Origin of the sequence: Streptomyces sp. NPDC001549 (assembly GCF_042894025.1) — a bacterium.
In the GTDB taxonomy this organism is placed as follows: domain Bacteria; phylum Actinomycetota; class Actinomycetes; order Streptomycetales; family Streptomycetaceae; genus Streptomyces; species Streptomyces kutzneri.
This window is the reverse complement of record NZ_JBIAVJ010000032.1, coordinates 57,672-112,613: the sequence shown is the minus strand read 5'-3', so window position 1 is coordinate 112,613 and position 54,942 is coordinate 57,672. Positions and strand designations below refer to the sequence as shown.

The window sequence follows — 54,942 nt, the reverse complement described above, 5'->3', positions numbered from 1 at the left end:
GGGCCCGAAGGGCATGGTCACCAACGCGGCTGCCGCCCGGGAAGGCCGCCGTCGTCCGCGTGACGTGGTCGCCGCAGTCGCCGTCGGTGCTCCCACAGGGACAGACGGTCGAGAGTCGCCCCTGTTGCGAGCGCGGAGGCAGGTGAGTGTCTTCTGGCTCGGCGCAGGGGCGGGGAAGTGCAGGAGCAGGGTGTCGCGCGGAGACCGGTCCGCGAAGAGGTGCGGCGCGGCGAGAAGAGCTCGTTCACCGTGGAGGCGAGCAACCAGAATACCTGGGGGCAGTCCCGGTCGCGGGCCGGGAGGGGGGCGTGGCGGTAGTCGGTGGGTTTGCGGTGCTTGAGGCGGCCGTAGGTCTTGGTGGTCTGGTTGACCTGTTCGGTGATGCGGTAGACGTCGCTCGCGACGAGGTTGTTGAGGTTGACGGCGAAGGCTTCGCCGTTGCGTTCCATGGTGCGGATGAAGTTGTCGACGACCTTGTGGTCGAAGGTGCTCATCCGGCGGCTGCCGAGCGTCGGGAGGATGTGGTGCTCGAGGAGGGACTCCAGGGTGCGGAGGGAGGACTCGGCGAGGTCGCGCTGGCCGGCCTTCCATTCCGCGGTGTACTCGCGGAACTGCATCGCGCCGTACTTCTGGATGCGCTCGGCCTTGCTCTGGTTCCTGGGAGCCGCCTTCTTCTCCTGGTAGACCCTCGTGAGGCGGGCGATCGCCTTCTCCTGGGTGGAGAAGCCGGCCTCCTCGGTCTGCTTACCGGCCGCACTGCGGTAGCGGATCTTGTACTCGTGCGGGCACTTCGACCAGCGGGACTGGGCGTGCTCGCAGTCCTTGTAGAAGGTGCCCATGCCGTGGGCGAGTGACTTCGTTGCCATGCGGTGCGGGACCCCTCCGGCGCCAATGCTGACCTTTTGCTGACGCTGGAGGGCCTAATACGTTCCTGACCTGCATGAAGACGGATATCTCATGTTACGTTCTGGAACTGGATCGGACGGTCCCAAGAGGATATCGCGCAGGCCCGCGAGGACTGGATGCATGGGACGAGATTCGGCGAAGTGAAGGGGTATGACGGCCCTCCGCTTTCAGCTCCTGCCCTGCCCCCGACTCACCTCAAACCACGCGGCCGAGCGCGCTGACCTGCGATAATTTGAGATAGGCAGTCCTGCGGGGCGCGGGTCGCATGCCTTCCGGTTACTGAAGCCTCGGCGCTTCCGATCACGCCCCGCGCTTGCCCATTGATGGCGCGGGGCCTTCCCCTTCTGTGGGCGTCCGTGGGTGGGCGTGTGTCTCCCAATGCTGACTTTTCTGACGCTGCGTCAGGTGAGGCTTCGGGTAGGTGCAGACGTCGAATCGACTTCGTCGGCGATCGGCGCTTGCCTGGAAGTTGTTCCCGGCTACGCGCCGGTCGGGTCGCCCACTGCGCATCCCAAGGGCCTCGACCTCGCGCGGGAAGCCGCCGGATCGGGTGAACATCACCTGCGCGTCGTACAGCTCCCGGTGAGCCTGATTATGGTCCGGCCCATCAGCCTCGCCCCTGGACGGCCGCGGCCCCCTGGTGCAAGCTCGTGCGGCGGGGCTGACCACGTTCGGCTCCTCGCCCCTGCACGGCGGAGAACTCCTGCGCCTGGCCGCACCCGAACTCGCCGACTAGGGCGCGTATCGAGTCGTGATCAACGGGTGGTCCTGGTGAGGTCTTTGATCCAGATCATCGAGGCGTGCAGGTGGAGACTGGCGAGGTGGCTGTCTGGGGTTTTGATGCCCCTATGGATGTCAACCAACGTTCTCGGGGCGTCCGGGCTGGTTGGTCGGAGTGTTCGCTGGGGCGAGATGTCGGTAGATCTCTCTTGCGACGTAGCGTTTGAGGCAGCGGATGATCTCGCGGCGTGTCTTGCCTTCGGTCAGACGTCGTTGCAGGTAGTCGCGGGTTCGGTCGTCCCAGCGCAGGCGGCTGAGAACGATCCGGTAGAGGGCGGCGTTCGCTTGGCGGTCGCCGCCGCGGTTCAGCCTGCGGCGCTGTGTCTTGCCGGAGGACGCCTCAACCGGGCTGGTGCCGCATAAGGCTGCGAAGGACGCCTCGCTGGCGAGTCGCTCGGGGCTGTCGCCAGCCGAGATGAGCAGGGCGGCGGCGCTGTCCGGGCCGACGCCACGGACTTCCAGCAGGCCCGGCGTGCTGACTTCGACGGCCTCGGCTATCCGCTTGTTGAGATCGTCGATCTCCTCGGTCAGGTACCGGATGCGGCGGGCCAGCAGCCTCAAGGTGTGACGGGCGGCCCCGGCCGGCCCCCTCGCGTGCTGGGGATCGAGGTCGGCGCACCGCTTGAACAGGTGCGGGTTGCTCAGCCCGGCCAGCGACTCTCGGAGGGCGGAGTCGGCTGAGACCAGGACGCTCTTGAGCTGGTTGATCGCCTGGGTCCGGGACTTGATCGCGGATCCCTTCGCCAGCTTGAACAGCCGGAGCATCTCGACTGGACCGTCGCCGGTCTTCGCCGCGGCGGTGGCTCGTCCGGTCAGCACGGCGCGGGCTGCTGCCTCGGCGTCGATGGCGTCGGTCTTGCCGTGACGGCGTCGGGCGGCCTTGTCGGGCTGGTTGACCTCGGTCACCTCGATGCCTTCGGCGCGCAGGTGACGGGTCAGGGCGGCTCCGTATGAGCCGGTGCACTCGACGCCGGCCCGCCGCAGGACGCCGAATGACCGTGCCCAATCAAGGAGTTGCCGATAGCCGTCGGCGGTCGCGGGGAAGCTGCGGCCGTCCAGGGCGGCGCCGAGCACGGTGATGACGGCTGCGGCGTGGACGTCCTTGTGAGTGTCCACGCCGAGCAGGACGTTCTCGGCATCCGCCGGGACGTGGCATGGGGCGGTGGACTGCGTGATGCTGGTCAAGGTCGCCTGTCTCCTGATCGCCTCGGGAACCGGTGGCCGTCGCCGGGCCGGGGGCGGTCAAGACTGTGACGGTGCCTGTCGCGAAGGCCCCTATCGGGACACGTCCCCTGCCCGGCGGCAGCGAGTACCGCCCCGAGCAGTGGCCGACAGATCAAACTCAAGGCACCAGGGGCCAGTCGTATCGCGAGTCAGGCCACCGCCCAGAGCGGCACCCCAACATCCTCACAGTCGTATCGGGTGTCTCACCGTCCCAGTTCCGGCCTCCTGGTACGTCACGCTCTGGGCGGGTGAGGCACGTGGAGCCGACGTGAGCCGACCGGTGCACTGATGTCCGGGCGGGGACTCATGGGACATGGCCCGGCACCCGGCTCAGGTTCCGGGGAGGATGCGGCGCGTTTCGTAGGCCCACATCGCGATCTCGACCCGGTTGCGGGCGCCGAGTTTGGCCATCAGGCTGGCCAGATGCGTCTTCACCGTGCTGAGGCTGATGTGCAGTGCATCGGCGATCTCGGTGTTGGTCAGCCCGCGAGCGACGGCGAGGAGCACCTGCTCCTCGCGGGCGGTGATGGGGGAGACCGGCTGGGCCACGGGCCGGCCGGCGGGCAGGTCCGCGAATGCCTGGAGCAGACGGACGGTGACGCTGGGCGCGATGAGCGCCTCACCGTCGGACGCCGCCCGTACGGCCTGCGCCAGAAGGTCCGGTCCCGTGTCCTTGAGGAGGAATCCGCGGGCGCCGGCACGCAGTGAGCCGTAGACGTACTCGTCGAGGTCGAACGTGGTGATGACGACCACGGCCAGCGGGTCGGCGACGCCCGGGCCGGCGACCAGCCGGGTCGCCTCGAGCCCGTCGAGTACGGGCATGCGGATGTCGAACAGGCAGACGTCGGGGCGTAGTTCGCGGGCCAGACGTACCGCTTCCCGCCCGTCGGCGGCCTCGCCGACCACCTCGATGCCGGGCTGGGCGTTCAGCATGATCCGCAACCCGGTGCGGATGATCGTCTGGTCGTCAGCGACGAGGACGCGAATGGACACCGCTCTCGCTCCTCGCTCTCGGCAGTTCGGCTTCGACATGCCAGCCCCGGTCGGTACCCGGGCCGGCTCGTAGTGTGCCGCCGAGCAGGGTCGCGCGCTCGCGCAGTCCGGTAAGTCCGTATCCGTCGCGACCCCGGCCGGTGCGCCGGCCGTTGTCGCGCACGCTCACCCGTACCGTGTGCCGTTCCGCGGCGACCCGAACGACGAGCTCGGTCGCGTCGACCGCATGGCGCAGCGCGTTGGTCACCGACTCCTGCACGATCCGGTAGACGGCCGCGTCCACGGCCGGGGGCAGCGCGTCCAGTTCGCCGTCGAGCCCCAGGTCGACCCTGAGGCGACCACCCGGGGTGCGCACCAGGCGCTCCAGATCCGCGACTCCGGCAGGGGGCGCCAGCGCGGCGCCGACCCCGCGGTCGCGCAGCGCGGCGACCATGGCGCGCATTTCCTCCAGCGTGCGCGCCCCTTCCTCCTCGACCCCCTCCAGCGCCTCGACGGCGGCGGACGGGTCGGTGCCCGCGAGCACCCGGCCCGCCTGGGCGATGATCACCATGGCCGACACGTGGTGGGCCACCGTGTCGTGCAGTTCCCGGGCGAGCTGCTCGCGCTCGCGGGAGCGCACCTGGTCCAACTGCCGTTCGCGAGCGGTCACCCGGAACCGCACGGCAGCCCCGACCACGCCGGGCAGCAGCAGGAAGACGAAGCCCCCGACCTCTTCGACGACCGGGGTCTCGTACGTGACGGTCGCCAGGGTGCAGGCCGCGAGGATCACCGCGCCACCGAGCACAATCTCCCGTCCCGATCCCCACCGGGGCAGCGCGTACACCAGCACGAGCACGACCGCGCCGGTGTCCAGGCCGACGGGCTCGCGCGGTGCGGCGACGAGCGAGGCCACTTGAAGCAGGATCACCGAGCCGAACGCCAGCTTGACCATCGCCAGCGGGCGGGTCCGGCGCCACAGGGGCAGCAGGCACAGCCATACGGCGAACACCACCGCCACCGGCCGCCACACGACGTTCTCGCGCAGGGTGGCCTCCAGCGCCACACCGGCAAGGCCCGCGGCGAGCAGCGCCCAGTCCCGCCGCACCCGGGCGGGCGCGTCGGGCGGCCGGGGTTCGGTCCACAGGGTTCGCAGGTCGTCTCGGAGCACGGTTCTCAGCCTAGGGACCGCAGCGTGCCGCGCATCGGCCGAAAGGACGGGTCGTCACTCCGCCCTGGGGCCGAGGGATCCGCGGCCCGCGGGCCGATGCCGCGGAGCGCCGTGGCGACGAGCCTCGGCATCGGTGGCCGTACAAGGACGGCCAACGAGGTGGTTGGAGGACCCGATGCTCTCGAAAGCCCTGTTGCGTCTGGGCGCAAGCGCCGCCCGCCATCCCTGGCGGGTGATCGCGGCATGGCTGATCGCCGCCACGCTTGCCGTCCTCGCCGCGATCGCCTTCGGCGGGCGGACCGCGGACTCGATGACCGCTCCGGGGCTGGACTCCCAACGGGCCGCGGAACTGATCGAGCGGGCCGGCACCGGCCAGGAGGGAATGACCGCCCAAGTGGTCGTCACCCCCCTCGACGGCGGTGCGACGTTCTTCGACCACGGCAGCGCGCGCACCGCTCTCACGCGGCTGCAGACCGAGGTGAAGCGGCTGCCGCACGTGCTCGGCACGAGCGACCCGGCGGGGGCACTCGACGCACGCGGGGACACCGCCGTGCGCGGCGGCCTTGTCTCGGCCGACGGGCGGATCGCAGTCGTCCGGGTGCAGTATCCCGACCAGAGCCGGCTGTCGGCCGAAGACCTCGACGCCCTCGTCGATCTCGGCGACCGGCTGCGCGCCGAGCTGCCCCTGCGCATCGAGATGGGCGGGAACCTCTTCTACGTCTTCTCCGACCCCGACGGCGGCGCAAGCGAGCTGATCGGCATCCTCGCCGCGGCCGCGATCCTGTTCTTGGCGTTCGGTTCGCTCGTCGCCGCCGCGCTGCCGATCGGCATGGCGGTCTTCGGGCTGACCATCGGAGTTGCCACGATGACGGTACTGGCGGGGGTGACGGACGTCCCGACCTTCGCCCCCGTCCTGGGTAGCATGGTCGGGCTCGGAGTGGGCATCGACTACGCGCTGTTCGTGCTCGCCAGGCACCGGGAGTACCTCGCGCGCGGGCTCGATCCCCAGGAGGCGGCGGGGCGAGCGGTGGCCACGGCGGGGAGGCCCGTGGTCCTCGCCGGCGTCGTCGTCGTCGTATCGATCCTCGGCCTGGCGGTCGCGAACGTGCCGTTCATGACGGTGGGCGGGCTCGCCGTCTCGATCGTCGTTCTGACCATGGTGGTCGCGTCGGTGACGCTGCTGCCGGCCTTCCTCGGCGCGGCGGGCCCGCGCCTGGCCCGGGCCGGCCGGATCGGCCGGGCTCTGCAGACCAGGAAGCTGGGCCGACTCGCACGGCAGCGGGACCCGGCGGCAGGCGCCGCCCACGCCGCCGGGTGGCGTCGCTGGATCGGGCACGTCAGCCGGCACCCGGTGCCGTACGCGGTCGGCGCGGCGGGGCTGCTGCTGACCGCGACGCTGCCCGTGCTCGGCCTGCGCGTCGGCCTGCCCGACGACGGCTCACTGCCCCACAGCCGTACCGAGCGCCGGGCCTACGACCTCGTCGCCGAGGGGTTCGGCCCGGGCACCAACGGTCCCCTCGTCATCGCCGCGGACCCCACCGGTGATCCGGGAGTGCTGGACCGACTCGTCGCAACGGTCGCGGCGGATCCGGGCATCGCATCCGTCGCGCCGACGCACATCGATCGGGCCACCGGCATCGCGACCCTCGTGGTGTTCCCGACCACCAGCCCTCAGGACAAGGCCACGGCCGACACCATCGCCCGGCTGCGCACCGACGTGCTGCCCACGGCGATCGGGCACGGCCCGGCCAGGGCCCACGTCGGCGGCGCCACCGCGAGCCTGTCCGATGTGGGCCAACGCACCAGCCAACGCCTGCCGGTGCTCGTCGCCGCCGTGCTGGCGATGTCGTTCCTGCTGCTGATGCTGGTCTTCCGCTCGATACTCGTACCGCTCAAGGCGGTACTGCTGAACCTGCTGAGCATCGGCGCGGCCTACGGCATCATGGTCACCGTCTTCCAGTGGGGCTGGGGAGGCGCACTCATCGGGCTGGAAGCGACGGTTCCGATCGTGTCGTTCATCCCGATGTTCCTCTTCGCCATCCTGTTCGGCCTGTCGATGGACTACGAGGTGTTCCTCCTCTCCCGCGTACGCGAGGAGTACCTGCGCACCGGCGACAACGGCACGGCGATCGTTGAGGGCGTCTCGCGCACCGCCCGGATCATCACCTCGGCCGCCCTCATCATGGTGGCGGTCTTCCTGTCCTTCGCCGTCGCCGAGGACCCCTCCACCAAAATGTTCGGGCTCGGCCTGGCCACCGCGATCTTCATCGACGCCACGGTCGTACGCATGGTGCTGGTACCGGCGACCATGACACTCCTCGGCCGGACCAACTGGTGGCTGCCGAAGTGGCTAGACTGGATGCTTCCCCGCGGCCCGGTCGGCACCGACGACACCGACGCGGAATCCACGGGTGAGGCCCCCGCGTCCACGGCTGGTTGACCGTTGACTCAACTCCTGCCCGTCCTTGGCGTCCGGCACCTCAGCGCGTCACCTAGGGGCATATCGAGTCGTGATCATCGGGCGGTCCTGGTGAGGTCCTTGATCCAGATCATCGAGGCGCGCAGGTGGAGACCGGCGAGGTGGCTGTCGGGAGTCTTGTCGTATCGGGTGGCGATGCCTCGCCATGCTTTGAGCTTGTTGATCAGGCGTTCGACGGTATTCCGCTCCTTGTAGAGATCGGCGTCGTGGCTGACGGGTCGGCCACGGCCAGCCCGCCGACGACGAGCAAGATCGGCCGAGCCGCGCTCTCAGGGCGTACCTGCGGCACACCTGGCACACTCGCCCCTGGGCTCTGTCTGCCGCGGAGCAGCAATTGCGCGCTCACGCCAACAATCCGCCCGGTCGGCTGCGTCAGCGGCTCGGCGAGTTCTACCCGGTTCCGGACGTCGGCCTGCCCGAGGCCGAGATCCAGGGGTGGCTCCTGCTGACCGCCGACCACATCAAGCAGAGCATCGAGAGCGGCGAGGTCCCTCGCCCGTCGGGTCTGCCCGAGACCCGTTGGGAATGGCATGCACGTTTCCCCGAGCTCGGACAGTTCCTCGGCGGCTGGTTCTCGCAGGACATGCCAGACGAGTTCACCGACCACGAGGCGGCCGTCCGCGACTACGCCGACTCGACGGACCGCACTCTTGTGGCCCGCGTCGTCGGCGAGATCCGCGAGCTGCTCGCACTCGGACTGGACGAGGCCGACCACGCAGTCGCCGTGGCAGAACTGGGAATGGAGGTCGAACCGCCGGGAGACCACTCTCCGGGCAGCTGGCTCAGTGCCGTTGCCGATGAGCTGAGCGGCTTCCGGCCCAAGCACGAGTAGCCGGCTACTGCCGGTGGCGACGGCGGTCCCGTCAGGCCCGAGAACGGCGTACTGGGGTATGGACTCCAGCTCGACGACCGAGCCAAGGCGAGGTACTTCGACCCCACCCTCGATCAGCTGGTGGCGGAGGTCTAATAACGGGAGCTTCCTTCAGCCCATGGATCAACTCGCTGCGGACTCGGAGTCACTGATGCAGTTACTGAGCTTTGATGCGTGATGTCGCTGGGTCGACGTCTTGAACTGCGAAGACGAGGGTTCGCCGCGCGGCATCATGCGAAGATCACCAGCAACGGGCACTCCCGCATTGGTCGTGAGGCGTGTTGGCCTGGCTCCTGAGGGAAGGGCCCGCTTCGCGGAGCTGCGCTAGTAGTAGCCCTTCGTGCCGTCGAGTAGCTCCCGGACGATGTCCGCGTGCCCCGCGTGTCGCCCCGTCTCCTCGACGAGGTGGATCAGTATCCAGCGGAGGTTGGCGCTGCCGTCGCGGAAGTCGGGGTGGCGGCCGACGTCGTCCAGGTCGGCCGCGGCAATGATCTCGTTGCTGCGGGCGCACTGGGCCTCGTACTCCGCGAGGAGCTCTGCGAGGGGGCTGCCGTCGGTGCGCCAGTCGGCGTTCTTGCTTGACTCGTCGAATGCGGGGTTCTGCTTCTTGTCGCCGCCGAGGAACAGCACTTCCAGCCATATGTGCTCGGTCCAGCGCATGTGGGAGATGAGACCGGCCATCGTCATGGCCGGTGAGGTCGGGATGACCGGGCGGCGCCCGTCCTCGTCGCTCAGCCCTTTGCATTTCCAGCGCAGGATCTGCCGCTGCAGGTCCAGCCAGCCGATGAGTGCGGTGCGTTCGTCCGCTTGGAGCGGGGGGCGTTCCAGTTCCGATGACATGCCGGCGCACGCTACCAGGGCGGTCGGGAGGGGGCACCTGGATGACGGGCTCTTCCGCGACTTACGATCTTGGTCACGATTGGGGACATCGGAGTGTTACTGGTGATCTTCGCATGATGCCGCGGGGCGGGCCCTCCTCTTCGCAGTTCAAGGCATCGACCCAGCGACATCACGCATCAAACCTCAGTGACAGGCCAGAGCATGCACGGTCCGATTTCCCACGGCGGACAGCTGAGCTCGGTTGCAATGAGGACGAGTTCATCCAGAAGGCACGCCACGGCTATACCCGGTCGCGGCCAGCAGCCGCCCCTGGCAATGAGGTCCGGCCGGTGAGGCCGGACAACCAGGTGCCGCTGCGCAGTCTTTTGCCGCTGCGCCGCACCCACGGCTACGGCCTCTTCCTCCGGGAGCCTGTTGGACCAGATCGTCGACGCCGCCGTGGACGGCTGAGGTCGGTCCCCGGAAGCCGCAGGTGAGGCTGTCAGCAGCACGCCGTGCGTCAGAAGCTGTCGTCGGGCAGACGCCGCGTGGCGTACGAGACGACGTCCGTCGCTGCTACGCCGCCGCCCTGAAGGCCAATTGTGATCAGATCCTCAGCCGTGTACCGGGCAGAGGTGGGAAGCCCAGCCAGAACCACTTCTTCTGTGGTTGCCAGGTGCAGCTGGCGCAGCTCGCACCGTAGCCCCTCGGCCGCCAGTTCCATGTCGAACAGCAGGGCAGTGGTGGGGGCTCGCAGGAACAGGGCAGCCGCTTCGGTCCGGCAGGCCGGGCATCTCGTCAGCGCCTGGAACAGGGGGCCGCCCGCCCGGTCGACCTCCACGACCACGAGCCCGCGCTGCACGACGAGCGAGGCCAAGTGGTCCGGAGTCCCCTCCGGCATGTCCGCGAATCTGGCCCGGGCCCGCAATGACGCCTGCTGTAGACGAAGCCGGACGTCCTTTTGTAGCCGGTCGGCACGGTCATCGAGCGCCACTCGCACCAGGTCGGACCACGGGCCCCAGAACTCTGCGCGGTCCAGATCCATGTGGTCGAGCAGCAGACAGACCGCCCTGACGAACGGCTCCAGGAAGCCCTCCGGCACGCTGGTGCCCAGGTGCGCGACACCGTTACGGAACTGGATGAGGGTATCCAGTTCCTCGTCTTTCAACGGGAGCACGTCCATCTTCCGCAGTCGGTCGATGGCTCCCCGGGCGCCGACTGTGCGGAACTTCTTGGGCAAGGTCGTAGCGCCGGCCAGGTGTAGCAGAGCATCGTCTTGTCGGCGGGACAGTTCCACGAGCAGCACCGGGTTCACCCGGGCAAGCGCGGCCTTGGCCAAGCGCTCGATGCTGACTCCCGCCCGCCTCCAGCAAGAAGACCTCGGTCTCCCCGCGGGCATGCGCGTCCAGGGCCAGGCGTGCGAAGTTCCGTGCGCCAGAGGCCGGATACTCGAACGAGATGGGTGACTCCATGCCCGGACGATAGGTCAGCGCGCCCGGCAGGCGGGCTGCGGGGCGCGGACTGGTCGCCGGTGGGTCAGGGGCAGGTCTCTTCGGTCTTGGCGACGGTGAAGGAGACCGGCTGGCCGCTGAGCGCGGTCCCGGGCTTCGGATCCTGGCTGCACACCTTCCAGTTCGACTCCTGGAGCACCATGCGGCTCTGCACCGCGTCCTTCACGGTGATGCTCGCGTTGGACGGCAGGGCGCCTCGTACAGCCTTCATGCCCTGGCCGACGAAGTTCGGCATGGTGTCGCCGGCGGGCTTGGGGGCGGGGGCGTCGGTGGCCGGACAGGTCTCCTCCAGCTTGACTGCGCCGAAGTCGACGCTTGTGCCGGTGTCGATGCTCGCGCCGGCGGCGGGGGTCTGGGAGCAGACTTTCCAGTTCCGGTCGAGGGCCTGGAGCCTGTCGCGGCCGAGGGCGTCGTGGGACTTGAGGGCGTAGAACCCGGCGGCCTGCGCCTCGTCCTGGGCGGTCTGGAGGCCCTTGCCGACGAAGTTCGGGAGCGTGGCGGTCTTTGTGGCCGGCGCGGCGATGGAGGGCGCGGACGAGGCACCAGGGGCCGCTGCGCTCGGCGCTGCGGGCTTCCCGTTGCTGGAGGTCTGGGGGGTGCAGGCGGTGAGGGCGAGGGCGGTGGCAGCGGCGGTGGTGAGCAGGGTGATCGTGTGGTGTGTGCGCATCGCGCCATGTTCGCCGGGGCTGGGTGCCTGTGGGGTGTCTCGACGGTTTCGACGGTCATTGATTTCGGCCTTTCGTTGCTGGCTTGGCGATGTTCTGGCTCATGGAGGTCGAACCCGCACCCGGATCGGGAAACGAGGGGTCCGGCTCGGCCTCCCCGATCCAGCCCGCGTCCGCCCGGGGTGCGATGGTGCACCCCGGGCACTGCAGGCTGTACGGGATGCTCATGACGAGGAGTACGGCGCCGTCACGCGCTGGTGGCACGACGGCAGCGCGTCGAGCCTCCGGCCGTGCCCGGTCATGTCCCGCCGCGCCCCGGTGACGATCCGCTGACCGACCGGCCGCGGGCGCTCGAACCGACAGCCCTGCTCCTGCGTGATCCGCGTGCTGAGGCCGGTCAGGCCCTGTGTGTGGCGGCCGTGCTCCGGGCTGGTCTTCAGCGTGCAGTTGAGGAACTGTGCACGCGGTTCGTCATGGCTCATACCCCTCAGTGCCGTAGCCGCGCCGAACGTTACAACTGACCTTCGGATGGTTCATGTTCGGTGGCTGCACCTCGGGCGGCGGGCGCCAGAGGGTATTGCGGAGGGGTACGTTCGCAGCCTCCTGGATCGCCGAACAGATCGACGCCCCCGCCCGCGGCACCACGAACTCGCACCGCTGACGACAGGGATGAACGCCATGGGCATCAACCTGGATACGGCCGTTCACGGCTCCCGGCAGCTGTTCGACGATGCCCGTGCTCGCGAGGCAGAGGTGATGATCGCATGACAACCAAGAGCACCCGACAGGAGAGATCACGACCAGCGCAGCGCTGAGCGGGAGTGACCTGCGGATGTGAATCGTCGACGGCCTGGCGATCCGCCACGTGGATACCGGCGAACAGCCGGGGCCGGCGCTCCTCATGACGAGCCCGTGGCCGGAGAGCCTCCTCGCGTTCCGCCGTATCTGGCCGCCCCTGGCGCCACTGGGTCGGCTGGTGGCCGTCGACCTGCCCGGGTTCGCCACTCGGAGGGGCGTACCGAGCTCTTCGCCCCCTCGGCGATGGGCGACTTCTTGCACGCCCTGATCGGCGAATGGGGCCTGGGCACCCCGCATGTGCCGGGCCTGGACGTCGGCACCGGCGCGGCGCTGTTCCTGGCCGCCCGCCACCCGGAGTCGGTGGCATCGGTCATTGTCGGCAGCGGCGGGGCGGCGTATCCGCTCGACGTGTCCTGCGCACTCGCGGACATCATCGCGGCACCGGACCTCGGCTCCTCCAAGGCTTCGACGCCCGCGCGTCGGTCGGCACGGCGCCGGAAGCGGGGGCGCCAAAGCGCGAGGAGCCCGAAGTGTGGGAGGACTACGTGTCCGCCTACGAGGGCGGTCGCTTCGCCGAGTCGGCGCGTTACGTCCGCGCGTAGCCCGCGGAACTCCCACGCCTCGGGGACCTGTTGCCGTCGATCACGACACCGGTGCTGGTGATGAACGCCGAGCACGACGATCCGGTACCGCCGTCCAACGGCGTCTACCTGCACGACCGGCTCCCGAACAGCCGCCTCGTCTCCTTCGACTCCGGTCACTTCCCCTGGGAGCAGGCCGCCGCCGCATACGGCGCGACCGTCGCCCGGTGGCTCAACGGAGAGCACGCCAAGGTGGCGGACGAATGAAGGCCCGGCAGGCGAGGGGAATTCGCCTGCACGGCAAGCGGGGTTTCCAGGCAGGTGCGAAGCCGACCCTCTACTTCGTGGACTGGACCCCCGACAAGATGCCCCTGCTGATGGAGGGGATCGACCGGGCGGCCGCGAAGCTGGGCGCCGCACCGGTCCCGCCGGCCTCGCTGCTGGGCGTCGCGGCACTGGACGTACCCGAGCACCTGGTCGAAATCGAAGCCACCGCCGTCATCGACCGAACACAAGTGCCGCGCTCCGGGTTGGTTCTCGGTCTCGGCCCTCCTGGTCGGCCCCTCTCGCCGAAGTGCTCCAGGCTCTTGGAGGGGCTTCGCCCCGGCTCGGCAGGGTGCGAGCCGGGGCGGCGGGGGCGAGGTCAGCCGGTGGCGCGGGCGGCCTGCTCGATGAGGCGGGCCGTGGCGCGCGGGTGGCTGATCATGGCGACGTGGGACGCTCCCCGTGCCTCGACGACGTGGCGGGCACGTGCCCGGTCGTAGAAGAAGCGCTGGAGGGCGGGTGGAATGGCCTTGTCGGTGTCGGCGACCAGTCCCCAGGAGGGGATGGTGCGCCAGGCGACGGCGGCTGTGGTGTCGGTGAAGCAGGTGGCGCTGAAGGGCCGTTGGGTGGCCTGCATGAGCCGGGTGTCGGGGGTGGGGTGCGGAGGCGCGCGCGTGTCGTCAGGAGGGTGTGCTGGGGCCGTGTGCGGCCTGGGCGATGACGGCGGCCACGACGGCCGGGCGGGAGACGTAGACCGCGTGGCTGCCGGGGGTCTCGGTGACGGTCGCACCGGCCCGCTCGGACATGGCGCGCTGAGCGGCCGGAGGGATCATGCGGTCGTCGGTGGCGACCAGGTACCACGACGGCTTGGTCTGCCAGGCCGGTTCGGAGACCGCCCCTTCGAGGGCGTCGACGCCCCAGGGGACCTGGGAGTCGGCCATGAACGCGGCCGTCGATTCGGGGACGTCGGCGGCGAAGGAGGCCGCGAACCTGTCCCGGTCCAGGAACAGGTAGCCGTCCGTGGGCGGCAGGATCGGCGGGACCGGTGCACCGGGCGCCGGGTCGGCGATCAGGGAGCTGACCGATTCGCCCTTGTCCGGTGCGAACGCGGCGATGTAGGCGAGCGCGGCGACGTGCGGGTGGTTGCCGGCCTCGGTGATGACGACTCCGCCGTAGGAGTGGCCGACCAGTACGGCCGGGCCGTCGAGGCCGTCGAGGACCTGCTGGGTGGCGGCTACGTCGCCGGCCAGCGAGAGGGTCGGGTTCTGGACGACGGCGACGTGGTAGCCGTCGGCGGTCAGGTGGTCGTAGACCCCCTGCCAGCCCGATCCGTCCACGAAGCCGCCGTGCACGAGCACGATGTTCTTGATGGTTGCCATGATCGTCTCCGGTCGGGAGGGACAGGCCCGGTGCCTGTCCGGCGTCCTCCATCCAAGTCGCCCAAGGAGTCGGAGAACATGCAGAGCAGCATGCAGAGTTGGCGTTCGGCGCGCCGCCCGGGCTCCGTGCTCCGTCCGTACACGTCAGGCAGCGGCGGTCACCATGGCCTGGCAGCGGTTGCTCGACGCGGTGTCACCGATCGACTCGAAGACCTCTGCCGCCCGAACGTAGGCACGGCGACTCTCGTCGGTCAGGCCTTCTTCGGCCAGTAGCGAAGCCAGCGTTTCCAGGGCGTCCGCCTGACGGTAGTCCGACGCCCGGAGCTCGTCCACGAGGCCGATTCCCTCGTGGAGCGCGGTGATCGCCTCCGCACGACGGCCCAGGCGCCCTAGGCAGGAGCCGATGCGTAGCAGCGCCAAAGGCCGACTGTGCACGACGACGCTGGGTGTCATCCCTGACTCGGGGTCGTTCAGCACGGCGATAAGGCCGAGGTAGCGCTCCAAAGCCTCGGCGTAGCGCCCGTCGTCGAAGAGGCACTTGGCGATGGCGGCGTTGCTCTGGATGTAGGAGTTGATGTCGCCGATGGTCTGGAACATCTCGGCTGCCCGGGAGGAGGACTTGATGGCCTCGTCGTGTCGGCCGAGCAGGAGGAGTGCCTCAGCGGTGTACTCGTGTGCCCAGGCGATCTGCGCGGTGGCGTCGGCCCGGGTGGCCAGTTCCAGCGCCTCGGCCGCGTACCGCAGGATGGCCTCCGGGTCACCCGGAGGCACCGAGTGGACCCAGGCCAGATAGTTCAGCTGGGTCGCTTGGTGTGCCGGGTCGCCGAGGGCACCGGCGGCCTGAGCTCCCAGCGTGAAGACCTCTTGCCAGTGCGGGCTGTGCGCCCACCGGTCGGAGAACCAGTGCATCGACTCCGCGCAGTCGAGGACGAGAGAGCGCCGGCGGCTGTCTCCCGGGGCCCGCATCGCACCCAGCCAGTTGTCCACGTTCACCCGCAGCCACTCGTCGGCCTCTTCCGCGGAGGAAAGGACGGCGAGATCGGGGTCGGGCCGGTCGGGACGGCCGTAACCGGGCTCGAACCACCGCCCGGACATCGTCGCCATCCGCAACAGCCACGAGACCACCCGTTGCATCAGCGCCTGTCGCCCGGCCGCGGACTCCTCCTGCGGGAGACGGTCGCGGGCGAACAGGCGGACGAGGTCGTGGAAGCGATAGCGGCCCGCGGCGCCGTCCTGCAGCAGACCAAGGTCGACGAGCTCGTCGAGGGCGTCCCAGGCTTCTGCGATCGGCATCCCGCCGGCGACGGCCGTGAGAGCGGCGTCGAAGTCCCGGCCGGGTATCATGGCGAGGTTCCGGAACACCCGGCGCGTGGAGTCCGCGAGCTGGTCGTACGACATGCCGAAGGCATTGGCGATCTTGAGGTCGCCTGCCTTGAACTGGTGAAGTCGGCGCTCCTCGTCGGCCAGCCGGGCTGCGAGTTGAGCTGCGTCCCAGTCGGGGCGGCTGAGCAACCGGTTGCCGATGATCCGCAGCGCCAGGGGCAGACCCCCGCACAACTCGGCGAGCCGGGTGAGCGTCGATTCCTCGTCGTGCGCGGATCGTTCGCCCAGGATTCCGGTCAGCATTTCCGTGGACTCCGGCAACGGCAGGGGGCCCAGGGCGAGTCTGCGGACCCCCTCCAGACCCGCCAGCAACCGCCGCGTGGTGATCAGCGCCCTGCTCGCGCCGCCTCCCGGCAGCAGCGCACGCACCTGCTCCTCCGAGGCGGCGTTGTCGAGGATGACCAGGACACGCTTGCCGCTCAGCAGCGACCGGTACAAGGAGGCGCGTTCGTGGGGATCGCCCGGGACGTGCTGGTCGGCGACACCGAGTGCGCGTAGCAGCAGCCGTAACGCGTCATCGGCGGTCAGGGGCTGCTGGGACATGCCGAACAGGTCGAGGAACAACACCCCGTCGGGAAAACTCGGCCGCACGGAATGCGCGGCGCGGACGGCGAACGTGGTCTTCCCCAGACCGGCGGAGCCGGTGACGAGCCCCACCACACCCACACCCGGCGCACTCTCCGCGTACACCAGCTCGCTCAACCAGATCAGTTCCTCAGTGCGACCCGTGAAGTCCTCGACGGAACGGGGAAGTTCGCACAGGCCGCCGCTCCGCCGCGTCCAGTGGTCCCGCAGCCGCCCGTCGCGCGCCAACTCGATCAGCCGCTCGCGACCACCCTCGTCCAGCTTCAGCGCGTCCGCCAGGGCGGTCACGGTCCGGGCCTGAGGTCCCTTGCTCCGTCCGCGCTCCATGTCCGACAGGGTCCGGGCGCTGACGCCCGAGACCTCGGCCAACTGCTCCAACGTCAGCCGCGCCGCGCGGCGATGACCACGCAGCACCTCCCCGAAACCAGGTCCGTCCGTCTCACCCATGGAGTCGCTCCCGATCGGCGGCGGTGCCAGGGAACGTCCAGGACGAGTCGGCGTTGACCTGGGACACGGTGGCCCGGCCCAGCTCCTTGTAGCGGATGGCGATCCTCTCGGCTTGTTCCTCGGGCAGGGCCCCGCCGTGTTCCTCGGCCCGTGCGATGATCTCTTCCGGCCCCAGGTTCCGGTTGGCCAGCACGATCGCGTTGACGGCCGGCCGGCGCATCCGGTCGTAGCGGCGGAGCGCGGCCACGGGGTCGTCGTCCCGGGCCAGGCACCAGGCCAGGACCCGGGTGTCGACGATGGACTGCGATCCTCCGTTCATGCCCATGGGGAACATCGGGTGCGCGGCGTCGCCGAGCAGGGTGACCCGTCCGAAGCTCCAGCTCGGCAGGGGATTACGGTCGAGCATCGGGTACTCGAAGATCGCCGAGGAGCGCTCGGCGAGCGCTGCGAGGTCGATCCACGGCAGGTTCCAGGACGAGACCCCGGCGCGGGCCTCCGTCGCCGTGACGCGACGGCCGGCGCCGTCCGGAGCCGGGGCGGACGGCGCAGACGGCCGCGGTGCACGGAGTACTGCGGCCAGCGGTATCCGGCCGCGCGTCCCAGCAGCTCCTCCCAGACCACCTCGGCCGTCCGGTCGTGGTAGCTCAGCCCGTGTGGGGGCAGCGCGACGGATTCCAGCTCGCCGTCCAGGCCGAGTTCGGAGAGTTCCCGGACGGCGTGCGGCAGCAGGTTGATTCCGACGCCGACCGCCTCGACCTTCCGCGCCGCTTCGTGCAGCCGCAGCTCGAAGCCGGCGGCGTGCAGGCTCAGGGCACAGGTCAACCCGCCGATACCGCCGCCGACGACGGTCACTTTCATCGGTCTGTGCTCGCCCTTCGCCGGGGCCACGGGCATGGCCGACAGTCTCGTATCACCCTCGGGACATGGGCCGCGCACGTCCAATGCACAGTGGTGATGGCAACGGTCACGATCAATGATGACACCGGGGCCAGTCGCGCAGGGCACCCACGGACTCGGTGGGCAGTCGTCACAACCCGGGTGTCTGACGGTGTAGTTGCCAGTTTGGCGGTCATGGAGCTCCGTACGCTTGAGTACTTCGTCGCGGTGGCGGAGGAGCGGTCGTTCACCAAAGCGGCAGCCCGCTGCCATGTCGTGCAGCCCGCGATCAGGCGATGGGCGAGGTGCTCACGGGTTCAGGACGGCCGTTCATCACCGCCTCCGGGACGCCTGCGGAGCCCGGCCGCGCAGCGACCGAAGCCGATGGGCGAAACCCCGGCCGCGGCCCGGCCGTCGGCCCGCAGGTGCGGGCCGCTACCTCCGAGTGGATGCTCTCCCTTGCCTCGCGCGGCGTCCGCTCCTCGGTCGTGCGCCTGCCCCGGACTGTTCACGGCGCCGGGGACAAAGGCTTTGTTGCGGCCCTGCTTCGCATGGCGCGCGACAAGGGCGTCTCCGGTTACTTCGGCGACGGAACCAACCGCTGGCCCGCGGTGCACCGCCTTGATGCCGCCGACTTGTTCCACCGCGCGCTGGAGGCGGCCCCGGCGGGATCGACGCTGCACGCCGTCGCGGACGAGGGCGTGCCTCTCCGCGGCATCGCCGAGGCCATCGGCCGCTACCTGAACTTGCCCGTGGTCTCCGTCTCCCCCGCGGACGCGGGCGAACACTTCACCTGGCTGGCCCCGGTCCTCGCGGGCGACCAGCCGGCCTCCAGTGCGCTGACCCGCGAGCTGATGGGGTGACAGCCGACGCAGCCCGGGCTCATTGAGGACCTGGGCAAGGGGCACTACTTCGGCTGAGCATCCCCGCCCGGCTCCATCCGCTGCCCGCCCCGGGATTCCATGGGCGCGAACCGGCGGCAGCCCCCCATGGCCACGCGATGCGCCGGTCCGGATCCGAGCCGGCCGGCACCGGAAGGGGGTGGGGTGTCGCAGCACCGCCCGATCCAACGCCAAACGGATAGGTCATCCGGATCTGCTATGTTGGCGTCAACCGGATAACTCATCCACATAGACGGAACGGGTCATGCGATGAAGCAGACAGCGGTGGTCACGGCAGGAACAGCAGGGATAGGCTTGGAGACCGCCTTGGGGCTGGCCGCGGCGGGCTTCGCGGTGACCGTGGTCGGGCGTGATGCCGAGCGCGGCGCCCGTGCGGTCGAACGGATCAATGCCGCGGCGCCGGTGAACCCCGCCCAGTTCCTGGCCGCCGACCTCGCCTCTCTCGATGCGGTCCGCGCTCTCGCCGACCGGATCGCCGCCGACGGCCCGCTGGCGGTGCTGGTCAACAACGTCGGGGCGATGTTCGCGGACCGGCAGGACTCGGTCGACGGGATCGAGGCGTCGTTCGCCGTCAACCACCTCTCGCCGTACCTGCTGACCGAACTGCTGCTGTCCGCCCTGCAATCGGGCGCGCCGAGCCGGATCGTGAACGTCACCTCGGGCGCGGTGGGCGTCGCCAAGCGCGCCTTCGACGCCGTCGAGCCGCCCGGCGGCTACTACGGCTTCCACTGGTACGGCCGCGCCAAGCTCGCCAACCTCGCATACACCCTGGAACTGGCCGGCCGGCTCGACGGCACGGGCGTCTCGGTCTTCGCCGCGGACCCCGGCGGCGCCGCGACCGACATGACCAACGGCACCATGAACGACCCGAAGATCGTCTCACCAGGGCTGCGACTGCTCTGGCCGCTGGTCCGCCGGAAATTCGAACGCGCCACCTCCGGCCCGGCATCCGTGGCCGCCAAACCCTCGATCTTCGCCGCGACCGACGGCTCGCTGACAGGCCGGACCGGCATCGTCATCGGACCCCAGGCGCATCCGGTCGCCCGCTTCCGCCCGGCAACCGATCCCCGCATCGCCGAAGCCGTCCGCCACCTCAGCCAGCGCCTCGCGCCCCTCACGGCCGGGTGACGAGCTCCGTGGCCCACACGCCATGGAGATTCGGATGGGCTATCCAGTTAGGCTTCCCCCATGACGACCGCCCCCCTACGCAAGGACGCCGCCCGCAACTGGGAACGGATCGTCGCCGTGGCCCGCACCCTCGTGGACGAAGGCACACCGCTGCAGCTCAACGACGTCGCCCGCCGCGCCCAACTGGGCGTCGGCACCGTCTACCGCCACTTCCCCACCGCCGAGGCGCTCCTGGAGACCGTCGCCACCCCCTGCCTGGAGGCACTCGCCGCCCACGGCGAGCAGGCACTGGCCGACGACAACCCCCGGAGCGCCCTCGCCGGCTTCCTGGCCCTCACCATCGAAGCGCAGGTCACCGACGCCTCCCTGGCCACGGTCGCCGCCGCGACCACGGACACCCTGCCCCGCACCACCGAACTGAAGCAGACCCTGTGGTCAGCCGGCGCACAGCTGCTCGAACGCGCCCGCGACGCCGGGGTCGTGCGCCCCGACCTGACCTCCGGCGACCTGGTCCCGCTCATGTGCGGAATCGCCTACGCCGCGAACGTCCACAGCAACCCCTCCACCCGCGTCGAAACCGCCCGCCGCTACCTGACCACCCTCCTGGAAGGCCTGTGCACCCCGTACTCGCATGGCGACTCCGCAGCTACAGCGGACAGCGCCAGCGGCAAGACGGCACGCCTCACGGGGTAGTCGGGCCGGCCCGGCTCTGCCCCGCTGCTTGAATTCGCGGGCCATTTCGCGTTTGCGCGCTCGGCCGAATCGGTCGGAGGGGTGTGGGGCAGAGTGGTGCGCATGCCATCGCTCTCGCTGCGGATTATCGGCCGCGATCTCCCGGGTCGCCGAAGCGGAGCTCGGGCTGACGGACCCCTGCGGCATGCCCGTGTGCGCTACGGTGCGCCCGCCCGGCACCACCTGGAGCTGAGCGGACGCGGGCTCCCGTGGCGTGGCCGGTGCCGCTGGAGGAGATCCGCACCTCGCGGGTATGCGCTTGCGGTACCGACTGCGGGGTGGAGGGCTCTCGTTCGCCGTCGCGGGCAGCGCCGCCTCGGGCGGCAGGCGAGCGTGCCGCCTGTCAGCCGTCGAAGCGGTGGCGGGAGGCGTCGATGTGTCCGAGGTACCGGTGGGTCCTTCGCACAGGCCGTCGATCGTGACTCGCAGGGCCTGGCCCGGCTCGGTGAGGGTGTACTCGACCCGTGATCGACGTCTACCGGCAGGTGTCGGTCTCGACTGGGTCGAGGCTGGTCTTCATCGCCGGGCAGGTCGCCTGGGGCGCCGGCGGCGTCACGGTCGGCGAAGGCGACCTCGCCGCTCAGGTCGAGCAGTGTTACGTCAACATCGCCACCGCGTTGGACAGGGTCGGTGCCTCCTTCGATGACGTGGCGAAGCCGACCGTCTACGTCGTCGACTGGACCTCCGACAAGATGCCCCTGCTGCTGGAGGGGATTGCCCGGGCGGGCAAGAGGCTGGGCACCACACCGGTTCCGCCGGCCAGCCTGCTGGGCGTCGCGGCACTGGACGTCCCCGAGCATTTGGTCGAGATCGAAGCCACCGCTGTCCTCGACTGAACAGGCTTGATTCGCCGGGGGGCCCGGGCTCGTCCGCGCGCAGCGTTAGCGGACATCTGTTGATTCGCGGTTGCGGGCCCGCCGGGCCCGCAACCCTTTGGGGCATCCGGTGCCCGGCCGCCGCGCGGCGCGTGCACGGGTGCGGCACGTTCGGGATATCTCTGGTCGCAGGCGGCGGTCGGCCCGGCCGCCACGGTCCGGAAAGACAGGTGGCAGGTGGCTGTCCAGCCCGTTCCCGAGGGATATCCGCGCGTCACGCCGTACCTCTGTATCGACGGAGCCTCGGCCGCGATCGACTTTTACGTCTCCGTGCTCGGCGCACGGGAGCGGATGAGGATGGCCGCACCCGGAGGCAAGGTCGGCCACGCCGAGCTGGAGCTCGGAAGCTCGGTCATCATGCTCGCGGACGAGTACCCCGACATCGGATTCCGCTCACCGAAGTCGGTGGGCGGCACGCCCGTCACCCTGCACGTGTACGTGGCAGACGTCGACGCCGTCTTCGCCAAGGCCCTCGCCCGGGGCGCCACCGAGCTGCGGCCGATCAAGGACGAGTTCTACGGCGACCGCACCGGCCAGTTCGAGGACCCGTTCGGACACCGCTGGAACATCGCCACGCACATCGAGGACGTCCCGCCGGACGAGATGGAGAAGCGGTCCGAGGAAGCCATGCGCTCTACGGAGACCACGCCGGGCGGCGAGTGAAGGATCCGCCCGCTTCCCCGCCGGAAACGGCTGGTGGAGTCGACCGACGCGGACGGACCGCTTGAGGGCTGTCTCTCCAGTGGACTTTCCGCGATTGGCGGAAGATCGGCTTCCGTGGTGGGGCGGACCGACTCACAGTGGAGGGACGAACCAATCCTGTGAAGGAGGGCTGTCCCTCATGCCGGCGGAATCCGAGGATGCCGTCGCCCTCGGTCATGTGACCGAACGGCTGTTGAAGGCATTCACCGGCCTTGATCCCCGGATCGTGCGGGGTGCGGTCGACACTGCCTACGCCGAGCTCCGGTACGCCCGGGTGCGCACCTACCTTCCGGTCCTGATGGAACGCCGCGCCCGCGACCTCCTTGCCGCGACGGACGCGGAGTAGGAGCATGGTCTACGCGTTATGGCCGCCTGCATCCGCTGGCACAACGCACACGCCGAGCCGAAAACCCGCTTCGTACCCGAGTCACCCATCCGGCAGTGGCCGCGTATCCGGCCAAGGCTGCCCACGCGGCGATCGCCGATCAGGTCGCGGGCGCTGCATTCGGCCTTCCAAGTCGGCAGAATCCTGGCCGACCTGGACCTCAAGTCGCACAAGGTCCGCGGCTGGCTCACCCGCCGCGACGCCCCCCGACCCTTTACCGCCTTCCTGGACCATCTCGGCCGGCTCCTGCCCCGGACCAAGAACATCCATGTGGTCCTCGACAATGGTTCGCCCCACACTGCCAGGCACACCAAGGCGGGGCTCACCGCCCACCCGCGCTGGCACCTCCAGTGGACCCGGCCGCACGCTTCCTGGCTCAACCAGGTTGAACCCGTTTCAGCCGCCAGCAGATCGTCCCGCGTGCGCTGACCGGCCTCGCGGCGAAGGTCCGTTTTCTCTGGCCTCACGATAGAACTCAAGCGACTCCCGGCTCTCGGCGCGACGCCGGGCTCCTAGGGCGAGCGCAGAGGTGGTTCGTGCCCGCGTGATGGCGGCGTGGAGGGCCTTCGGGTCGTCCGCGTGCAGTCCTGTCGTCAGCGAGGACGTCCCGTACCTGTTCGAGGCGGAGCCCGAGCATGAGCCCAGTGCAGACCCTGACGCTGCGGCAAGGTCAAGGTCGGTTCGAGCAGCGGGCGGCGCCCGGCGTCCCGGCTGTGGCGGAGGGGGCCGGGAGGGCCTCTGTGGTCCCTTGACCTTGCCGCGACGTCAGGGTCTGTACTGAGTGGCATCCCGGCCCGGAGCAATCACCGAGCTCGCGGGACGGTCCCCCAGAGAGGACATCGAGATGACCACCGCGCCCGAGAAGAACATGACCCTGCTGCGCACCGCGTACCAGGCGGTGGAGAGCGGCGACCTCGACGCGGCCGAGATGATGCTGACGGAGGACTTCATCGCCAACGTTCCGGGCAACCCCGCGCCGCTGGTCGGCCGCGACGTCTGGCGCCTGGGCACGCAGGCGATGAAGGACGCCTTCCCCGACCTGAAGATCAAAGTCCAGGACATCTTCGGCGCCGGCGACAAGGTCACGGTGCTGCTCCACTTCGAGGGAACACATCGGGGCGCGTTCCAGCAGATCGAGGCGACGGGCCGGCAGGTCAGCTTCGGAAGTATCGAGGTCTACCGCATCGAGGGCGACAAGATCGCCGAGGAGTGGGTCGCCCCGGACATGATCAGCCTGATGCAGCAGATCTCGCCCGCCGCCGTTCACTGACCCAGGCCGGGCCGTGATGAGGAGCCGGAGTACGCCGGAAACGTGCCGTACGCAGTGCGGGGAGTGCCCCGGCCTTGTCGGACGCGGGGTGAGCGGCCTCGATGGCCTGCGGGGATGTGTGAGCAGACGGGGCGGGGCAAGGCTCCGGCCCCGGTGGAGCAGGTTGCTGCGGCGAGGGCCGCGCTGGGGCTGTATGGCGGGGAGAACACCTCGGAGGAGCACGCGGAGGAGGCGGCCCGGCTCGGCGGTGGCAGTTGGAGACGGCCCGCGAGCCGTTGCAGAACGCGATGGACAACGCCGGGCTGCTGCTGAACATTCTCAGGTTGGTGGGCCTGTAGGGGGTGGAACACAGCTGGCCCTGGCACCGCTCCAACCGCAGGGCGTCAGGGCCGAGCCGTTGATGCAGGCGCTCAGCAGTGCCCCGGTGGCAGCAGCAGGGCAGGGCGCTCGGACATGGACCGCCCGGAAACCATCGACGAGACCGCTCAGAAGATCACCACCGTCGGCGGGCACGGCGTCCCCGTCCGTGCCGACCACAGCGGTCCGGAGGACGTCCGTGCCCTGGTCGACCGGATCGCCGCCGAGCAGGACGGCCAGCTGGACATCCTGGTCAAGTCAACTCCGTCCGGGGCGGCGGTCCGCTGACCGACTGGGAGCACCCTCTGTGTGTGGGGGCAAAACGCCAGCAGCAATGGGAGCAGGGGCGGCCTGAAGCGAGCCGGGCGCCGAGTTCTGTCCGCACGGCTCCGCCAGGCCCCCGCATCGAGTAGCGATCTAGCATGAAAGGCAAGGCTTCATCTCCAGGCCCGCGCCGCAGAGGCAGGGAGGCCGTCATGGCGTTCGACACGACCGGTTTCGAGCAGGCCGACAGCAGCCGTTACATACCGATCCCCGAACACGGCCTGATCGGCGATCTTCGAACGACCGCCCTGGTCGGCACGAACGGCACCATCGACTGGTACTGCTGCCCGCGCTTCGACGCGCCCAGCGTGTTCGGGTCCATCCTCGACGCCGACCGGGGCGGCTCGTTCGAGCTGGCCGCCGAGGTCCCGACCCGCACCAGGCAGTTCTACTTCCCCGACACGAACGTGCTGATCACGCGGTTCTTCGCCGCGGACGGCGTGGCCGAGATCCAGGACTTCATGCCCGTGGTCGACGAGTCGCGCGAGGCGGCCCGGCACCGGCTGATCCGGCGGGTGATCTGCGTCCGCGGAACCCTCCCCTTCAGGGCACGGATCGCCCCGCGCTTCGGCTACGGCACCGAAGCGCACACCACGCACCTCGAAGGCCACACGGCGGTGTTCCGATCCCCGTCACTGACGCTCGCGCTGACCGCCACCGCACCCCTGGAGAGCGACGGCCTGGACGTGTGGTCGCACTTCAAGCTCCTCGAAGGCGAGTCCAACGTGTTCGCCCTCGACCAGATCGGCGACGACATGGCCCCTCGGTCATGTCCACGCGCCGAGGCGCAGGAGCAGGCCGAGGCGACCGTCCGATTCTGGCGTCACTGGCTGGCGGGGTCGCGCTACCACGGGCGGTGGCGGGAAACGGTGAACCGCTCCGCGCTGGTGCTCAAGCTGCTCACCTACGCCCCGACCGGTGCGATCGTCGCCGCACCGACCACCAGCCTGCCCGAGCAGATCGGCGGCGAGCGCAACTGGGACTACCGCTACGTCTGGGTCCGCGACGCCGCCTTCTGCGTCTACGCGATGCTGCGCCTCGGGTTCACCTCGGAGGCCGAGGCGTTCATGGGGTTCCTCGGCGAGCGCGGCATCATGTCCGGCACCGGTGCGACCGGCCCGCTGCAGATCATGTATGGCATCGACGGGCGCAGTGAGCTGCCCGAACACGAGCTTCCGCACCTGGAGGGATACCTCGGCTCCGCACCGGTCCGGGTTGGCAACGCCGCCACCGGCCAACTCCAGCTGGACATCTACGGAGCCCTGATCGACTCGATCTACCTGTACGACAAGTGGGGACAGCCGATCAGCAGCGCCCGCTGGGACGAGGTCGCCGCGATGGCGGACTGGCTCTGCGAGCACTGGGACCAGCCCGACGAGGGAATCTGGGAGACCCGCGCGGGCCGGCGCAACTTCGTGTACTCGCGGCTGATGTGCTGGGTGGGACTGGAGCGGGCGATGCGGATGGCGAACCGCCGCGGCCTGCCGGCCGACCTGCCCCGCTGGCGGGAGTCCCGGGACGCGATCTACCGGCAGATCATGCAGCGCGGCTGGTCGGCCCAGCGGGGCGCGTTCGTCCAGGCCCTGGACGACCATGTGCTGGACGCCTCGCTGCTGATGATGCCGATGGCCAAGTTCATCTCGCCCACCGACCCCAAGTGGCTCTCCACCCTGGACGCCCTCACCACGGACCTGGTCTCCGACTCGCTGGTGTACCGCTACGACCCGACCGCCAGCCCGGACGGCCTGCACGGCCCGGAGGGCACCTTCTCGATCTGCTCCTTCTGGTACGTCGAGGCACTGGCCCGCGCAGGCCGGCTGGAGGAGGCCCGGCTCGCTTTCGAGAAGATGCTCACCTACGCCAACCACCTCGGTCTGTTCGCCGAGGAGATCGGCCCGACCGGCGAACAACTCGGCAACTTCCCCCAGGCCTTCACTCACCTCTCGCTGATCAGCGCCGCCTTCAACCTCGACCGCGCGCTGGGCTGACGCAGCATCACCGCCGGGAGGTGGCCGCCCGGGAGCGGCCCGGAGGCTTGTCCAAGGCGCAACCGAGGTGATTCTCCGGCCCGCTGGGCCGCCGGGTCTCGGTCGAACGCCCACGGCTGCCTGAAGGAGCTGGCAGCCGAGACGCAAGTGGGTTGCCCGGCCAGGGTGGTCGTATCACCAACCAAGCACACCGGGTTCGTGCCTGGGCTACGGCCGTTGGGTCGTTTCGGCCGTGGTTGCGAGTGTGTCGATGCAGTCCACCGCGGTCATCCTTGCTACTGTCCGCTTCGCCCAAATCGCCCGCAAGTGAATAATTCGCGCCCGCTGGTGGCCGAGAGGAAACGGACCATGAACGACTTTTCCCGTCGTAAAGTGCTCAAGGCGACGGCGGCAGCCGGTGCCGGTGCGGTCGTCGCGCAGGGCCTCGCGGCCACCGAGGCCCACGGTGCGAGCGCCGTGAAGGAGGCGTCCGCGAACGCGGAGTGCCCGCCGGCGAAGCTGACCGGCCGCATCGTCCGCCCCGACGACGCCGGGTACACGGACGCCCGCCTCGGCTGGGACCAGCTCATCTCTCGCTATCCGCTGGTCATCGTCTTCGCCCAGAACACCCAGGACGTGGTCAACGCCCTTACATGGGCACGGCAGAACGACGTCGCGCTACGGGTCCGCAGCGGCCGCCACAACACTGAGGGCTGGTCGAACATCGACAACGGCCTCGTGATCGACATCAGCGAGCTGAAGTCGGTCCGCATCGACAGCGCCGCCCGTGTCGCGACGGTCGGCGCCGGACTCAACCAGCTGGAAGCGGTGACCACGCTCGCGGAGCAGAACTTCGCGGTGACGACCGGGACCGAAGGCAGCGTGGGCCTGTCCGGGGCGACACTCGGCGGCGGTCTCGGCTTCCTCACCCGCTGGATCGGCATGGCCTGCGACAGCCTGATCGGTGCCGAGGTCGTCGTTGCGGAAGGCGCTGAGTGCGCCAAGGTGGTCAAGGCCGATCTGCACAACAACCCGGACCTGCTCTGGGCGCTGCGCGGAGCCGGGAACGGCAACTTCGGGATCGTCACCTCACTCACCTACAAAGTGGCCCCACTGAGGAGCGTCACGTATTTGCAGGCCACTTGGGACGGAATCGGCGACCTGTCCAGGATCTTCGAGGCCTATCAGCGTACTGCGCCGTACACGGACGACCGCCTCGGCACCCAGCTCGAAATTCACCGGAACCAGATCCTGCTGTTTGGGGTCCTCGCGGAAGGAACACCCGCGGAGGCGAAGAAGCTGCTGGCCCCGATCCTGTCGGTCGACAGCCCCCAGGTGTCGGTGCAGGTAGGGAACTGGGGCGACGTGTACGCGGGCTTCCAGATCCCGATCGCGGACGAACCCGCGAACTGGAAGTTCTTCTCGCAGTTCGCCAGAAAGCCGTTCCCGAGGAAGGCGATCGATGTGATCTCCTCGTTCATGCGGGACGCGCCCACGGACGACAGCAACTTCTTTGTGCAGGCGTTCGGCGGGGCGGTCAGGAAGAGCCCCCGCGGCGGCACGGCGTTCCCGCACCGCGACGCGCTCTTCTACTCCGAGCCCGGCGCCGGCTGGGGGACCCGCTCCGACCAGCCGGGCGTCTGCGACCCGCTCACCCCGCAGGCCCAGGCTTGGATCGCCGAATTCAGCCAGGCACTGCGCCCCTACGTAGACGGTGCCTACGTCAACGTGGCGAACATCGGCATGCAGGACTGGGAGACCGCCTACTGGGGATCGAACTTCGACCGACTGCGCACGATCAAGGCGGAGTACGACCCCCACAACGTCTTCAAGTACGAGCAGAGCATCCCGCCCGCGTCCTGCTGAACGAACAGCCCTGAGCCCCCTCCCGACCGGCGAGGGGGCTCAGCCACGACCTACCCGTCCTGATGGAGTGGCCACGCTGTTGCAGGACGCCTGTAAACCTCATTGAAATGGTTGATTCAGTCAGGCAGGCGCCATTGCCGCAAGACTTTCCTGCCAGTGCGGAGCGCAGGCGATCGATGGCCCGGGGGCGGTAGCGGACGAGGTCGGTGCGGCGGATGGTTGAGGATCTCCAGCCCAAAGGGCCTCATCGGCCGACCGCATGAGCCTGCGGTCCCTGCGCATGCCGACCTCGTCGGCGATCACGAAGGCGTCACGGGCGTCGGTCTTGCCCTCGCGGCAGTATCCGTTGCCGGCCCGGTTCACGACGCGGCAGGCAATCCAGAGTCTCGTGTCCAGCCAGCAGTCAGGAGGAGTGCAAGTTCGCCGTCCTCGCGGTCGCCCGCTCGTTCTGGTGCGCTTGTGGTGCGCTCCGGCGTCTTTGGCTGCTGCGGTCATACCCGCAGAGACTCCCAGCAGCTTGGCGATCGAGGTGATCAAGCGGCATGGACGCCCGATCCGCACGAGGCGCTGGTGGCCATGGGTGAAGACGACTTCGTCATCGTTGAGGGGACCCTGATCCCCGCCGACCGGGTCGCCGCGGACGAGCCCTACTGCTCGATGAAGCACAGGAAGCGCGGGATGAACGTGCAGGTCATTGCACGCCGGGCGGCACACCCCTGTGGTTCTCCCGTGCGCTGTCCGGACGCACCCACGACCTGACCGCGGCCCGCGCCCGCGGCATCGTCCAGGTCTGCCTCACCCGGCAGATCCTCATCCTGGCAGACCGGACCGACCAAGGCGCCGGCGCCACCGTCCGCACTCCCTGCTACCGCCACAGCATCCAGCCCCCGCACCACCAGCAGTACAACCGAGACCACGCCCGACCCCGAGCACCGGGCGAACGCGCCTTCGCACTGCTGAAAACCTGGCGCGTCCTCCGTCGGACCCGCTGCCCAGCCAGCCGCACCAGCCGCATCGTTGCTGCGGTCCATACCCTCCTCACCTGCGAAAACACAGGATGAAAAAGGTTCAGTGAGACCTCTTCACGCCTGAACCATCACAGCTCGGCTTTGACGATCGCGATCAAGTGATCATTTACATGCAAATCGCGACAAATGCAAGAACGTCGGCAGATCGGCGTGGTTGACCTTGATCTCGACATATCCGACATTACGCTGCCGCTGTTGATCAGCGACGTCGAAAGGGATGCCCGTGCCTCTCAAGCCCAACCATGGCCGCACGTCCGCCACGCAGTCTGTGCTCCCACGCCTGAAGTACCGCGCCGGCCGACACCTGGGACGGCTACGGGCCGTCGCCGTGGCCGGAGCCCTGCTCGCCGGGCTGAGTCCGGTGGCGGCCGCTGCGCCGCAGACCGCCGCCGTGACAGGGCACAAGGGCGATCCGACGCAGTACTGGAACAAGGTCCTGCTTCAGACCTTCCGCAATGCGCGGGGCTGGGACGCCTCGCCCGGCAAACTCTCCAGGTCCGGGGCGATGGTCTTCGCGGCGATCTACAACGCCGAGAGCGCCTATCAGAACACGTACGGAACCTTGAAGTACCAGCCGTACCTCAACCGGCCGCTGAAGTACGCCAGCGAATCGTCGGAGCCGGGTCGGGACGAAGAGGAGCGGCTGATCGACCGTACGGCGTACCGGATGATCTCCGAGCTGTACCCGGGCGACAAGGACTACATCGACGCCCGGTACGAGGCCCGGACCGGCCGCTCCCCCCACGCCTACGAGCCCCTCGACCGCCTCGTGGTCGACCGCGTGGTGAGGCAGATCAACAAAGCCCGGGCGGATGACGGTTCGGACAACCCGGAGCTCTACGACGGCGACACCACCACCCCTGGAGCCTGGCGGCCGACGGGTGAAGAGGCGACGGATGACGAAGGGGCCTGCAAGGAGCCGAGCGACGCGGTGACCCCGAACTGGGGCAAGGTGAAACCGTTCGTGCTCCGCTCCGGCTCGCAGTTCCGGCCTCCCACCCTGCGAGGCTTCACTTCCTACGACGAAATGTTGGCCAGCCCGGAGTACGCGCGCCAGGTCGACGAGGTGCGACGGGTCGGTGCCGTCGACTCCACCGAGCGCACCGACGATCAGACCGTCGTCGGCTGGTTCTGGAACCACGACCTGAACGGCACCTACCACCCCCCGGGGCAACTGCTCCAGCTGACCGGGACCGTCGCCAAGAAGTTCAAGCTCGACACGTACGACACCACCCGCTTGTTCGCGCTGTCGGCGCTGTCGTTGGCGGATGCCGGGATCGCAGCCTGGGACAGCAAGTTGGACAGCCCGATCAACGAGTGGCGCCCGGTGTCCGCGATCCGGGCGACGGGCGGCGCGAACGCAACCTGGGAGCCCCTCAGTGCGGACCGCTCGGGGGCACCGTGGACCCCGTGCTTCCCCGCCTGGACCTCTGGGCACGCCAACTTCACGGCTGCGTGGGCAGGCGCGATGCAGCACTACTTCGACCGTGACGACGTCTCGTTCACCGCACACTCCGAGGACCCGCACACACTCGTTCTGTCCCGCCAGATGAACAGCTTCAGCCAGGTCGCCCAGGAGGGCGAGTTCAGCCGACTCTGGCTGGGCGTGCACTTCCGCTGGGACGCCGAGGACGGGAGGGAGATCGGCACCAACGTTGCCGACTACGTGTTCGACAACGCGCTCCAGCCGACACGACCGGGCCGTCCTGATCAGCGGTGAAACGGCACCGTGGCCCACGCCGGCCGGATCGGCCGGCGCCCCGGCTCAGAGGTCCTGACAGAAGCTGTTGATCATGTGACTTCCGAACCGGACCGCCAAGCCCTGTGCGGGATCCTGTTCGTGCTGCATACCGGCATGCTGTTGAAGAAGCTGGACTGGTCGCGGGCGGTGATCGACTCCTCCCACGTCAGGGCCGCTCGACGGGGCCCCCAAGCGGGCCCAGCCCGGTCGACCGAGCACGTCCAGGCAGCAATACCCCCTCATCGTCGACGGCCAGGGCATCCCACTGGCCGTGTCGCTGACCGGTGGGAACCGCAACGACGTCACCCAGCTGATGCCGCTGCTGAACAAGATCCCGCCGGTCGCCGGCCTCGTCGGCCGGCCCCGCAGACGACCCGACACCCTCCTGGCCGACCGCGGCCACGACCACCACAAGTACCGCCGCCTGGTCTGGGCGACCGGAGTCAAACCCGTGATCGCCCGCCGCGGAGTCCCACACGGCTCCGGCCTCGGCGTCTACCGGTGGGTCGTAGAGCGGACCATCGCCTGGCTCCACGGCTTCCGCCGACTACGGATCCGGTAGCTCTGCAGGCTATGGAGGACGCCGGGGAGGAGGCTTTCCATCTTTGCGCCGCACCGCAGCGGAGCGGCAGCCCGCGAGGCCTGACGTCTCCTTCGCTGCTGACGCGGCGATTCCCGGAGACGCCGCCCGCCAGGCTGGAGCTGTCGGCGCGGTCACGATCGCATCCAGATCTCTAGAGTCGCCGCGTCACGCTGCGGCTGCGGGTCAGGGCAGCCGGGTGCGCGGCCCGCAGCGTGCGGTAGACGGCGGTCGCGAAGTCGTCCTCGTGCAGGCGAAGCACGGCCCGCAGATTCGGCTCGACGGTGCGGGCGTACAGGGCGGCCTCGATGTTGGTGGTGTCCGAGCTGGTCAGGGCGAGCAGGGAGTGCGCCCGGCCGATGCCTGCCGCGTGCGCTCCACCGCGCGCAGCAGGAGGCCGTCGGCCTGGACCACCTTGCCGGTACTCGCGACGGCGCTGGCGGCCAGCGCGGCCGCGGCCGTATCGGCGTCCGAGAGCACGGTCGTCGAGGAGTCCAGCTCCCGCAGGTCGATACCCGGCTCCGCCACCATCGCGGCCTGGTCCAGGAGCTCCTCCAGGTGCTGGCCGAGCTCGCGGTTGTAGAGCCGGATCACCAGCCGCAGCCTCGGGTTGAGCCGGCGTGCCACCAGGGCGGCCCGGACGTTGGTGTCGTCGTCCTCATAGACGAGTGCCAGCGCGGCGGTCCCGGCCACCCCCGCAGCGGCCAGTACCTCCTCGTCCGGCTCCGCCGCGTCCAGGATCTGCAGTCCCGCACGGCCGGCGGCCCGCCGCCCGCGGTCCGTGCCCGTGGCAGCGGGACCCGCCCCCAGCAGGCCGGGCCCCGGTACCCCAGGGGCGCGGCCGACGCTCGGCTGAGTGTCGCGGGCGGCGGGCGCTACCAGCGTTACCCGCTCCTTGTAGACCTCCCGCAGCTCGGAGGCCGGCCGACGGGCCAGCCCGTCGTCACCGCACACGATCATCCGCCCATCAGGGGCGGGCTGTTGAGGCTGCACCGATATCGAAGACCCATCCGGGGGAATCAACGGCCTGGAGCGCACCGCGGGCGCGTTGTGCGGCGAGACATGGGGGATGACCGCTCATGAACACCGGGCCTGGAGCAGCAGCTCTTACGCGCAGGCGATGCACACCCCGCAGCGCACGCTGTCCCTGCGCGATGCGGAGGGCTGGCACTTCCCCCTGGACCTGGAGCGGTGGTGTGGCCGGGCGGACGAGGCCGACCGGACGGTTCTGCGCCGGTGCACCGGCCGGGTGCTGGACATCGGGTGCGGCGCCGGCCGGCTGGTCGAGGCGTTGACGGGGCGGGGCCGCCAGGTCCTCGGCATCGACGTCTGTCCTTCCGCCGTGATCACGACGGTGTGCCGGGGAGGGTCCGCAATGAGCAGGTCCGTCTTCGATCCTCTCCCCGACGAGGGCGGGTGGGGGACGGCGCTGCTGATCGACGGGAACATCGGCATCGGCGGTGACCCCCGACGGTTGCTCCGCCGCGTCCGGGCCCTCGTGCACCGGGAAGGCATCCTCCTGGTGGAGGTCGCCGCCACTGATGTGGACGAGCGCCGCCGCGTCCGTATCCATGCCGGGCAATGGCCCGTAAGTACCGTCTTCCCATGGGCCGTGGTCGGCGCCGCGGCGCTGAACCGCCAGGCAGCGTCGGAGGGATGGACCGAGGCCGAGCGGTGGACCAGTACTGGGGGCCGTCACTTCGTCGCGCTGCGGGCCTGCCGCTGAGCCCGGCTCCGGCCCCATGTCCGTACGATCAGGACCATGGCCGAGGCGGCGAACAGCGCGGCGGTGATCAGCAGCCACCGGGCCAGGAAGCCGTCCGCCGGGAGGGCGGTCGCGGCGGTGTAGTGCCCGACCTGTTCCAGGATCAGCGGCCACCAGACCAGCAGCAGGACACCGGAGACGAACCCGGGAACGCGGACGTAGTTGACGCTCACCGGTGGCGTGGACCGGCCGTCGTCCGGGCCCCGGGTGAACAGGGCCTGTGCCGCCCGATCGGTGAGCGAGTACAGGGGGAGCAGTACGAGGTCGTGGAGGAGGGCCGCGCCGACGAACCACATGGCCACGCCGACGGTGTCGCCCTCGAACAGGCGCAGTCCGGCGTAGAGGGCGAGGGCGAAGGAGGCCAGGACGAGGAGCAGGTGCAGCGGGGAGGCGCCGTAGCGGCGGCGGAAGGCCGTCGGAGCGCTCATGCCGGCTCTCCGAACGTCAGGCGGGTGACCCATTTGGTGTTGTGCACTCCGGGTGCCCCGGGGACGATGATCCGCGCTGGATAGCCGTGGTCGGCGGAGAGGGTCGCCCCGTTGACCCGGAGGGCCAGGAGCGAGCGGCTGTCGCGGACCTGGTTGTCGCGCAGCACGGCCGAACGGAAGGAGCCGCCGCGCTGTACCGACTCCACCAGTACCTCGGGCGTGCGCACGCCGAGCCCTACGAGGGCGGCCAGTTCGGTGAGCCGGACCCCGCTCCACTGCTGGTCGGTGGTGGACCAGCCTTCCACGCAGGCGATGGGCAGGGCAGCCTCGTGCTGCGTCATCGCCAGCAGCTGCCGGTAGGTGATATCGACCTGCCGTCCGGGGCCGCGTACCGTCAGCCGCCAGGCGGGACCGATGTCGCTGGGCCGGATGCCGACCGAGGCGGCGGTCTTGTTGATCTGGAAGCCGTTCGGGCCCGAGCCGGGGTTCCGGCCGTGCGGTGCCAGCAGCGCGGTCTGCCGCCACCACCCGCCGATGCTCTGCCCCGCTGTGACCACCAGCAGCGCCACCGACCCGAGCCCGACCATGGCCAGGGCGCCCCGGCGGGAGATGGTCGGCGCCGCGGGGCTTGGCGCGACCAGCCCGACCGCTTCCTCGCTACCCGCCGCAGGCTCCCCGCGTCGTGACCGTACGGCCCGCAGGGCCCTGGGCAGCCGGAAGGCCACGTGGACGACGAAGGCGCCGATGAACACCCAGGCTCCGTAGAAGTGCAGGGTGTAGAAGGAGCCGGGGAAGATGTAGTGGAGCTGTACGTTGAGGATGCCGGTGACGAATTCGAAGCCGGCGCCGCCGACCAGGAGGAGCAGGGACAGGCGGTCGACGGCGTGGCTCACCGAGCGGATCGGGGGCCACTCGAACAGCTTTGGAATGACCGACCACAGCTTCGCCAGCAGCACGGGCACCAGCACGACCCCGAGCGTCACGTGGACGCCCTGGGTCAGCCGGTAGAGCCAGTACGGTGACGTCGGCCAGGAGAACAGGTAGAAGCCGAGCCACCCCTTGTCCGGAGTCTGATCGTTGACCGCAGCCAGATCCGGGTTGTAAGCGGCGTACGACAGCAGGCCCGTCACGAACAGCACCGTGATTCCGAACAGCAGGACGAGCCCGAACACCGCGGTCAGCCGCGGGCCGCGGAGAGGGCTGCGCCAGAACTCCGGCCGCGCCGGCCCCGGGGGAGGCCCCGCAGACCCTGCGGACTTCACGAGCGCACGCAACCGTGCCACCGGCCCGGGCCTCGTCACCTCGGCGGCAGCAGACTTCCCGGGCGTGGCGGCCCTCCCCGTCCGGTCATCGTCCGACGCGCCGTCGGCGCTCCCGGACGCGTGACCACGCGGGCGCCGTGGGGTGCCGCCCGGCGGCTGCCCGCTGCCGCTCTCACCCATAAGGAATCCTCCGCCCACAGCGTTGCCGAGCCCACCGGACAGCCACTCTCACCGAGAACATCCAGATCAGAGCCGTACAGCACGCGTGACACGGCCAGATACGCCCTCCTGGGCCTGACGAGGGAACCTGTTGACAGGTCATAGGAAGCGACAGCAGAGGCGCCTGACAGGTGGGGACTTTGACCGGTCTTACGAGGCGAGGCCGACGTCGAGGATCTTGGCTGCTTTGCCGATGGAGCCTGGCATGAGGTGACGGTAGATCTTGAAGGTGATGTCGAGGCTCTTGTGGCCCATCCACTCGGCTACGTCCGTGATGGGGATGCCGTTGGTGAGGCAGTTCGAGGCGAAGAAGTGGCGGAGGCTGTAGATCACCATGCCGTCGGGGATGTTGACCTCGTCGGCTCGTTTGATGCGCTGCCACTGGTTCTGGAGGTAGTAGACGAGGTACGGCTTGGTGGGGTCCTGGGGGTGGCGGAGGAGGTAGCCGTCGACCGTGCCGTGCTTGTCGGCGTACCACTCGATGGTCTCGCGGATGCGGGCCGGGAGGGGGACGTCGCGGTAGTCGGTGGGCTTGCGGTGCTTGAGGCGACCGTACGTCTTGGTGGTCTGGTTGACCTGTTCGGTGATGCGGTAGACGTCGTCGGCGACGAGGTTGTTGAGGTTGACGGCGAAGGCCGCGCCGTTGCGCATGCCGCAGCCGCTCATCAGGTCGGCGATCAGCAGGAACCGGTCGTCACCGGCGGTGCGTATGTCGCGGAGCTGGGCGGGGGAGGGGATGACCGCACGTTCCGGGTCGTACTGCGGGGGCTCCACGCCCAAGACCGGGACCGGGGTGCTTGGGCGGCCGGCCGCCCTTGGGGTGGGCCAGGGCGAACTCTTCGCGGGAAGGGCCGGCCGCCGCATTACCCGGTCCGGACGCATCCGTCCGACTCCCTCGGTCGGATACGCCCTCACCGAGCCGCTCCGCCGCGCTGTCCGGGCCATGCCCGCCCCCCTCTGGCACCCCGCCCTGAACCAGGACGGGACAGTGCGTGCCGGGGCCGAGGTCGCCGAGCTGGCCGGCATGATCGACATGGACGGCTATCCGGCCGGCACCTGCATCATCGTGCGCCGGGAGCGGCCGCACCCCGGAGCCCAATTGTCCCTGTTCGACCAGGGCGAGGGCCTGCGGCGTCAGGTGTTCCTCACCGGTACCCCTTCCCCCGGTGGCGGATCCGCCCAGTTCCCGGAGGTCCGTCACCGCGGCCATGCACGCGTCGAGGACCACATCCGGTGCGGCAAGACCACCGGCTTCGGCCGCTTCCCCTCCCGCGACTTCAACATCAATGCCGCCTGGCTCGAACTCAGCCTTGCGGCGATCGACCTGCTGGCCTGGACGCGCGTCCTGCTGCTGGACTGTGAACTCGCTTCTGCCGAGCCGAAGAAGCTCCGCTACAGGCTGCTGTACGTCGCCGCACGCCTCACCCGCGGCGGTCGGCGTCTGCGCTTGCGGATGTCGGCGACCTGGCCCTGGAGCCACGAACTCGCCACGGCAACCCGCAAAAGCACTCAGGCCAAATGGACGAAATGGACCTGACCGTCCCTGCCGGGCACGAACCCGCAAACCCTGCCCGGCCTCCCCGCTGAGCTTCAACACCGGCCATGATTTTCAATCCGGCCGCCTCTTCCAGACTCGAAATCTTGGGGGCGCCCGCACTTTTTGGCGCTTCTAGGCTGATGTTCTAGTCAGGAGGTGGCCAGTGAGATGTCGTAGAAGTGTATGTCTGTCTCGATGAGCGCCCCTTCAAAGTTGCCGTCGTACGCTTCGAGGAAGAAGCCGGTGATGGGGTCGAATGCTCCTGGTAGGACGGCTTCACCGAAGGTGCCGTGCTTGCGGCACAACGCGGATAGCGGCTGGAGTTCTTTGTCGATCACCTCCGCTGCGGCGTGGCGCAGCAAGCTGCCACGACGCATCTGTGGCAGATGGTTCAGCCAGTTCAGCTGGTTTTCACGGATGGCGTCGATGTCCTGATGCATCAAGTCGGGTTCGACATCGGCGTAAATTGTGGGAAGCAGCATCGAGCCGTCCTCTGCTGGGGCGTCGGCACCGTCCGTCCTTGGGACGGCGCGGTCCGGAAGCTGATCTGACGTCTCCACTCTGTCCCACCGCAGATCACCGAAGTTCGAGAGCCCCCACAGCACTTCGACTGGCGCATGGTAGTAGGGAAGTGACTTGACGTAGGAAGCCGCCTGCTCCGCCACCGGCATGGCCGCCAGCCGTTGCGCGTGATACCAAGCGCGGAAGTGGAACTGCTTTGGGGCGTCCTTGGGCTCCGCTCTGTAATTCGGGTCCAGCGACTCACGCAGACGGTTGGCAATGAAATGCTCGAAGCTTGCGTCGGGGGCGTCTTCCCTCTTCAGGCATTCGACGTGGAGCTCGTAGTCTCCGCGCCCTCGAACGGGCGCAGCGTTGCGGAAGGCCTGGACCTCAGGATCGGGGTGAATGAAGCTTCTCCAGTCGCTGTACATCCGCCACGGAGCAGGGAGTGTCACCGCCTCGAAGTCCTTGTTCATAAACGCCTTGCCATCCAGCACACGTAGCACGCTCATTACACCTTTCGAAGATCGACTACCCGTGAGTCTATGCACAGGGGCACGGCCGTCAGCCCGTAATCCTTATCCCATCCCACTGGCCGGAGGGAGAGGCTGCCTGCTGCTTCGCAGTTGGCAGGGGAGCCTCGCGTGACCGCCTGAGGGTTAGCTTTGCGAGAAGCTAGCATATTTCGTTCTGCAGTCCATAGATATTCGATACTCATTCTCTTTTCCTTTCGGCACTTCGGCACTTTTCTTGCCTCGATCATTTACGTGCGCACGCCGGCGTGAGGGGTTCGGCTGGCTGGGGTATCCGGTTCCTGACGGCTCGTTCCGTGGGCTGATTGCCGTGGGTCAGGCCGGTGGGCCGAGTGCACTTCCGCAGAGTGTGAGGGTGAGAGCGGTCAGTAGTGTCACCCCGGGCCTCATGCGGTTCATGAGCTGCCGATATCTCATGGATGTTCCCTTCCTTGATCGGGTGGGACGCCTCCTCCGCCAACCGGTCGGCAGCGTGACGACGACAGACAGGTGCACGCGCCATTGATGGTTCGGGGAAGGCGTTCGAGACGTTGGGAGTCCCGCCGTTGCTGCGGTAGGGCGGTGTCTCCCTTGCCTGGTGGTGAAGACTTCCACCCCGTCCGAGGGCCCGGACAGAGCAGCTCCTGCTTCCTTCCGCAGGACGACCTGGCTCATGTCGTGCCGCTTGTGTTTCCCCGAGTAGTAGGGCGCGTCCGTGGCGATCCTGTCGATCGCCAGCAGCGTGCCGTCCAGAATCACGACGCCTTCGTCCGGGCCGTCTCCATCGCCTCCGCCAGGGACGGTGCGAGAGCGGCCAGCACCTCGATCGCTTCGCGTATATACCGGTAGACGGTCGCAATGCCGATACCGAACCCCGCGGCGAGCTGGGCGTAGGCGTCATCGCACCGCAGACGGGCCAGGGCCGGAAAGTCCTGGCGGCCGGCCGACCGCCGCCGCCACCGCGTACCGATGTCCCGCCGCCTCACGGTGAGCTGTCCGGCCAGGTGCCTCAGTGTGCGGCTGGACAGATCGATCGACGACGGGTGGACAAGCGCGGAAGCTCCTGGCAGCACGGGTGATCTTGGTCGAGAACCCATCTACCAGGAGCTTCGTCGTTACGTACAGCCCTCAACCCCCAACACCCCAACATCGCGGTCAGGTTGGAAAGGGCTCAATGCCGCGAGCCGGGTGAGTAACAGACACTCATGCGCCTCGACATGGCCAACGGGTTGACTGGCTGCAGCGGCCGACCACCCGGCTGCCGCTACGGCGGGATGCAGGCTCCCCAGCGCGCACACCGGGCACCTCGCTACGACGTCGGCAAAACTGCCAATCGCCCCGAGGCCCTCAAGGCCATCGGCAAGCCCGGAAGATCTTGGCAGATAAAGAACAAGCTAAGTGCCTGTTCCTGAACCCAATGCACAAGGCAGGGCCTGGATCCGACACGAGAATGACGCCATGGAATGCACCGGGGCGCCATGCTATAACCTTGAAAATTAGCCTGTGGGGCTAATCCGTTCGAACCCCCGATGAATCCCCCTAGCGCTCTCAGTCGATCAGCCCTGCTATCACCCTTTCAGATTACTTCCCTTTAAAATAGAGGCGACCGGGAAGGGGTGTCGTGGTGACGATTTCCCTAGGCGATGCGGTGGATCGATATTTTGAGGCGACCGGCGTGGATAGCCTTAAGAAGAGTGTACTGGTCAGGCTCGTCAAGCAGTTCCCTGACTCCGAGTTCGGCGAGCTGACTACGCGCCATGTAGTGCATTTCCTCTACAGTACCAACGGAATTGCTGTAGGTAAGCGCGCCTCCACTTCGGCAAGCTATAGATCTTGCCTCAAGGGATTTCTTTCTTACGGATTCCGCATGAAGTGGTCCACGGTCCCGGTGGTCGTTATACGGCCGTTGGGTCCGTCAGACGATCTACTGAGGCTGAAAATGGGGCTCTATTGAGAGCTGCACCGAAAGGCAAACCCTGGGGCATGTTGCCATGCACCCTTGGCGGCCCATCTTGGGCCTGTGTGGTGTCGTGATCAGTTCCTGGGGTGTGTCCCCTTCGTGGGGTGGAACCCGGTAGGACTGTGGTCGTGACGCGCAGGCAATTCACCCATGCCCAGTGGAAGTTCATCGATCCGTATCTGCCGGTCGGTAGGTACGGCCCGTACCCGGAGCGGTTGCGGGAGCAGTTCGAGGGTGTGATCTGGCGGTTACGGTCCAGTGCTCAGTGGCGGGAGATGCCTGCCAAGTTCGGCTCCTGGGCCACCGTCTACGGACGCTTCCGCGTCTGGCGGGACGCCGGTGTCTTCACCTCCCTGCTGGGAAGGCCTGATCGCCGAAGGTGCCCGCGTGGGAAGCGGGCAGGCCGTCGCCGCCGATGGGGCTCGGGAGTGCAGAGGGCCCCGGCCCGCATCGCCGCACCCCTCGCCCCTTGGGCCGGCGCCGCCCTCGCCGGCCTCCTCGGCGGATATCCGACCCTCTTCGCCGTCCTGGCAGCCCTCTCGGGCGCCTCCGTCCTCCTCGCCCTGGGCACTGCGCCGAAGTCCGTCGCGGAACGCCCAGGGCTCACGCCTTAGGCACGTCGTCAGCGGGGCCGACGCTTGCGAGGAACGGGGCCGGGACGGCATCAGTTCGCCGCCGCCCGCGGGCAGGTCACCAGGCGACATGGCGGTAGTCCTTGAGCAGGACGCCGTGGATGGGACTGCCGGCCTGCCCCTGCACGATGGGGTGGTAGATGCGCGCGGCCCCGTCGATGATGTCCAGGGGCGGACGCCACCCGGTGGCCGCGTGCCGCTCCCGGGCGGGCAGTGGCTTCTCGTCGGTGACCCAGCCGGTGTCCACGCTGCAGGTGTGGATGCCCCGGCGGGCCAGATCCGTCGCACTGGTGCGGGTGAGCATGTTGAGCGCGGCCTTGGCCATGTTGGTGTGCGGGTGACCGCTGGTCTTGTTGCGGGCGGCGAACTGGCCCTCGACGGCGGAGACGTTGATCAGGTAGCGGCTCGGGTGCGGCGACGCCTCCAGCAGGGGCAGCAGGCGGTCGGCGAGGAGGAACGGTGCGACGGCGTTGACCAGCTGGACTTCGAGGAGTTCGGCCGGTTCGACCTGGCCGAGCCGCAGGGTCCAGGAGTTGCTGTCGCCCGTCTCCTGCAGGAGTCCCGCCTCGTCGGTGCGCTCCTGTGTGTCCGGGTCCACGGCGAGGGCGCCTTCGGTCACACTGCGGAAGCCGATCAGGGCACCGGACACCCGGGGAAGCGCGGCGAGTTCCGCCGTCAGAGGGAATGCCGCGGCGTTCGATCCCGGAACGGTGAATCCCGGGGCGGTCCAGATCTCCGGCGCGGCGGAGGGCTGGGCCCTCCCGACGGCGGCGGCCTCTGCCGCTGCCAACGCACGGTACGCGCGGGGGGACCGATGCAGTGTCTGGGCCGCGTTGTTGACCAGGATGTCCAGGGGTGCTGCCTGGCCGAGCAGGTGGTCGGTGAGGGCGAGTACCTGTCTGGGGTCGCGCAGGTCCAGCGCGACGATCCGCAGCCGGTGCCACCAGTCGGCGGCACCCGGCGCCGCGGCGAAGCGGCCGGCCGCGTCCTGCGGGAAGCGGGTCGTGACGGTGAGTTCGGCTCCGTCGCGCAGCAGCATCAGGGCCAGGTGGAAGCCGATCTTGACCCGGCCGCCGGTCAGCAGCGCACGTCGGCCGGTGAGATCGGTCCGCGCGGTGCGCCGGGTGAGGTTCTCCTCCGCGCAGCCGGGGCACAGCTGGCCGTAGAAGTGGTGGACCTGCCGGTAGTGGTTCTTGCAGACGTAGCAGCGTTGTGGGCGGTTGAGCAGTCTGGGCGGCCCGTCGCCGTCCGCTGCGCCGCCCGGCGGCCGCCGGGTCACCGCTCCGGGACGGCTGTGTTCCTGGACGTACTCGTGCACGGACAGGCCCGATCGGTGCGGGGCCTCGGCCGGCAGTGCTGCATCCATGATCCGGTCGGGCGCTCCGGTCTCGGTGGTGGCCAGCAACTCCGCGTCGGCCGACGCCCGGACGGCCCGCCTCGCGGCACGCCGACGGCGCCGCCCGTCCCGGACGAGGTCGCTGGCCGCCTGTTCCAGCAGACGGCGCCGCTCGTCCTCCAGCGGCAGCCTGCATGCCTGGTCCAGCAGGTCCAGGCCGGCTCGTATCGCTTCGTTCTCCATGGGTTACCCCTCCGTGTGGTGTGTCGTCGCCGGCTGCCCGGCCGCCGGGCGCCGGCGACAACGGGCGGGGCCTCTCGGGCCGTTCAGCAGCGGAATCAGATGGTCTGGAAGCGTCCGCCGGTGTGCATCAGGACCGGGGTGCCGGGAGGGCGCCGAGGGCCGCGCGGAGCGACTCTTCGTACTGAGGGCGGGGAAAGGCCAGGACGCCGAGGGAGTCGTGGTTCCAGTCCCGGGAATTGTTGCGGAAGCCCGACCACGTCACGGTGGTGTCCGTGACCGTGATGTGCGCCGTCAACGCCCAGCAGTCGTCAATTCCGCACGTGCACGACAACAGCAGCATCTCTCCCCGCCCGGTGTCGTGGGGCACGCGGTCGGGTTCGCCGCCGAGCAGGTGCCGGACGGACAGGGGAGCCGGATATGTGTACGCGCCGGCGAGCAGCGGAGAGGGGTCCGGTGCGAACTCGGCGACTCGCTCCTCCTGTTCTGCCAGCGCATCGGGAAGCTCCGCTCTCTGTACCAGTTCCAGGAACGGAACCTCATCCACCAGGAATTCCAACACAAAGGGCGTTTCGCCCCGACCTTGCCCCCCGCTGGAGTGGGGAGCCACACGAAACTCGATCGAATGCATGCCGGTCACAGTAGCCGGTGATCGAATCCGGCGTGCGGCGTGCGGCGTGCGCAAGCGGTCCGCCGAGTTGAGTACCGGCTACTCATGCAGACCACCCGGCAGCCGTGGTCACCTGCGGCAGGGCATCGATTCGTCCCGGACGTGGAAGACTAGGCAGCAGGGGGAAACAGCTCATGCAGGAAATGCCCGCCGAAGCGGGGCACACCCGACTGGTCCAGGTCCATTTCGACGACCTGGATCCGCTGGGAATGGTGCACAACTCGCGCCATGCACTCTTCGTCGAACGAGCCATCACGGCCTATTGGCAAGAACAGGGTTGGAGCATGGATCGCGATCGGTCGCGATATCGCGACATCCATCTAGTCGTGCGTGAATTCCTCGTCACATACAGAGAGCCGATACGGGGCGCGGGAGAAATCTGCGTGCAGTTCCGGATATCGCGGCTCGGCCGCACCAGCGTTGTGTACGAGTTCCAGGTAAGATCCGCAGACGGCCGTTGTGTTCATGCTCACGGCCGCCGGGTGCAGGTCCGTGTGGACCCGGAATCGCTGCAGCCCCTCGCCTTCAGCGACGAGCTGCGGGAAACCGCGCGTGATCTCTTGTAGGGACCGGCCCGGTCCGGCTCCTCCACGACGACGAAGTGAGCGAGATGGCGACGATCGCGGTGTCCGCCCACGTGGACATCACCGGGACGAGCGCGCCGTTGATCAGAGAGGCGTCGCTCGCGCTGCTCGCCCGCCACCCGGCCTCGGAGTTGACCGGGATCTCCTGTCCGGCCGAGCGGGCTGACGCCCTGTTCGCGGAATCCGTCCTCGCCGTGGGCGGGCAGCTGCCGCTGGTGTTGGTGCCGTCCTCGGACTACCGTGCCCGATCGTGGATCCGGGTTACGCCGAGGAGTTCGACCGCCCGTGCCCGGCGACGGAGTCGGCCACAGGCCCCGGCCGGGCCGTAAGTCGGTTGCGACCGCAGGCTGGCCCCTGCCACGGTGCGGGTCCCATCCCTGCCACGAGGTTCGTATGACCATCTACTTCTACGGTGCCGAGGAAGTCCCCTACGGCTGCTTCTCCAATTTTTCCGCACACGGCGTGGACCTCGACGGACACTGGTGGCCGACCACGGAACACTACTTCCAGGCACAGAAGTTCACCGGTACCCGCCACGCCGAATTCATCCGCCGGGCCCGCACCCCGCTGCGCGCGGCGGAGCTCGGCCGTGACCGGTCGAAGCCGATGCGGCGGGACTGGGAGCGGGTGAAGGACGACGTGATGCGCCGTGCCGTGGCGGCCAAGTTCCGCACGCACGCCGATATCGGCGCGATCCTGCTGGCCACGGGAGACGAAGACATCGTCGAGGACACGGCCTCCGACCACTACTGGGGACGCGGCCGGACGAGGACCGGAAAGAACATGCTCGGCCGGATCCTGATGCGCACGCGCAGCCGGCTCCATGCCGAACACGGCGCATCGGGCGACGGGCGCGCTCGCCGGGCCCCCGTCATCCAGCCGTGAACCGCTCGTACAGATCCTGCCCGAAGCGCGTCCGGTACACGCCGTGGACGAGGGTGCCCGGGCACCGGTAGCCGGTGTGCTCCGGGCGGAGGACCTGCGCGTCCCACTGCGTCACCTCCCACATGAGGGGTGAAGGGCGCCCCAGGTAAGCCTGTGCAGCATCCGGCAGTTCCCAGGCCCCCTCGACCGTCGAACGCCAGAACACGCGCCCCTGACCGACCACCCACATACAGAGGTCCTCGGTGCTGTCCTCGGACCAGACCTCTCCGTCGACCGTCACACCTTCCGAGAAGTCGATCAGAGACTCGGCGGCCTCCAGGTACGCCAGCGCGTAACCCTCCAGAACGCCTCTCGGCTGTGACTCCAGCCATGACTCCAGAGCGGACAGGCTGGGCCTGGCCGTGTCCAGAACCTCCCAGAACCAGCCGGGAACATCCTCCGTTTCCATCAACTCCGCCTCTGAAGGCCTACGTTGCGCGCCGTTTTCGTGACGGGTGTGGACGCGCAGGCCCTCGCAGACGGTGGGCGCGGGGATTACAGGCTTTCGAGCCATGCGCGTGCCTCCGCCTCCCGGCCGGTCATGCGCAGAAGGACCCCGTAATTATGCCTCCCGTTGGGATCCCCGTCGTGGGCCGCCTGCCTCAGCCACGGTTCGGCGCCGGCAAGGTCACCCCGCTTGGCGAGCAGAATGCCCAGATTGGTGGCGGCGCTCGCGTACCCGGAATCCGCAGCGTGGCGGTACCAGCGCTCGGCCTCCGCAACGTCCGAGTCTGCGAGAGAGATCGCCAGGTTGTACGCGGCACGGGAATTGCCGGCCTCGGCGGCGCGGCGCCACCAGGACATCTCGGTACCGGGGTCGCCATGGAGGCCGTGGTGGACGGCAAGGTTGCACATGGCGCGCGCGTCGCCGCCGTCCGCGGCGCGTTGGTACCAGGCGAGTGCGGCTTGCGTGTCGCCCTGGTCGGCGTGGAGGACCGCGAGTCCGAACGCCGCTTCTGCATCGCCCTCTTCGGCAGCGCGCCGGTACCAGGGCCAGGCGTCCCCGGGGTCGCCATGACTGACTATCGTATCGGCCAGGGCCGCCATGGCCCGGACGTGGCCGGCCTCGGCGGCTCGGCGCCACCATGACTCGGCCTCGGCGCAGTTGTCCCGGTGGCGGAAGAGCAGGAGGCCCAGGTTGTACATCCCGCTCGGATGGCCGCTGCAATCTTTATCGCGGTCGGGCTGGGATTTCTGGCATCAGCGATTGGGCGCGGCGAAATACTCAATTCGCTCGTGGGGGCGATATTGGTCGCCGTCGGACTGCTCTCCACGCTTCTCATTGCTCACGCCTCCCCTTTCTCCCTGCGCGGGATGTACGGGGATTGGGGGCTAGGGATTGGCCCCGACCAGGAGCTGAGGGAGCGTCACACCAGGCTGTGTCGCATCACCGATCTCGATGAACGCCTCCTTCCCCTGCTGGAAGATGCTGCGCACGAGTTCTCGCTGGGGGACCTCCGCACTGCGGCAAGACTGTGTTGCGAAACGCGGTATTCGGATAATGGCATATTGCGGCGTGGTGCATACGTTGGATCGCCGCCCGTGATTCAGGCATGCATTCTCACCGAGAAGCTGGTCATCATTCTGACAGTACTCGGTGAAGGGAGCGGGTATGCCTACGCGGGGCGGCTTCAGCAGACAACGTTGAGCAAGTCGTACGGCCAGAAGGGTAGTTTTCAAGAGGACGGACCGTATATCCATTCGGCGTGGCTGGGTTCCTCCGAGGCGTCGGGCCACCAGTTCCCCCTCGACGACACTGCTGCCAGCAAGGAATTCATGGAAGAGTTCCATAAAATGCTCACCGCGGCCCGGCACACCTGACGGGGCCCTCGCGGCTCGTGCGGCTCGCACGCCGGCCCCAGCGGGCCGACGGGGCGGCCCCGCTTCTCGTTCGCGTCCGCCAAGGCGTGTCCACAAAGTGGGTTGGTCGTGGGTCCGATCGTGGTGCGTCGTACTGAGTTGACTGGCGAGTCGTGGGCGGTGATCGGGCCGCTGCCGGCCGCGTCGACTGGTCGGTCATGTACGTCGACTCCACCACCCTGCGCTCCCACCAGCACACGACGGGGACCGAAAAGGAAGCCCCTGGCCGGACAGGGCGATCGGCCGGTCCCGCGGCGGGCAGACCACGAAGATCCGCCTGGCTCATGAAGATCCGCGCCTATCTCCGCCGCAACGTCCGTCGTCGAACGCTGCTTCAACCGCCTCAAGCCGAACAGATTCCTGGCCACCCGCGACGACAGCTGAAACACCGCAGCGATACGAGCCTTGTTCGCAGACCGTTCCGAAAGGCGCCGGTCTCCGAGCCCGTTCTTCCTGACACGACCGGCACAAGCATTGGCCCACATCGCAAGCCCCCTCACGAGGAGAGTCATGAGCGCACACGGCAACGTCGACCTGGGCCACACCGCCGCGGGATGGCTGGGCACATCGATAGCCGTGGCGGGCTTCGCCACGGTCGGTGTGTCGATGGTCGCTGTCTCGGTTGCAGGAATCATCCTCGGGGTCGCCGTCGTATCCCTGGCTGCGGTCGTCACCTGGATCCTGCATCTTGCGGGCTGGGGCAAGCCGAGCGGCCCCCGACCTGCCGACCAATGGGACTGGAAGGTGCGAGATCTGTCCGCCGAAGGCGGGCACGTCAACTGCCTGGGGTGCCGGATGGCTGGCAGGCGTGGCCCCGTTACCACACCCTCGGGGGCTCAGCCGCCACTCACCTCAGCCGTGGTAATCGGCCCGGACGGCCTGTGAGGCCCGGGCCGGGGGCGTGCCGCCCTCGGCCCTCGTCAGCACGTCGCGCTGTAGTCTCTGCGTGTTCGTCTTGCCATCGCCAGGCCGAGCGTTCAGTTCGCCCGTCTTCGGGTCCGCGGCCTCGATGATGCATGAGCCAGCCGAACGTCCTCTCCACTACCCAGCGGCGGCGGGGGATGACCTTGAAGCCCTTCTGGCCGGGGTCGCGGTGGACGACTTCGACATCGATTCCGAGACGGGCACCGTGATCGATTGCCTTGGCGCGGTAGCCGGTGTCCGCCCATTCCTTGGTCAGTGTCGACGCCGATCCTTCTGCCAGGCGGCGAAGCAGCCGTAGATCGTCTCCCACGGTGCGAAATGGTGTGGCAGGTACTGCACGTGAATGCGTGGTGTCGGTCAGCTTCGGGGTCAGCTGCCCGTGATCAGGCCGGTGCCGGCGAGGCATCCGTCAACCAGGTACGGCCGGTACTGGATCTCCTTGAGGCTTCGCTTCACGGCAGTTGCCAGCTGGTCGAGGTTCGCGGCCGCAAGGTTGCCGATGGTTCGTTTGAGTAGCGCCCAGATGCCTTCCTGCGGGTTGAGGCCTGGTGCGTAGGCGGGCAGCTGGAAGACGGCCAGCCAGTCCGCGTTTGCTTCGATGAACGCTCTCATCTGCGACATCAGGTGAGCGCGCAGGTTGTCCCAGACCAGCATGATCGGGCCGCCGAGCTGGCCGCGGCGCCCTTACCCGCGGCCAGACCTCCTTCTTCCACAACTCGACAGCCGCATCCTCGCGCTCGATCGCTCAGCGGGCCGGCTGCTGCCACGACCAGCCGTGGGGCTTCAGCAGCCGCCACGTGCCCTGCACCATGTACGAAACGCAGAAGAGCCGGCCTGCGAGCGTCTTCACCCGAGCCAGCGTCCACCGCTGGTCAGCCCAGCCGTGGGCGAGCGGTCTGCGCTCCAACCCACGTTCCAGACTGGCTATTTGCGAATCGCTCAGCCTCGGGCGTCCCGGGGAACCCTTAGATCGCGCACCGGCCGCTCCGGCCTCCCGCCATCGCCTGGGCGGTGGGCGCCGGCGCGGCGGAGCCGCAGCCGCAGCAAGCCCGAGGAGATCGCCCATTTCCTCGCTTACGCCCTGCTGGAGACCGAGATGGCCGAGATGGTGCGGATCACCGGATTTGAGTAGCAATTACTCACTGCGGGCGTGGGGCGGTGAGCGTATTCCTGAAGTAGGGCGCTGCTCGCGCCGCCCTTGCCTGCATGGCTCACAAAATAGGGGGAGCATTATGACGGTCCATCAATTGCAGCCGGGGGAGCTCGGAAGGTCCAGGAGCAGGCTCAAGGCGAAAGCGGCCGCAAGCATCGTTGCGGCCAGCGTCTCTGCGACGTCGATGCTGAGCGCCGGCCCCGCATCCGCCGATGACGCGCGTTTGTGCATGGCTTCCGGAACGATCACCGCAAGTTCTCTCGCTTCGGTCGAAGAAGGGGTTACCCTGCGCTGGTATATCGAAGATCCTTGCGGATTGCCGAAAGACATACTTCTGAACGGGATACCCGTCGGATCTTCGGCCGCCGCGGTGGCGGATGGGGAAGTGGCACGCACCCCTTCAGGGGCCTCGCGCTACACCCTGACAGTGCGTAGGCATAATCCGGACGGTACTACCTCTTCGATCACCATCGGCAGCTCTCCGACGATCGTGGTAGGCAACATCCGTGAGTACCGCCGGACCCCGGACGGACGGGTTGTATCCGACCACCCGGTTGGCGTATCAGAGGAACGAAGGGCCGCACGTCAGACTGCACAGCGAGTCTTGCGGCAGATCAAAGAACCGTATGCCAGCCGACTGATGGGCAAGTCGATCGGCATCAGTATCATTCCCACGGGTGCCAGACTGACAGAACTCCCCTACTGGAACTCCCTCGCCGGACTCCCGACCGCGGACGGCCGGCCGGGCGGATACGATGCGGTGCGCGGGGTGGCGGACACGGCCCAACCGAAGATCGCCGTGGGGGCCGAGACTCTGGGGGCTGGTGATATCGGTGATCCCACCAGTCCCGGTTATGCGCTCACCCACGAGCTGGGGCACTTGGTGCTGATGCACACGGCGGGTCCGGAGGATATGCGGGTCCTCGCCGATACGGCCCGCCGGACACAAATCAGGGCCGGTGGCCCATTCGTCGGAGATGACAGCTACACAAAGTTCAACGTCGACGAGTACTGGGCGGAAGGCACCGCCGCACATTTCACCGTTTTCGCAAAGCGGTCCTTGTCGGCCGAGTACTCACAGGCGTGGCTCAAAACGAACGACCGCAACCTGTGGCAACTCATCTGCAATGTCTACAGGGGATGTGCTCCCGCATGAGAGATACACCGAATCTCCGCTGGAGTGAGGACCATGCCAAGTGGCCTGATCCAATGGGAGCTTGAGGTAAGGCGGTGACGGCGGCGTAGGTGGATATCCAGGCGGCTTCGGCACATACGACGTCAGCACACCGGTGTCTTTTCGCCGTGTAAGCGGGGAGCGCCCGACACGCAGCCTCCGGACTCGCCAAGCAAGCAGCTTCGGTTGGGCCCGCCCGTCCCGCAGGGGATGGTCGCAGAGGAGGGGCCCGCCCCGGGTCTCGCGCTGGACATGGTTCATGGAAGCAGTCGGTCGGCCAGCTCTTTGCGTGTGCTGATGCCGAGCTTGTGGTAGATGCGTTGCAGGTGATTGTCGACGGTACGAATGGATATGGTCAGTGCAGCGGCGATGTCCTTGCTGAGCATGCCCCGGGAGGCGAGCAGCGCGATTTCGCGCTCTCTCCCGGTGAGCCGTACGACAGCCTCACGGGCCATGAGAGCAGGGGTTCTGGCTCCCTCGCAGCGGGCCGTGAGATCCTCGGCGCGGACGGCGGCGGCGTTGGCCGGGCGGGTCTGCCCGGCCGCCCTCAGGATGGAGGCAGCGGTGCTCGCCGCCTCAGCCGCCAGCAGGTCCGCTCCCATGGCCTCCAGCGCGTCCGCGGCGCCGAGCAGCCCGTCGGGGTCGTGCGCGGCCCATGCGACGGCCAGATCCGCGCGGGCCCGGTGGAAACGCCCGGTGCACTCCGCCGCGATCTCCGTCAGCCGCCGGGCGGCCTCCCCGGCTTCCCCGAGCCGGACGAGATCGGTCAGCAGAATCGCTTCGGACGCTGTTTCCCCGCGCTCGAACGCCTCCCGGGCGGCCGCTGTCAGAACTGCTCGTGAGCGAGTCAGCTCGCCGCGGGCGACGTACAGCCAGGCCTCTCCGAGTCTCTCTTCGGGGAAGAACCCCGCGGCGGGAAGCCGACCGCGTTCGGCCAGGGCCGCTTCCGCCGCTTCACAATCCCCCTGCAGTGCGGCGGCCGCCGCCAGGCCCGCCAGTGCCATCGACAGCACCACCGGGGTGTGCGGGCGAGACGCTCGGGCCACCTCCGCGAACCAGCGCCGCGCCTGAGCCGGGTGTCCGGCAGCCCATGCGCCACGAGCCAGATAGAAGGCCAGCAGCCGACGGTCCGCGGTCGCACTCGCATCCGTAAGGCCCGCGAAGGCCCGCTCGCCCACTTCTTGGGCCTCGGCCAAGCGACCGCTCTCCGCCAGGGCGAGGGCGAGAACCGCCCCGTGGACCACCTCGTGCGTGGCCGTGGAGTGGGTTTCGCCGGCGGCCGAGCTGAAGGCGATGGCACGTCGGATCCAGCCCTCGGCCTCCTCCCCACGCCCCGTGACCGCGAGAGCCATGGACCTGGTCATGGCGGCCCACAGCCACGTCTGGGCGTCCGGTGCATGCACGCCCTCGAGCTCGAGGTCCGCGCTCAGGGCGAGGCTGTGCCTGACCTCTCCCACGGTGAGCGCGGCGGCAGCTTCGTTGACCAGCAGGACGCGGAGACCGAGTGGGCTGGTGACGCGGCAACGGGCGGACTCGATGACGTCGAGAACCTTTGCGTAGGGTGCTCCCAGCCCCCACATGAGGTTCTGCGTCCGGACCTGCAGCGCGGACAGGACTTCCTGTTCGGTTGTGGCCATGTCGTCGGCCTGGGACAGCTCGTCCTCGGCCTGCTGGAAGTCACCGGCCTCGTACAGCGTCTTCCCCAGCAGCAACTGGGTCTGGAAGCCCCGGTGCTCCTGCGGGATCGCCCGCAGGAGACCGAGCGCGCGGGGGTACTCGCGGGCGTGCGCGGCCAGGACTGCCGCGCGGACGAGCAGAGCCGGGTTGGCCGTGCCGGTGGCCGCGAGCTTGTACGCGGCGAGGTGGACTGCGTCCTCCCGGCGACGGGCCCCGCTCTCCTTCAGCAGACGCACCTGCCGCAGCAAGGTGTCCCTGCGGCACTGGGCAGTCATGTCCGCGCGCAGCACCTCGCCGTAGAGGGGGTGGGCCAGCCGGACCGCCGAGCGTCGTTCCTCCTGGACGACGACGATCAGCCCCGACTGCTCCAACCGGCTCAGCACGTGCGGTTCGGCGTCCCTTTCCAGGTGGCTCAAGGACAGCGGCTCGCACAGAGACAGAAGATCCAGTACCTGTCGGCCGGCAAGAGGGGCGACGGAGAGCCGGGAACGGATCAGATCGGTCAGGCGCCGCGTGCCCGGCAGCCGGTCCGCGGTCATGTCCCAGATCTCGCCGTCGCAGGTCAACACTCCGGCGGTCACTGCCCCCACCACCAGTTCCCGCAGGTAGAGGGGGTTGCCGCCACTGGTCGTCAGAAGGTGGTTGACCGCGCTCCTCCCGACGGGCCCCTCCAGGACCTGTTCCAGCACCATCACGACCTGCTCACGGCCGAACCCGGCGAGGTCCACCTGTTGCACAGCGTCCCCGTGCCCGAGCGCGGCCACCGCCAGCGCCTGGCTCTCTCCCGACCGAACCGTTCCCAGCAGGAAGATCACCCCGGCGTCCATCAACTGCCGCAGCAGCATCGCCGAGGTCGCATCGAGCAAGTGGACGTCATCGACCAAGATCACCATTCGGGGCCGCGCCACGCCCGGCCGCGACAGCAGCCTGGCCACACTGGCGAACCCCGAGACCGGGTCGGACAGATCGGCACCGTCGGGCAGCAGATGGGCGATGGCGCCCAAGGGAACCGACGCCGCTGCTGCGGTGGCAACCGCCCTGCCGGCCCGGTACCCGAGCGCGACCGCACGGTCCAGGCACTCCTCGGCCAGCCGGGACTTGCCCACTCCAGCCGGCCCGAAGACCAGAAACCCGGCGCTGCGGGGTTCCGGCAAGACCTCGTCGAAATACTTCAGTTCGGCCTCGCGCCCGACCAGCGGCCAACGCTGCAGCACACTGTTTCGGTTCATTCCTCTGGCCCCCACTTGTTGGCCTCTGCCCGGTTGTGCGGACATCCGCGGTCTGCGTGACCAAGCTCGGCAACCTGAGCTGATCGAGCACTGTTCGAACTCGACTGGGCTAATGTGCCAGCCAGGAGGACACGGCCATGCGGGCTCCGGTGCTCCTCGCCGGCCTTTCCCCGTGCGGCAGTTCTCGCTTGATACCGCCGAAGAAGGGGCCGGAGGAGATATACGCGAAACGGGCCACTCGAACACGCTGCGTCACTCGTTGATTGTGGAGTGCATTCGGTTGTGGCGCCGGGAGAGCGGACGGCGTATCCGCGACTCAAGCGGATCATATCCGAACGCGGGTAAGCACAGTTCGTCGCCCCTGACGATGCTGAGATCGCGTGGGCGGCGAAGCGGACCCATGGCCGCCCGGAGTCGCTCCTCACTCTGCTGGTGTCGGTGAAGTCCAGTCCCAGGTTGGGCTATTTCCCGGTCGGAACGATGTTCCGGCGCCGGTCGTCGCCTGTGTGCACGGCGCGGCCGGCCTGCCGGGGATGTCGCGCCGGTGGCCGAGGCGCGGATGGCGAAGCGCCACCGCTCCTGGGTCCGGGCGCACCTGGGCTTGACGTACGGCCCGGTCCCGGGCCGGGGACTGCCACTGCTGCGGCCTCGTGGTGGAGTAGATCGTCCGCCCGGGCCCGGAATTGCCGGGGCGTTCTACGCCGGACCGGACGGCGGGTTCGATCAGGAGGCGGCTGCAATGCGAGTTCTGCGCCCGGACCCCCGAGAGGTGGCTCGGCCCGGCCCCGGCGGGCGGGGCTGCTGGTCGTGCCGAAGGGTGAGCGTGCAGTCCGTTCGACGTGATCAAGGAGCCCGGGCAGCGGGCGACTTGGTCCAGGTATCGGCGGCACGGCGAGGGGGTCGACCCCATGAAAACGAGAAACCGAACCGAATCTACACGGATCGAGATGAACGGCATGGCATTCGGCATTGAATTTCAAATGCGGCTCAAGTTTCCCTCCATCAATGAACTTGAGGCGTGGCGCGGGCAGGTCCTCATCGAGCAGCGAGCGCGACTTCAATCCATCCCCCTGCTCTCGGAAAAATTCGATCAGTTCGACGAGGATCTACTGACGGATCTGATCATCGAGGATGTTTCGACCCTGGAAGAGGCTTTGGGCGAACTGCGACGTGCCGGCCGTAAGATCACCGCAGAGGACATCGCAGAATGGAGGCCGGCGGTAGATGGCGAAGGAAATCCCGGCATCTATCTTCTGGAGGCCCGAAAGCTGAGGCGGGATTCGCGGGTCGATGCCCTCCTGGATCACCTACGCGCCAATCCGGCCCCGAGCCTATTGCGGGTCCACTGCGTGTCATTGCATGATCATGCCGATGTCATGATGAGCGGGGCCTTCCGCGACTATGACACATATGGCGATTACGTCCTTCCATTGATCTTCGCAGGGGCTTCCGCCAAGGAATTTTCTGGTACGGGCCATGTGTCGTTCTTCGGAGTCGAGGACATGGAGCCTGTGGCACTGTTCGTCGATTTTCATCACAGCGCTGTCGAGATCAACGAACCCGACTTCCAGGATGCGATCGCTTGGAACGTCCACGAACGTTTCGCAAGCATCGAGTTGACTGACGAAGGACTTCGGCCGACAATGCCTCGGGACTACAGTTCATAGCTCTGTCCAATTTCCGGTTGTATGCCGTGCTTGCGGCAGGCAGAGGCGAACAGCACAGACATGGACTGGCTGACTTCGAGGCGTCGTTGCAGCTCCGCTTGCTCACAGTACGAGATGTGCCGGCCCGACTTCGGCGTCATCGAGGAGCCTCCGTTTCCCACCCGGCGCCGTCACGGATCAGCGCCGGACCGGGGACGACGGCACCCGTTTCCGGCAGGACGGCCTGGAGATCTTGTTTGCGATCCACGCCTGGCTCATCTCCATCGCACGGGTCAGTTGGGCCGCCACCGCGGTTCCGCCGGCGCCGTTGCGTCTTTCCGGATTTCCGGAGGAGGCCACTGTCCCGTCGCCGAAGTCGACCTCCGCCTCGGCGCCGGGCTTGTGGGTCGGTGCTGATTACGTGGCACCGGGCTGACTTGGGGTGGCTGCCTTCCTGGTGCGGAGGCGGTTGTGCCGCTCGCGGATGTCCTGCACCTGTTTGCGGTGGCCGACGTTGGTGGCCAGCCCCTCGGCAATGGTGATGGCCTCGGTGAAGGGGTAGCAGGCGTTGGGTATGGGTCTCGCAAGCTCCAGGTTCCAAGCGATCTTGCAGATCGCGTCATGGATCCCTCCGATGACCGCGGCGCGGGTGCTTGCGCGTCCGACAAGGCCGATTGCTCGGTCGAACTGTTCGGCAACCGTATGCAGGGCGGCCAACGTGCGCAGCGCGTTTTGGGTCGGTGCGGACGGGGCGATTGCCGCCGCGACCTGCTTGCGCAGGCTGTCTAAATCGTCGGTGTCGAGGCTGTGGGTGACGAGCGCCCAGCGGGCACCCTCGGCGGGGGCGACCCGGTGGTAGCCGCGGCCGTGCTCCGGCGAGGCCAGCTCGCCGATGATGGTGCCAAGGATGGGTGCGATGTCGGTCTGCAGGTGGATGTTGCCGACCATGCGCATTGCAGCGTGACGCATGCCCAGTTCTTCCTGGCCGAGGCCGTCGAAGAGTGCGAGCAGGCACGGCTCCGACAGCAGGAGACGAAGGTCGATGCGGTAGACCTCGGACCGTGCCACCTGACGGAGCCGTCGGACAAGGGCCGGATCGTCCGTGCGGCACGCGTGGATCAGCAGAGCCGCCGTGATGCAGCGG

General features: G+C 68.6%; 48 protein-coding genes and 15 pseudogenes (1 of these 63 cut by a window edge). 33 read left to right on the top strand and 30 right to left on the bottom strand.

Going from position 1 to position 54,942, the window contains the following annotated elements; all coding sequences use genetic code 11:
• Positions 1-17: 17 nt before the first annotated feature.
• Entirely contained in the window at positions 18-866 is an 849-nt protein-coding gene (locus ACFY04_RS37400; protein WP_389124207.1) for a hypothetical protein, read from the bottom strand.
• Between the two features lie 93 nt (positions 867-959).
• Between ACFY04_RS37400 and ACFY04_RS37395 the strand changes: the two are divergent.
• Positions 960-1,127 (top strand): annotated as a pseudogene (locus ACFY04_RS37395) (pirin family protein); the annotation flags it as partial.
• 634 nt (positions 1,128-1,761) lie between these two features.
• On the opposite strand, the gene ACFY04_RS37390 reads toward ACFY04_RS37395, so the two are convergent.
• The 3 genes from ACFY04_RS37390 to ACFY04_RS37380 all read right to left on the bottom strand — a co-directional run bounded on the left by ACFY04_RS37390 (position 1,762) and on the right by ACFY04_RS37380 (position 5,050).
• On the bottom strand, positions 1,762-2,871 hold the full coding sequence (locus tag ACFY04_RS37390) for an IS110 family transposase (protein ID WP_389124205.1): 1,110 nt from the start codon (positions 2,869-2,871) through the stop codon (positions 1,762-1,764).
• A 369-nt stretch (positions 2,872-3,240) separates the two neighbouring features.
• Positions 3,241-3,903, bottom strand: a complete 663-nt coding sequence (locus ACFY04_RS37385; RefSeq protein ID WP_389124202.1) for a response regulator — start codon at positions 3,901-3,903, stop codon at positions 3,241-3,243.
• Complete coding sequence (locus tag ACFY04_RS37380) at positions 3,878-5,050, bottom strand: sensor histidine kinase (RefSeq protein ID WP_389124199.1); 1,173 nt, start codon at positions 5,048-5,050, stop codon at positions 3,878-3,880. The genes ACFY04_RS37385 and ACFY04_RS37380 overlap by 26 nt, the downstream gene beginning before the upstream one ends.
• A 175-nt stretch (positions 5,051-5,225) precedes the next feature.
• On the opposite strand from ACFY04_RS37380, the gene ACFY04_RS37375 reads away from it, so the two are divergent.
• Positions 5,226-7,490 (top strand): MMPL family transporter, encoded by a 2,265-nt coding sequence (locus ACFY04_RS37375; protein WP_389124198.1) that lies wholly within the window; start codon positions 5,226-5,228, stop codon positions 7,488-7,490.
• A 74-nt stretch (positions 7,491-7,564) separates the two neighbouring features.
• On the opposite strand, the pseudogene ACFY04_RS37370 reads toward ACFY04_RS37375, so the two are convergent.
• A pseudogene (locus ACFY04_RS37370) lies at positions 7,565-7,762 on the bottom strand (hypothetical protein); the annotation flags it as partial.
• Between ACFY04_RS37370 and ACFY04_RS37365 the strand changes: the two are divergent.
• Positions 7,756-8,361, top strand: a pseudogene (locus ACFY04_RS37365) (contact-dependent growth inhibition system immunity protein); the annotation flags it as partial. The pseudogenes ACFY04_RS37370 and ACFY04_RS37365 overlap by 7 nt on opposite strands.
• Before the next feature lie 363 nt (positions 8,362-8,724).
• Here the strand turns inward: ACFY04_RS37365 and ACFY04_RS37360 are convergent.
• From ACFY04_RS37360 to ACFY04_RS37345, 4 genes are all read right to left on the bottom strand, one after another.
• Positions 8,725-9,240, bottom strand: coding sequence for a DinB family protein (locus tag ACFY04_RS37360; protein ID WP_389124196.1), 516 nt, complete (start codon positions 9,238-9,240; stop codon positions 8,725-8,727).
• A 499-nt stretch (positions 9,241-9,739) separates the two neighbouring features.
• Positions 9,740-10,558 (bottom strand): hypothetical protein, encoded by an 819-nt coding sequence (locus ACFY04_RS37355; RefSeq protein WP_389124193.1) that lies wholly within the window; start codon positions 10,556-10,558, stop codon positions 9,740-9,742.
• Between the two features lie 197 nt (positions 10,559-10,755).
• The gene (locus ACFY04_RS37350) at positions 10,756-11,397 is read right to left on the bottom strand and encodes a hypothetical protein (protein ID WP_389124192.1); all 642 of its coding nucleotides are present in this window, start codon (positions 11,395-11,397) and stop codon (positions 10,756-10,758) included.
• A 222-nt stretch (positions 11,398-11,619) separates the two neighbouring features.
• Positions 11,620-11,877, bottom strand: coding sequence for a hypothetical protein (locus ACFY04_RS37345; protein ID WP_389124191.1), 258 nt, complete (start codon positions 11,875-11,877; stop codon positions 11,620-11,622).
• A 978-nt stretch (positions 11,878-12,855) separates the two neighbouring features.
• Here ACFY04_RS37345 and ACFY04_RS37340 point away from each other — a divergent pair.
• Positions 12,856-13,041, top strand: a complete 186-nt coding sequence (locus ACFY04_RS37340; protein WP_389124189.1) for an alpha/beta fold hydrolase — start codon at positions 12,856-12,858, stop codon at positions 13,039-13,041.
• A 44-nt stretch (positions 13,042-13,085) separates the two neighbouring features.
• Positions 13,086-13,280 (top strand): annotated as a pseudogene (locus ACFY04_RS37335) (RidA family protein); the annotation flags it as partial.
• 137 nt (positions 13,281-13,417) lie between these two features.
• On the opposite strand, the gene ACFY04_RS37330 reads toward ACFY04_RS37335, so the two are convergent.
• From ACFY04_RS37330 to ACFY04_RS37315, 4 genes are all read right to left on the bottom strand, one after another.
• Positions 13,418-13,828, bottom strand: coding sequence for an alpha/beta fold hydrolase (locus ACFY04_RS37330; protein WP_389124187.1), 411 nt, complete (start codon positions 13,826-13,828; stop codon positions 13,418-13,420).
• Positions 13,719-14,417, bottom strand: a complete 699-nt coding sequence (locus ACFY04_RS37325) for an alpha/beta fold hydrolase (RefSeq protein ID WP_389124184.1) — start codon at positions 14,415-14,417, stop codon at positions 13,719-13,721. Before ACFY04_RS37325 ends, ACFY04_RS37330 begins: the two co-directional genes overlap by 110 nt.
• Positions 14,418-14,561: 144 nt before the next feature.
• Positions 14,562-16,832, bottom strand: coding sequence for a helix-turn-helix domain-containing protein (locus ACFY04_RS37320; protein ID WP_389124182.1), 2,271 nt, complete (start codon positions 16,830-16,832; stop codon positions 14,562-14,564).
• The gene (locus tag ACFY04_RS37315) at positions 16,825-17,238 is read right to left on the bottom strand and encodes an FAD-dependent monooxygenase (protein WP_389124179.1); all 414 of its coding nucleotides are present in this window, start codon (positions 17,236-17,238) and stop codon (positions 16,825-16,827) included. Before ACFY04_RS37315 ends, ACFY04_RS37320 begins: the two co-directional genes overlap by 8 nt.
• 548 nt (positions 17,239-17,786) lie before the next feature.
• On the opposite strand from ACFY04_RS37315, the pseudogene ACFY04_RS37310 reads away from it, so the two are divergent.
• From ACFY04_RS37310 to ACFY04_RS37290, 5 genes and pseudogenes are all read left to right on the top strand, one after another.
• A pseudogene (locus tag ACFY04_RS37310) lies at positions 17,787-17,960 on the top strand (hypothetical protein); the annotation flags it as partial.
• A 41-nt stretch (positions 17,961-18,001) separates the two neighbouring features.
• Positions 18,002-18,571 (top strand): annotated as a pseudogene (locus tag ACFY04_RS37305) (3-beta hydroxysteroid dehydrogenase); the annotation flags it as partial.
• A 288-nt stretch (positions 18,572-18,859) separates the two neighbouring features.
• Entirely contained in the window at positions 18,860-19,738 is an 879-nt protein-coding gene (locus tag ACFY04_RS37300; RefSeq protein WP_389124177.1) for an SDR family NAD(P)-dependent oxidoreductase, read from the top strand.
• A 60-nt stretch (positions 19,739-19,798) separates the two neighbouring features.
• Positions 19,799-20,431 (top strand): TetR/AcrR family transcriptional regulator, encoded by a 633-nt coding sequence (locus tag ACFY04_RS37295; RefSeq protein ID WP_389124174.1) that lies wholly within the window; start codon positions 19,799-19,801, stop codon positions 20,429-20,431.
• On the top strand, positions 20,370-20,663 hold the full coding sequence (locus tag ACFY04_RS37290) for a DUF5990 family protein (RefSeq protein WP_389124171.1): 294 nt from the start codon (positions 20,370-20,372) through the stop codon (positions 20,661-20,663). The genes ACFY04_RS37295 and ACFY04_RS37290 overlap by 62 nt, the downstream gene beginning before the upstream one ends.
• Positions 20,664-20,813: 150 nt before the next feature.
• On the opposite strand, the pseudogene ACFY04_RS37285 reads toward ACFY04_RS37290, so the two are convergent.
• Positions 20,814-20,935, bottom strand: a pseudogene (locus ACFY04_RS37285) (transcriptional regulator); the annotation flags it as partial.
• Here ACFY04_RS37285 and ACFY04_RS37280 point away from each other — a divergent pair.
• From ACFY04_RS37280 to ACFY04_RS37230, 11 genes and pseudogenes are all read left to right on the top strand, one after another.
• Positions 20,935-21,306 carry a RidA family protein gene (locus ACFY04_RS37280; protein WP_389124169.1) on the top strand — a complete coding sequence of 124 codons (372 nt, stop codon included), beginning with the start codon at positions 20,935-20,937 and terminating at the stop codon, positions 21,304-21,306. The pseudogene ACFY04_RS37285 and the gene ACFY04_RS37280 overlap by 1 nt on opposite strands.
• Before the next feature lie 216 nt (positions 21,307-21,522).
• The gene (locus ACFY04_RS37275; RefSeq protein ID WP_389124166.1) at positions 21,523-22,008 is read left to right on the top strand and encodes a VOC family protein; all 486 of its coding nucleotides are present in this window, start codon (positions 21,523-21,525) and stop codon (positions 22,006-22,008) included.
• 178 nt (positions 22,009-22,186) lie between these two features.
• Positions 22,187-22,393 (top strand): three-helix bundle dimerization domain-containing protein, encoded by a 207-nt coding sequence (locus ACFY04_RS37270; protein WP_389124164.1) that lies wholly within the window; start codon positions 22,187-22,189, stop codon positions 22,391-22,393.
• Positions 22,394-22,411: 18 nt separating this feature from the next.
• Complete coding sequence (locus ACFY04_RS37265; RefSeq protein ID WP_389124162.1) at positions 22,412-22,861, top strand: transposase; 450 nt, start codon at positions 22,412-22,414, stop codon at positions 22,859-22,861.
• A gap of 415 nt (positions 22,862-23,276) precedes the next feature.
• Entirely contained in the window at positions 23,277-23,702 is a 426-nt protein-coding gene (locus ACFY04_RS37260; RefSeq protein ID WP_389124160.1) for an ester cyclase, read from the top strand.
• A gap of 453 nt (positions 23,703-24,155) precedes the next feature.
• A complete protein-coding gene (locus tag ACFY04_RS37255) occupies positions 24,156-24,347 on the top strand; it encodes a hypothetical protein (protein ID WP_389124158.1) in 192 nt (63 codons plus the stop codon).
• 188 nt (positions 24,348-24,535) lie between these two features.
• On the top strand, positions 24,536-26,371 hold the full coding sequence (locus tag ACFY04_RS37250) for a glycoside hydrolase family 15 protein (protein WP_389124155.1): 1,836 nt from the start codon (positions 24,536-24,538) through the stop codon (positions 26,369-26,371).
• A gap of 348 nt (positions 26,372-26,719) precedes the next feature.
• Entirely contained in the window at positions 26,720-28,216 is a 1,497-nt protein-coding gene (locus ACFY04_RS37245) for an FAD-binding oxidoreductase (RefSeq protein ID WP_389124153.1), read from the top strand.
• A 543-nt stretch (positions 28,217-28,759) separates the two neighbouring features.
• A pseudogene (locus tag ACFY04_RS37240) lies at positions 28,760-29,277 on the top strand (transposase family protein); the annotation flags it as partial.
• Between the two features lie 190 nt (positions 29,278-29,467).
• Positions 29,468-30,964: a vanadium-dependent haloperoxidase gene (locus ACFY04_RS37235; protein WP_389124150.1), complete on the top strand. Its 1,497-nt coding sequence runs from the start codon at positions 29,468-29,470 to the stop codon at positions 30,962-30,964.
• Positions 30,965-31,054: 90 nt separating this feature from the next.
• Positions 31,055-31,544 (top strand): annotated as a pseudogene (locus tag ACFY04_RS37230) (transposase); the annotation flags it as partial.
• A gap of 298 nt (positions 31,545-31,842) precedes the next feature.
• Here the strand turns inward: ACFY04_RS37230 and ACFY04_RS37225 are convergent.
• Positions 31,843-31,899, bottom strand: a pseudogene (locus ACFY04_RS37225) (hypothetical protein); the annotation flags it as partial.
• Positions 31,900-31,937: 38 nt separating this feature from the next.
• Positions 31,938-32,525, bottom strand: a pseudogene (locus tag ACFY04_RS37220) (NAD-binding protein); the annotation flags it as partial.
• 109 nt (positions 32,526-32,634) lie between these two features.
• Here ACFY04_RS37220 and ACFY04_RS37215 point away from each other — a divergent pair.
• A complete protein-coding gene (locus ACFY04_RS37215) occupies positions 32,635-33,291 on the top strand; it encodes a class I SAM-dependent methyltransferase (RefSeq protein WP_389124147.1) in 657 nt (218 codons plus the stop codon).
• Here ACFY04_RS37215 and ACFY04_RS37210 read toward each other — a convergent pair.
• From ACFY04_RS37210 to ACFY04_RS37200, 3 genes are all read right to left on the bottom strand, one after another.
• On the bottom strand, positions 33,261-33,758 hold the full coding sequence (locus tag ACFY04_RS37210; protein ID WP_327363446.1) for a hypothetical protein: 498 nt from the start codon (positions 33,756-33,758) through the stop codon (positions 33,261-33,263). The two genes, ACFY04_RS37215 and ACFY04_RS37210, sit on opposite strands and share 31 nt — an antisense overlap.
• Positions 33,755-35,200 (bottom strand): molybdopterin-dependent oxidoreductase, encoded by a 1,446-nt coding sequence (locus ACFY04_RS37205; protein WP_389124146.1) that lies wholly within the window; start codon positions 35,198-35,200, stop codon positions 33,755-33,757. Before ACFY04_RS37205 ends, ACFY04_RS37210 begins: the two co-directional genes overlap by 4 nt.
• A 189-nt stretch (positions 35,201-35,389) precedes the next feature.
• Complete coding sequence (locus ACFY04_RS37200) at positions 35,390-36,013, bottom strand: tyrosine-type recombinase/integrase (protein ID WP_389124144.1); 624 nt, start codon at positions 36,011-36,013, stop codon at positions 35,390-35,392.
• Here ACFY04_RS37200 and ACFY04_RS37195 point away from each other — a divergent pair.
• Positions 35,949-36,776: a transposase gene (locus ACFY04_RS37195; RefSeq protein ID WP_389124143.1), complete on the top strand. Its 828-nt coding sequence runs from the start codon at positions 35,949-35,951 to the stop codon at positions 36,774-36,776. The genes ACFY04_RS37200 and ACFY04_RS37195 overlap by 65 nt on opposite strands.
• Positions 36,777-36,925: 149 nt before the next feature.
• Here ACFY04_RS37195 and ACFY04_RS37190 read toward each other — a convergent pair whose 3' ends face one another.
• Together ACFY04_RS37190 and ACFY04_RS37185 are read right to left on the bottom strand one after the other, a co-directional pair.
• A complete protein-coding gene (locus ACFY04_RS37190) occupies positions 36,926-37,783 on the bottom strand; it encodes a hypothetical protein (RefSeq protein WP_389124141.1) in 858 nt (285 codons plus the stop codon).
• A 639-nt stretch (positions 37,784-38,422) separates the two neighbouring features.
• Positions 38,423-38,886, bottom strand: a pseudogene (locus tag ACFY04_RS37185) (transposase family protein); the annotation flags it as partial.
• Between the two features lie 991 nt (positions 38,887-39,877).
• Between ACFY04_RS37185 and ACFY04_RS37180 the strand changes: the two are divergent.
• Both ACFY04_RS37180 and ACFY04_RS37175 read left to right on the top strand, forming a co-directional pair.
• Positions 39,878-40,142, top strand: a pseudogene (locus ACFY04_RS37180) (transposase); the annotation flags it as partial.
• 35 nt (positions 40,143-40,177) lie between these two features.
• Positions 40,178-40,363: a hypothetical protein gene (locus ACFY04_RS37175; RefSeq protein WP_389124137.1), complete on the top strand. Its 186-nt coding sequence runs from the start codon at positions 40,178-40,180 to the stop codon at positions 40,361-40,363.
• Positions 40,364-40,439: 76 nt separating this feature from the next.
• Here ACFY04_RS37175 and ACFY04_RS37170 read toward each other — a convergent pair whose 3' ends face one another.
• Both ACFY04_RS37170 and ACFY04_RS37165 read right to left on the bottom strand, forming a co-directional pair.
• Positions 40,440-41,960, bottom strand: coding sequence for an SDR family oxidoreductase (locus ACFY04_RS37170; protein WP_389124135.1), 1,521 nt, complete (start codon positions 41,958-41,960; stop codon positions 40,440-40,442).
• Positions 41,961-42,087: 127 nt separating this feature from the next.
• Complete coding sequence (locus ACFY04_RS37165) at positions 42,088-42,504, bottom strand: hypothetical protein (RefSeq protein WP_389124132.1); 417 nt, start codon at positions 42,502-42,504, stop codon at positions 42,088-42,090.
• A gap of 257 nt (positions 42,505-42,761) precedes the next feature.
• Here ACFY04_RS37165 and ACFY04_RS37160 point away from each other — a divergent pair, with 257 nt between their 5' ends.
• From ACFY04_RS37160 to ACFY04_RS37150, 3 genes are all read left to right on the top strand, one after another.
• On the top strand, positions 42,762-43,193 hold the full coding sequence (locus tag ACFY04_RS37160; RefSeq protein WP_389124131.1) for an acyl-CoA thioesterase: 432 nt from the start codon (positions 42,762-42,764) through the stop codon (positions 43,191-43,193).
• Positions 43,194-43,228: 35 nt separating this feature from the next.
• The gene (locus ACFY04_RS37155; RefSeq protein WP_389124129.1) at positions 43,229-43,540 is read left to right on the top strand and encodes a hypothetical protein; all 312 of its coding nucleotides are present in this window, start codon (positions 43,229-43,231) and stop codon (positions 43,538-43,540) included.
• 64 nt (positions 43,541-43,604) lie between these two features.
• Entirely contained in the window at positions 43,605-44,096 is a 492-nt protein-coding gene (locus ACFY04_RS37150) for an NADAR family protein (protein WP_389124127.1), read from the top strand.
• Here the strand turns inward: ACFY04_RS37150 and ACFY04_RS37145 are convergent.
• Both ACFY04_RS37145 and ACFY04_RS37140 read right to left on the bottom strand, forming a co-directional pair.
• Entirely contained in the window at positions 44,083-44,544 is a 462-nt protein-coding gene (locus ACFY04_RS37145; RefSeq protein ID WP_389124124.1) for a hypothetical protein, read from the bottom strand. The two genes, ACFY04_RS37150 and ACFY04_RS37145, sit on opposite strands and share 14 nt — an antisense overlap.
• Positions 44,545-44,630: 86 nt before the next feature.
• Positions 44,631-45,281 (bottom strand): tetratricopeptide repeat protein, encoded by a 651-nt coding sequence (locus ACFY04_RS37140; RefSeq protein WP_389124122.1) that lies wholly within the window; start codon positions 45,279-45,281, stop codon positions 44,631-44,633.
• Positions 45,282-45,290: 9 nt separating this feature from the next.
• On the opposite strand from ACFY04_RS37140, the gene ACFY04_RS37135 reads away from it, so the two are divergent.
• From ACFY04_RS37135 to ACFY04_RS37125, 3 genes and pseudogenes are all read left to right on the top strand, one after another.
• Entirely contained in the window at positions 45,291-45,956 is a 666-nt protein-coding gene (locus tag ACFY04_RS37135) for a hypothetical protein (RefSeq protein ID WP_389124120.1), read from the top strand.
• Between the two features lie 170 nt (positions 45,957-46,126).
• A pseudogene (locus ACFY04_RS37130) lies at positions 46,127-46,278 on the top strand (IS5/IS1182 family transposase); the annotation flags it as partial.
• A gap of 227 nt (positions 46,279-46,505) precedes the next feature.
• Entirely contained in the window at positions 46,506-46,880 is a 375-nt protein-coding gene (locus ACFY04_RS37125; protein WP_389124118.1) for an HGxxPAAW family protein, read from the top strand.
• Between the two features lie 121 nt (positions 46,881-47,001).
• On the opposite strand, the pseudogene ACFY04_RS37120 reads toward ACFY04_RS37125, so the two are convergent.
• The 3 genes and pseudogenes from ACFY04_RS37120 to ACFY04_RS37110 all read right to left on the bottom strand — a co-directional run.
• Positions 47,002-47,175: pseudogene (locus ACFY04_RS37120) on the bottom strand (IS5/IS1182 family transposase); the annotation flags it as partial.
• 113 nt (positions 47,176-47,288) lie between these two features.
• Positions 47,289-47,573: a transposase gene (locus ACFY04_RS37115; protein ID WP_389124117.1), complete on the bottom strand. Its 285-nt coding sequence runs from the start codon at positions 47,571-47,573 to the stop codon at positions 47,289-47,291.
• A gap of 91 nt (positions 47,574-47,664) precedes the next feature.
• Positions 47,665-47,985, bottom strand: coding sequence for a winged helix-turn-helix domain-containing protein (locus ACFY04_RS37110; protein ID WP_389124211.1), 321 nt, complete (start codon positions 47,983-47,985; stop codon positions 47,665-47,667).
• Positions 47,986-48,151: 166 nt separating this feature from the next.
• On the opposite strand from ACFY04_RS37110, the gene ACFY04_RS37105 reads away from it, so the two are divergent.
• Complete coding sequence (locus ACFY04_RS37105) at positions 48,152-49,228, top strand: hypothetical protein (protein WP_389124115.1); 1,077 nt, start codon at positions 48,152-48,154, stop codon at positions 49,226-49,228.
• A 275-nt stretch (positions 49,229-49,503) separates the two neighbouring features.
• Here the strand turns inward: ACFY04_RS37105 and ACFY04_RS37100 are convergent, their stop codons facing one another.
• Entirely contained in the window at positions 49,504-52,197 is a 2,694-nt protein-coding gene (locus tag ACFY04_RS37100) for a LuxR C-terminal-related transcriptional regulator (protein WP_389124113.1), read from the bottom strand.
• Between the two features lie 902 nt (positions 52,198-53,099).
• Here ACFY04_RS37100 and ACFY04_RS37095 point away from each other — a divergent pair.
• Entirely contained in the window at positions 53,100-53,819 is a 720-nt protein-coding gene (locus ACFY04_RS37095; protein WP_389124110.1) for a hypothetical protein, read from the top strand.
• Positions 53,820-54,215: 396 nt separating this feature from the next.
• Here ACFY04_RS37095 and ACFY04_RS37090 read toward each other — a convergent pair whose 3' ends face one another.
• Positions 54,216-54,942, bottom strand: partial view of a hypothetical protein gene (locus ACFY04_RS37090; RefSeq protein ID WP_389124108.1) — the 3' portion only. 215 nt of this gene lie beyond the right edge of the window; 727 of the gene's 942 nt are visible here — the last part of the coding sequence; the start codon falls outside the window, past its right edge — the gene reads right to left on this strand; the stop codon is at positions 54,216-54,218.

Excerpts from the sequence above, each read along its gene's own strand:
- ACFY04_RS37400 (WP_389124207.1), bottom strand. The coding sequence starts at position 866 with ATGGCAACGAAGTCACTCGCCCACGGCATGGGCACCTTCTACAAGGAC.
- ACFY04_RS37375 (WP_389124198.1), top strand. The coding sequence starts at position 5,226 with ATGCTCTCGAAAGCCCTGTTGCGTCTGGGCGCAAGCGCCGCCCGCCAT.
- ACFY04_RS37360 (WP_389124196.1), bottom strand. The coding sequence starts at position 9,240 with ATGTCATCGGAACTGGAACGCCCCCCGCTCCAAGCGGACGAACGCACC.
- ACFY04_RS37350 (WP_389124192.1), bottom strand. The coding sequence starts at position 11,397 with ATGCGCACACACCACACGATCACCCTGCTCACCACCGCCGCTGCCACC.
- ACFY04_RS37345 (WP_389124191.1), bottom strand. The coding sequence starts at position 11,877 with ATGAGCCATGACGAACCGCGTGCACAGTTCCTCAACTGCACGCTGAAG.
- ACFY04_RS37340 (WP_389124189.1), top strand. The coding sequence starts at position 12,856 with ATGAACGCCGAGCACGACGATCCGGTACCGCCGTCCAACGGCGTCTAC.
- ACFY04_RS37325 (WP_389124184.1), bottom strand. The coding sequence starts at position 14,417 with ATGGCAACCATCAAGAACATCGTGCTCGTGCACGGCGGCTTCGTGGAC.
- ACFY04_RS37320 (WP_389124182.1), bottom strand. The coding sequence starts at position 16,832 with ATGGGTGAGACGGACGGACCTGGTTTCGGGGAGGTGCTGCGTGGTCAT.
- ACFY04_RS37315 (WP_389124179.1), bottom strand. The coding sequence starts at position 17,238 with ATGCTCGACCGTAATCCCCTGCCGAGCTGGAGCTTCGGACGGGTCACC.
- ACFY04_RS37300 (WP_389124177.1), top strand. The coding sequence starts at position 18,860 with ATGAAGCAGACAGCGGTGGTCACGGCAGGAACAGCAGGGATAGGCTTG.
- ACFY04_RS37295 (WP_389124174.1), top strand. The coding sequence starts at position 19,799 with ATGACGACCGCCCCCCTACGCAAGGACGCCGCCCGCAACTGGGAACGG.
- ACFY04_RS37290 (WP_389124171.1), top strand. The coding sequence starts at position 20,370 with ATGGCGACTCCGCAGCTACAGCGGACAGCGCCAGCGGCAAGACGGCAC.
- ACFY04_RS37270 (WP_389124164.1), top strand. The coding sequence starts at position 22,187 with ATGCCGGCGGAATCCGAGGATGCCGTCGCCCTCGGTCATGTGACCGAA.
- ACFY04_RS37265 (WP_389124162.1), top strand. The coding sequence starts at position 22,412 with ATGGCCGCCTGCATCCGCTGGCACAACGCACACGCCGAGCCGAAAACC.
- ACFY04_RS37260 (WP_389124160.1), top strand. The coding sequence starts at position 23,277 with ATGACCACCGCGCCCGAGAAGAACATGACCCTGCTGCGCACCGCGTAC.
- ACFY04_RS37255 (WP_389124158.1), top strand. The coding sequence starts at position 24,156 with ATGGACCGCCCGGAAACCATCGACGAGACCGCTCAGAAGATCACCACC.
- ACFY04_RS37250 (WP_389124155.1), top strand. The coding sequence starts at position 24,536 with ATGGCGTTCGACACGACCGGTTTCGAGCAGGCCGACAGCAGCCGTTAC.
- ACFY04_RS37245 (WP_389124153.1), top strand. The coding sequence starts at position 26,720 with ATGAACGACTTTTCCCGTCGTAAAGTGCTCAAGGCGACGGCGGCAGCC.
- ACFY04_RS37215 (WP_389124147.1), top strand. The coding sequence starts at position 32,635 with ATGACCGCTCATGAACACCGGGCCTGGAGCAGCAGCTCTTACGCGCAG.
- ACFY04_RS37210 (WP_327363446.1), bottom strand. The coding sequence starts at position 33,758 with ATGAGCGCTCCGACGGCCTTCCGCCGCCGCTACGGCGCCTCCCCGCTG.
- ACFY04_RS37205 (WP_389124146.1), bottom strand. The coding sequence starts at position 35,200 with ATGGGTGAGAGCGGCAGCGGGCAGCCGCCGGGCGGCACCCCACGGCGC.
- ACFY04_RS37195 (WP_389124143.1), top strand. The coding sequence starts at position 35,949 with ATGTCGCGGAGCTGGGCGGGGGAGGGGATGACCGCACGTTCCGGGTCG.
- ACFY04_RS37170 (WP_389124135.1), bottom strand. The coding sequence starts at position 41,960 with ATGGAGAACGAAGCGATACGAGCCGGCCTGGACCTGCTGGACCAGGCA.
- ACFY04_RS37160 (WP_389124131.1), top strand. The coding sequence starts at position 42,762 with ATGCAGGAAATGCCCGCCGAAGCGGGGCACACCCGACTGGTCCAGGTC.
- ACFY04_RS37150 (WP_389124127.1), top strand. The coding sequence starts at position 43,605 with ATGACCATCTACTTCTACGGTGCCGAGGAAGTCCCCTACGGCTGCTTC.
- ACFY04_RS37145 (WP_389124124.1), bottom strand. The coding sequence starts at position 44,544 with ATGGAAACGGAGGATGTTCCCGGCTGGTTCTGGGAGGTTCTGGACACG.
- ACFY04_RS37140 (WP_389124122.1), bottom strand. The coding sequence starts at position 45,281 with ATGTACAACCTGGGCCTCCTGCTCTTCCGCCACCGGGACAACTGCGCC.
- ACFY04_RS37135 (WP_389124120.1), top strand. The coding sequence starts at position 45,291 with ATGGCCGCTGCAATCTTTATCGCGGTCGGGCTGGGATTTCTGGCATCA.
- ACFY04_RS37125 (WP_389124118.1), top strand. The coding sequence starts at position 46,506 with ATGAGCGCACACGGCAACGTCGACCTGGGCCACACCGCCGCGGGATGG.
- ACFY04_RS37115 (WP_389124117.1), bottom strand. The coding sequence starts at position 47,573 with ATGCTGGTCTGGGACAACCTGCGCGCTCACCTGATGTCGCAGATGAGA.
- ACFY04_RS37110 (WP_389124211.1), bottom strand. The coding sequence starts at position 47,985 with ATGGGCGATCTCCTCGGGCTTGCTGCGGCTGCGGCTCCGCCGCGCCGG.
- ACFY04_RS37105 (WP_389124115.1), top strand. The coding sequence starts at position 48,152 with ATGACGGTCCATCAATTGCAGCCGGGGGAGCTCGGAAGGTCCAGGAGC.
- ACFY04_RS37100 (WP_389124113.1), bottom strand. The coding sequence starts at position 52,197 with ATGTCCGCACAACCGGGCAGAGGCCAACAAGTGGGGGCCAGAGGAATG.
- ACFY04_RS37095 (WP_389124110.1), top strand. The coding sequence starts at position 53,100 with ATGAACGGCATGGCATTCGGCATTGAATTTCAAATGCGGCTCAAGTTT.